Raw genomic sequence first — 41201 nt, 5'->3', positions numbered from 1 at the left:
TAGCGGGGACAGGATTTGAACCTGCGACCTCTGGGTTATGAGCCCAGCGAGCTACCGAGCTGCTCCACCCCGCGTCGGTGAACCCAACCTTACGGCATGGAACAGCCGATACGGAAATCGACTTCCGTCAGCACCCGCAGTCGTCGGAGTCGACCGGCGCCGTCAGGGCGTCCGCGGCCTTCCGGGCGGGCCCCTCCCAGGTCTCGTAGGCGAAGCCCTCGCGCACCCAGTACTCGAAGCCGCCGAGCATCTCCTTCACCTGGAAACCGAGCTCGGCGAGGGCCAGCGCGGCGCGCGTGGCGCCGTTGCAGCCGGGGCCCCAGCAGTACGTGACGACCGGCACCGCCTTGTCGAGGAGCTGCTCCGCCTGCTCGGGGATGAGCGCGGTGGGCAGGTGGAGCGCGCCGGGGATGTGGCCCTGGTCCCAGGAGGCGGTCGAACGGGAGTCGATCACGACGAAGCCGGGGTCGCCGTCGGCGGCGAGGGCGGCGGCGACGTCCGAGACGTCCGCGTGGAAGGCGAGGCTGGCCGAGAAGTACGCGGCCGCGGCGGCGGGCGAGGCGGGCGGCGTGCGGAGGACGGGGTTGACCTGCTGCGATGTCGTCGTCATGGTGATCAATCTACGGACGATGATCATCGGCCTGAAGGGTCGAACCCCGGCGGTCGAAGGCCTCGGCCGGGGATTCCCCGGCGTTCGCCGCGGGGCTCCGGGGATCTCACGGATCGGGACCCGGACCGTCCCGCGCGTCGTTGTCACATCCGCGGACCGGGAGCCGTCAGAGAGACATGACGGCATGCGAAGGGGGAGAACGACGGATGGACGAGGCCACGAGCGGGGACGCCGGTACGGGCGGGAGCGCGGGTACGGGCCGGGGCGCGGAGACGGCGGCCCGCCCGGCGCACGGGCCGGACGCGGAGGCGCTGGCCCGCCGCTTCGAGGCCGACCGCGGCCACCTGCGGGCCGTGGCGTACCGGATGCTCGGCTCGCTGAGCGAGGCCGAGGACGCCGTCCAGGAGACCTGGTTCAAGCTCAGCCGCTCGGACGTCAGCGGCGTGGCGAACCTCAGCGGCTGGCTGACCACGGTCGTGGGCCGTGTCTGCCTCGACATGCTCCGCTCGCGCGGCTCGCGCCGTGAGGACCCGCTGGAGTACTACGTCCCGGACCCCGTCGCCCGGGTCGCCGACACCACCGACCCCGAGCGCGCCGCCGAGCTCACCGAGTCCGTCGGCCTCGCCCTCCTCATCGTCCTGGAGACGCTCTCGCCCGCGGAGCGGCTGGCCTTCGTGCTGCACGACATGTTCGCCGTCTCCTTCGACGAGATCGCGCGGATCGTCGACCGGAGCCCGGCCGCGACCCGGCAGCTCGCCAGCCGGGCCCGCCGCCGCGTCCAGGACGCCTCGCCGGGGCCGGGTCCGGACGCGCGACGTCAGCGGGAGATCGCCGACGCCTTCCTGGCCGCCGCCAACGGGGGCGACTTCGAGGGGCTCCTCGCCGTCCTCGACCCGGACGTCGTCCTGCGCGCCGACGGCGGCGAACTCCTCGCCGGCACCTCCAGGGTCGTGCGGGGCGCCGAGGCCGTCGTCGCACAGGCCGTCACGTACTCCAGGTTCCGCAAGGCGAGCCTGGCGATGGTCGTCAACGGGGCGCCCGCCAACCTGTCGCTCGTCGACGGACGCCCGGCGGGGCTCATGTCGTTCACCATCGCCGGGGACCGCATCGTCGCGCTCCAGGTCCTCGCCGACCCGGAGCGCCTCGCCGCGCTCGGCCTCACCGAGGAGGAGCTGGCCCGCGCCGTGTGACCGACCGCCCCGGAGCCCCGGGCGACACGCACGCGCCCGCACCCACGCGGGGCGACGGGCACGCGCCCGCACCCACGCGGGGCGGCGGGGTCCCGTACCCCGCCCCCCACCTTCCCCGTACGGCGTCACACGGCCCGGCCGCGCCCCCTGGCCGACATCCAGGAGGCCAGGGCGCCCACCGACACGGCGCCGCTGGCCACGCCCAGGATCGAGCCCGCGGCCACGTCCCCCGGGTAGTGGACCCCGGTGTGGACGCGGGAGTACGCCACGGCCGCCGCCAGCGCGCCCAGCGGCGCCGCGGCCGCCGGGAGCACCACGCCCACGGCGGTCGCGAAGGCGACGGCCGACGCGGTGTGCCCCGAGGGGAACGAGGCGGAGTCCGGCATCGGCACGTGCCGGCCCACCACCACCCGGGCCGCCTCCCGGTCCGGCCGCTCCCGGCGCACCAGGCGCTTGCCCAGCAGGTTGGCCGAGGCGGACGCCACCGCGATCGCCCCGACGCCCGCGAGCGCCGCCCGGCGGGGCCGCCCCGGCACCAGGGCGAGCAGCGCGGCGATCGAGAACGAGATCTTCGAGTGGTCGGCCGCGGTGGAGAGCCGCCGCAGCGCCGTGTCGAGCGCCGGGGTGGGCGTGGCGGCCACGGCGCCGTACACGGCCCCGTCGATCGCCCGCAGATCGTGCAGTACCGCTTCTACGGTGGTGGTGGTCGTGTCCGTCATGCGCCGCTCCTTGCTGGGCTGGTTCTGCGGAAGGCGAGCCGGGTGATCCGCCGCCAGTCCAACGGCGGACGCGGGGGAGTCGTCCCCGGCCGGTCGCGGGGAACGAGGACGCGCAGCGCGCGCGGGCGCAGCTCGCAGACCACGGGGGTGGGCAGCCGGAGCGCCTCGCCGTCGACGGCGACGGGGATCAGCCGGCCCTCGCCCGTGGCACCGGTGGGGCCGAGGACCTCGACCCGACGGGCCGTCAGGACGTTCAGGCCCTCCGACTGGGTGCCCCACACGGCGAGCGCGGCCGCCTGCACGGCGCCGTCGACCCGTATGGCGATCACGCCGAGTTCCCCGCGGTCCAGGCGGGTGCGCTGGGCGGCGTCCCAGGCGAACGGATCGGGCGTGGCGTACGGGTTGTTGCTGACGAGCAGCGCCTGCTGCCCCGGCAGCGACACGGCGTCGGCCGTCGCGTCGAGCCGCTCGCCCCCGCCGCCCTGGAGCAGGTCGGGCAGGGCTTCCAGTGCGGTGCCGGCCTTCGCGTCGCGGTACTCCGGGCGCTGGACCACGTCCGCGTACACCCCGAAGGAGACGGTGTTCACGAACGGCCGGCCGGAGACGGAGCCGAGGTCGACCCGGAGCTCCTCGCCGTCGGTCAGCGCGTCCAGACAGGCCGCCGGGTCCTCCCGGTCGAGCCCCAGGTCCAGGGCGAAGTGGTTGCGGGTCCCGGCGGAGATCACCAGGAACGGCAGGTTGTGCTCGGCGGCCACCGCGGCGACGAGCGCCTGCGTCCCGTCACCACCGGCCGCGCCCAGCAGGTCGGCGCCCTCGGCGACGGCCCGGCGGGCGAGGGCTTCCACGTCGGTGGGCGTGGACGGGTCGATCAGGATCACCCGGGCGCCGAGCTTCTCCGCCCGCTCCACGAGCCCGAAGCGGCCGACCTTTCCGCCCCCGGACTTCGGGTTCATGATCAGCACGGGCCGCTGCGGCCGCACCGCGGGCACCCCGTGCTGCACGTCCGTCAGGGGCCGCCGCAAGGCGGACCGCGCACACCCGAGCGCCACCCCCCAGAGCCCGAGGGCCACGAGCGCCACCAGCCACACCCCGCCGACGACGTACAGCGCGAGCACCGCACAGGGCGCCCCGACCGCGAGGAGCGCCCCGAGCACCCGCAACGCCCCCCGGTGCGCCAGGAACCACCAGAGCCCGACGGCCGCCGCCGCGAGCCCCACGAGCCCCGTCAGCAACACCAGGACCCCACTGCCCACGGCGGACAGCAGCACGCCCACCGCCGCCGCGGCGGCCAGGAGCGCACCCCGCGCGAGCCAGGTCGCGACGACGCCCGCCCGTCTGGACACCCGCAACTTCTCGACCACGATCTCCGTCCGCATCCCCCGTGCCCCCCACTCGCCGTCTCCTCTACGCCACCACGCTCCAGACTGCCGGTCGGTTTCCTCTCCCGCTTCCCTGATGACCCGTTCGACTGAGGACATGCACGAAAGAGCCCCCTGGGCGCGGTCTCGTGAAGACCGCGCCCAGGGGGCTCGCGCGTAGGCCGTGTGGGACTCGAACCCACAACCAACGGATTAAAAGTCCGCTGCTCTGCCAATTGAGCTAACGGCCCGTGACAGCCATACCCGTGCAGCATAGCCGGAGAGATCCCCGGAACCGATCGGGTATCCGACACCGGCCGTCCTGCGTGGCGCCCCGGGGCCCGGCCGGTTGGGGAGAGGGCCGGGCTCCGGGGGGTGGGCGGGTCGGATGCGGGTCGGAAGGGGGTCAGAACAGGGACGTGAAGGTGTTCCAGCCGCCCGAGCCGATCAGCATGCGGCCGCCGAGGCCGCCGGAGCCGGTGGCGCCGTAGCTGTAGAGGCGGCCGGCCGTGTCGCGGGCGACCAGGTCGGGGGTGCCGTCGCCGGAGATGTCGCCGGTGCCGAGGATCGCGGTGTAGATGCCCCAGCCGGTGCCGACCTGGGCCCGGGACGAGACGCCGCCGGTGGCGGTGCCGTAGTAGCGCCACAGGGCGCCGGAGGCGTCCACGGCGAGGAGGTCGCCGCGGCCGTCGCGGTTCAGGTCGCCGGCGCCGACGAGCTTCTTGTACAGCTTCCAGTTGGCGCCGATCCTCACCCGGGCCTTGAGCCGGTGGTCGGCCGTCCCCGCGTAGAAGTACACGTCGCCCGTGGACGTCTGACGGGCCAGGAGGTCCGTGTACCCGTCCCCGTTCACGTCGCCGGAGGACGTCAGCACGTCGTAGATGCCCCAGCCCGCGCCGATGAGCGTGTACGGGGAGGAGGCCGTCACGACCTTGCCGCAGCCCGGCCGGTAGGCCCGCAGCTGGTCGCCGACGCGGGCGAGGACGTCCGCGCAGCCGTCGGCGTTCACGTCGCCGAACGGCACCAGGCGCGTGTTCACCGGGAACGCCGTGCCCGTACCCGCGACGCGGGCGGAGACACCGCCGAACCCGTCGCCCCGGTACATCGAGACGCGGCCGGCCGAGTCCGTCGCGAGCAGGTCGCCCTGGGCGTCGTTGCCCGCGAGGTCGCGCCAGGCGGGGGTGCCGCCGTGGAGGGTGACCGTGCCGGAGACGACCAGGTCGCGGCCCTGGCCGTCGGCCGAGGAGGCCCGCAGGTCCCAGCCGTACGGGCCGTTCGGGACGCGCTTGCCGGAGGCGGTCCTGCCGTCCCAGGCGACGTCGATGCGGCCCCGGGTCTCCTCGGCGCCGAAGGTGCGCAGGACGGCGCCGGAGTGGCGGTCACGGATCGTCAGCTGCCAGATGGAGACGGGCTTGGAGAGCGACCAGGAGGCCTTCCAGCCGTCCTGGACCCGCGCGGTCGTCGGCGTGCTCGACGAGGCGGCGGTGAGGTCGGAGGTGGGGACGCCGGTCCACAGGGCGTGGACGCGGTTGTCCGGGTCCTTGTACGCGACGGCGCCGCCGAACCGGTCGACGGTCCACGCGACGCGGCGCTCGCCGTGCACGGGCCCGGCGTCGACGAGGGTGCGGGACGCCACCGTGCCGGTGCGGAAGTCGCTGACGCGCAGGTACGTGCTGTTCAGGTCCACGAAGAAGCCGTCGCCGAGGAGACCGCCCCCGCCGTACGACCGCGGCAGCGCGGTCCTGGCGCCGGTCTTCAGGTCGACGACGCCCTGCTTCGCGTACTGCCCGCAGGCCCAGTACAGCCAGCGCCCGCCGGCCGTCTGGAGCTCCGTCAGCGGACAGCCGGAGTTGGTGGCGAGCTTCCCGAGGTCCTTGCCGGTGGCCAGGTCCTTGCGGGCGACCTCGCCGGCCGTCGCCGTGCCCGTGAACAGGGTGTCGCCCCACAGGGCCGCCGCGGTCTGCGGCTGCCGGGACACGACCGCCCCGGTGTCCGTGTTCGCGACGACCGTCTCGCCGTCGGAGTCCAGTTCGCCGGGGAACGGGGGCATGCCGTTCTGGACGACCGCCCAGCGGCCGAAGGCGTCGGCGACCCGGCCGTCGACGCCGGTCGTCACCCGGGTCGTCTCCCCGGAGGCCTTCCGCGAGACGAGCTCGCGCCCCGCGACGTGGACCGTGCGGCCGTCGCCGCCGTCGACGAGGGGCTTCCGCCACTGCGTGTTCTCGTCGAGGCCCTGCCACTGCGGCGCGGACTGCCCACTGTGCATCGGGCCGACCGGCAGCGCCCGGCCGTAGAAGCCGGGCCCCTTCGGTCCGTCGTGCTCCAGGGTGGTGAGGCGGCCGGCGCCGAGCGCGAGCGCGTCGATCTTCGCGGGGAGCGGCTCCAGGCGGCGCAGCTTCTCCACGACGGGCGCGCCGTCCTTGCCCGGGACGACCTTGAGGAGCGACCAGTCGGTGGCGGAGGTGCCGCCGACCACGGCCGCGCCGGAGCCGTCGCCGATCTGGGTGATCTCGCCCTCGGCACGCTCCAGGAGCGTCTGCTGCTCGCCCGTCGGGGAGAAGGCGACGAGACGGCGGCGCAGCGCCGCGTCCGTGCCCCACACGTCGTCGACCGCGAGGACCCGGTCGCCGACCAGGCCGATGCGGCGCACCCCGAGCCCCTCGGGCAGCGCGTAGGTGGTCTCGGGCCCGTCGAGGTCGGCGAGCTGCCGGACGTGGACGGTGCGGGAGGTGTCGACCCAGGCGATGCGCTCGGGGGTCACCGCGACCGGACCGGTGAGCACGCCGGAGGACGGGGTGGGCGAGGCGACGACCCGCATCCGCCCGGTCCGCAGGTCGACGACGCCGAGGTCGGTGTACGTGGAGGAGGCGGAGGTCGTGAAGCGGAGCACCGCCGTCGTGCCGTCGCCCGCCACGAGCCGCGCCATGTGGAGGTCGGCGCCCGCGGGCCAGCCGGTGACGGGGACCGTCGTGCCGGCCGGGTCGCCGACGCGCCGGAGGTGGTACCCGGTGGTGGCGGCGTACGACGAGCCGGCCTCGTACTCCTGGAAGAGGAGCGTCTCGCCGAGGATCCCCCGGAAGGAGGTGTCCTCCGGGACGGCCAGCGGCTGTTCCTCGCCGGTCTGCACGTCGCGGAGGAAGTGGGTGCCGATGCCGTGCTGGAGGTAGACGTACCGGCCGCCGGTCCCCCGCTCCGCGAAGGAGTCGTTGCCGCTGCCGTATCCGAGCGGGACGCTCTCACCGGTCGCGAAGTCCGTCCAGCGCGGCTCCTCGCCGAAGTGCTCGTCGGAGTCCTCGGTGCGGTGCGCGTAGCCCGTGGGGCCGACCGCGAGGACGGTCTCCGTCCGGGGCACGGTCCGCCAGTTCGGCGTGATGTCCAGCTGGTCGATGCCCACGAGGGGCGCGGCCGTCGCGGACGGCGTGAGACCGATCCCCGAGACGAGCAGCGCGGCGGCGAGGACGGCGGTACGCGCGCGGGGTCGCCGCGCGCGCGGGTGACGAGTCAAAGAGAGGTCCCTCCCCAGGAAACCTGATGTGCGAGAGATCGGGGCGCCGAGGTTTCCGCCGGGCCCCCTGGCCGGCACCTCGCGCTCCCGTCGACCACGTGAGCGTATCCCGTCGAACCGGGGTGCGATTCGTGGGGAAGGGTGTACGGGAAACGGGACAGGGCCCGTACGAGCACGGGGTGCTCGTACGGGCCCTGGATTCCGTCAGGTCAGACGGTCCCGGCCGGGATGGCTGTCTCAGCCGACTCGACCGTCTCAGCCGTTTCAGCCGTTGCGCTTCCAGCGCGGCTTGTCGTCGCGGCGGCCGCCCCCGAAGGACGAGCCGGAGCCGGACGGGCGGTGGTCGTCACGACGGAAGCCGCTGCGGTCGTCGCGGCGGAAGCCGCCGGAGGGGCGGTCGTCGCGGCGGAAGCCACCACCGGCCGGGCGGTCGTCACGACGGTCGCGGTTGAAGGGGCGGTCGCTGCCGCGGTGGCCGCCGGAGGGGCGGTCGTCCCGGCGGAAGCCGCCACGGTCACCGCCGCGGTCGTCACGACGGTCGTCACGGTTGAAGCCACCGGAGGGACGGTCGTCCCGGCGGAAGCCACCGGACGGACGGTCGTTGTCCCGACGGAAACCACCCGACGGACGGTCGTCCCGGCGGAAGCCGCCACGGTCGCCGCCGCGGTCGTCACGACGGTCGTCACGGTTGAAGCCGCCGGAGGGACGGTCGTCCCGGCGGAAGCCACCGGACGGACGGTCGTCCCGGCGGAAACCACCGGACGGACGGTCGTCCCGGCGGAAACCACCCGACGGACGGTCGTCACGACGGAAGCCGCCACGGTCACCGCCGCGGTCGTCACGACGGAAGCCACCGCGGTCACCGCCACGGTCGTCACGGTTGAAGCCACCGCGGTCACGGCGCTCGAAGTTGCCCCGCTCGTCGCGGAACGACGGACGCTCCTCGCGGCGCTCCTCGCGGCGCTCCTCGGCACGCGCGGCGCGCTCGGCCTCCGCGGCGGCGGCCGCGACCTCGGCCTCGGCGGCCTCGGCCACCTCGGCGACGGCCGTCTCCGGGTCCTCACCGCGCTCGCGGGCGGCGCGGGCGACGAGGCGGTCGGCCTCCTCGCGGAGCTCGACGGCACGGCGCTGCAGGCGCTCCAGCTGCTTGGTCAGGTCGACGACCTCGCGCTCGGCCTGCTTGGCGGCGTTGTTCGCCGAGTCGGCCTGGACCTCGGTCAGCGAACGGGCGCCGGTGATCTCGGCGACCTCGGGGTCGAAGGCGCCGGCCCCGCCGACGATGTGGCGCGTGGCGTCGACGCCCGCGTCCTCCATCAGGCGGAAGATCTGGCGGCGCTGGTGCGGCAGGGCCAGGGAGACCACGACACCGGAGCGGCCGGCACGGGCGGTGCGGCCCGAGCGGTGCAGGTAGTCCTTGTGGTCGCCGGCCGGGTCGACGTTCAGGACGAGGTCGATGCCGTCGACGTGGATGCCGCGGGCGGCGACGTCGGTGGCGACGAGCGCGTTGACGTAACCGTCCTTGAAGTCGGCCAGGGTGCGCGTACGGGCGCCCTGGGTCATGCCGCCGTGCAGCGCGTCGGCCTTCACACCGGCGTCACGGAGCTGCTCCGCGATGCGGTCGGCGCCCAGCTGGGTGCGGACGAAGATGATCGTGCGGCCCTTGCGGGCGGCGATGGCGGCGGTGACCGGGGCCTTGTCCTTCGGCTTCACGACGAGGACGTGGTGGGTCATGGTGGTGACGGCGCCGGCGGACGGGTCGACCTCGTGGGTAACCGGGTTCACCAGGTAGCGCTTCACCAGGGTGTCGATCTCGTTCTCCAGCGTGGCGGAGAAGAGGAGGCGCTGGCCGCCCTCGGGGACCTGGTCGAGCAGCTCGGTGACCTCGGGCAGGAAGCCCAGGTCGGCCATCTGGTCGGCCTCGTCGAGGACGGCGACCTGGACGGCCTCCAGGGAGCAGGCGCCGCGGTTGATGATGTCGCGGAGACGGCCCGGGGTGGCGACGAGGACGTCGACGCCGCGCTCCAGGGCGTAGATCTGGTTGCCCATGGACGTGCCGCCGCAGACGACCTTCATCTTGAGGCCGAGGACGTCGCCGTACGGCTGGAGGGCGTCCGCGACCTGCATGGCGAGCTCACGGGTCGGGGTGAGGATGACGCCGCGGGGCTTCTTCTTGTCGGTGTGGCCGCCGGACAGGGTGGCGAGCAGCGGCAGGCCGAAGGAGAGGGTCTTGCCGGAGCCGGTGCGGCCGCGGCCGAGGATGTCCTTGCCGGCCAGGGCGTCCGGGATGGTCGCGGCCTGGATCGGGAAGGGGGTGGTCACGCCGTTCTGGGCGAGCTTGCGCACGACGCCCTCGGGCAGACCGAGGTCGCCGAAGGTGAGGGTGGGCTCGTCGGCCTCGACCGCGTCCGCCGCCTCGACGGCGTCGGTCTCCGCGGACGGGGTGGTGTCGGCAGCCTCGGTGGCGACGGTGTCGGTGGCCGCGGTGGCCTCGACGATCTCGTCGTTCTCGGGCATGACGGCGTGGTCAGAACTGAAAATGGACATGCGAAATGCGAAACCTTCCGGAGTCTCGGCACGCGCCCGTCAACTCCGTGTTTCGCACTACGACCGCCTCAATGCGGTCAGCCACGGCAAGGGAGAGTACGCGCCAGTCACGGCGCTCTTCGGTCGTGGCGCCGGGCAAATGGGATCAAACGATCTACCACCATACGCACTCTCCCCCACCCGTGGCAAACCGGCCTGCGTCACACCGGCCCGACCTGCGGTGATGCCTCCGGCTCGGTCGGCGCCGGCTCGCCCTCGGCCGCCCGGAGCGCACCCATCTGGGTGGCCGGGCCCTGGCTCGGCGGGTCGGTCGGGTGGGAGGTGGGCTCGGGCGTCGGCTCGGGGGTCGGTTCCGGCGACGGTGTCGTCGGCTCCGGGGTCGGCTCGGTCGGCTCCGCCGTCGGCTGGCCGCCACCGCCCGTGTTCCCGCCCGCGCCCCCGCCGCCGGTCCCGCCGCCCGTGTTCCCGCCGTTGGCACCCCCGGAGCCGCCGGGGCCGCCCGCGCCGCCCCCGGTCCCACCGCCCGGGCCGCCGCTCTGGCCGCCGTGCCCGGCGCCCGGCGTCGGCTGCGGCTTCGGCGAGCCGCCCTTGCCCCCGGCGAGTTCGGCCGGGGCCACGACGCCCTTGGACGGCTCCGCGGTGCCCGAGGGCGAACCGCTCGGCACCGGCGACCCGGCCCCCGCGCCGTCCGCGTCGGGCCCGCCCGAGTCCGGCCGGGCGCCCCAGCCGCCGTCCCCGCCGGCCGGCGCGCCCGAACCGCCCCCGGACTCCGCGGCGACGCCGCCCTTGGCGCCGGAGGCGCCGGGCGCGGGCTTGCCCCCCTCGTCACCGACACTCATACAGCCGCTCAGTCCGGCGCAGGCCGCGACCGCCAACGCGGTGGCGGCCCATCTCACCGGGGTGGGCAAATGGCGCACGGGGCACCTCCAGGACACGACAGGCAGGAACGGAACGCGTTGCCGTGCCCAACTCCCTTTGCGCCACGAGGGACACGGGCCCCCGCCCCCGGGCTGCCCCGGGCGCCCGCGCCCGCGCCCGCCGCCGACGCTCAGCCGTAGCCGAGCGCGTGCAGCCGCTCGTCGTCGATGCCGAAGTGGTGGGCGATCTCGTGGACGACGGTGATCTCGGTCTCCGCGACCACGTCCTCCCGCGCCTCGCACATCCGCAGCGTCGGCCCCCGGTAGATCGTGATCCGGTCGGGCAGCACCCCGGCGTACCACTCGCCGCGCTCGGTCAGCGGCGTGCCCTCGTAGAGCCCGAGCAGCTCGGGGTCGTCCGCCGGGGGCTCGTCCTCGACGAACACCGCCACGTTGTCCATCAGCCGCGTCAGCTCCGGCGGAATCCGGTCCAGGGCCTCGGCGACAAGCTCCTCGAACTCCTCGCGCGTCATCTCCAGCACGGGCCCATTCTCCCCCCGGGGGAAACCGTTTTGGCGATAGCGGCCGCCATCCCATATGCTTCTCACGTCCCCGACGCGCTGAGAAGCGCCCAGGTGGGCCCTTAGCCCTCATCGTCTAGTGGCCCAGGACGCCGCCCTTTCAAGGCGGTAGCACGGGTTCGAATCCCGTTGGGGGCACGCATTACCCTGTGCGAGACTAGTGCTCGCACAAACCAAGGTCCTGTGGAGCAGTTGGTTAGCTCGCCACCCTGTCAAGGTGGAGGTCGCGGGTTCAAGTCCCGTCAGGATCGCTGAGGCCGGAAACGGTCTCGTGGCTGGGTAGCTCAGTTGGTACGAGCGATCGCCTGAAAAGCGATAGGTCGCCGGTTCGACCCCGGCCCCAGCCACAGAGAGAAGGCCCCGTTCGAGAGAACGGGGCCTTCTTCGTGCGTACGGGGAAGGGGGCGCCGCTCCCCTCCCCGTACGGCTCAGGCCTCCTCGCCGCTCTCCTCGCGGGCCGCCCGGCGGGACCGCAGCGCGAGGACGAGCGCGACCACGGCCACCACCGCGACGAGCAACGCCCAGTCCGGCACCGCCCGGCCCCAGGCCGCCACCCGCTGCTCCACCGCGAACGAGGCGTCCACCGACAGGAGCCCCGGCAGCCCGGTCGTCCCGTCGAAGACGAGGAACAGCGTCCCGAGGGCGACGAAGAAGAGGCCCGAGAGCAGCGAGGTCGAGTGGAGGGTGAGCGGCCCGAGCCGCACCGGCAGGCCGCGCAGCCAGCGCCGCCGGCCCAGGTCGTACCGCTCCCAGAGCAGGGCGAGGACGAACAGCGGGACGGCCATGCCGAGGGCGTACACGGCGAGGAGCAGCCCTCCGTACGCCGGGCTGCCGCTCAGCGCCGCCACCGTCAGGACGCTGCCGAGGATGGGGCCCGCGCAGAATCCGGCCAGGCCGTAGACCAGGCCCAGGGCGTAGACGGAGAAGGCCGAGGTCGGGCGGATGCGGCCGCTCGCCTCCGACAGCCGGCGGGAGGCGAAGCCGAGCCCCAGGGCCTGCATGACGCCGAGCCCGACGATCAGCCAGCCGCCGGCGGTCACCAGCAGGTCCCGGTGGCCGTAGAAGAAGCGGCCGGCGAGGGAACCGGCCGCGCCCAGCGGTACGAGGGTGGTCGCCAGGCCCGCGTAGAGGATGCCGGTCCTGGCCACCAGCCCGGCTCGGGTCTCGATCGAGTACGCGAAGAAGGCGGGCAGGAGGAGGGCGCTGCACGGGCTGAGGAGGGCGAGGAGCCCGCCGAGGAACGCCGCGAAGTAGCCGATGCCCGAGGTCACTGCCCCGCCCCGGCCCCGGCGCCCGTCCCACCCGCCCTGTTCTTCGACCGTGCCGTCCTCGCGGCCGCCTCGATGGCCTCGGTGAAGGTCTCCAGCGGCTGGGCGCCCGCGATCGGCCGGCCGTTGACGAGGAACGACGGGGTGGAGGTGGCGCCGAGCGCGTATCCCTGCTCCTGGTCCTTCCCTACGGCCTCACGGGCCGCGGCCCCCTCGCTGTCCTGGGCGAACTTCGTCAGGTCCGGGACGCCCGCCTCCTTCGCGAGGGCGGTCAGGCGCTCCTTTCCGAAGCCCTTCTCCTTGGCCCCCTCCGCGTAAGCCGCCTTGTGGAACTGCCAGAACCGGCCCTGCTGCCCGGCCGCCCAGGAGGCGCGGGCGACGGCCTCCGACTCCTCGCCGAAGATCGGGAAGTTCCGCCACTCGAGGCGCAGGGTGCCGTCCTCGACGTACTTCTTCACGAGGAGCGGCTCCGTGTCCCGGGCGAACTGCCCGCAGTAGCCGCACTTGAAGTCGGCGTACTCGATCAGGACGACGGGCGCGTCGGCCCGGCCGAGGGCGAGCCCGTCGGCGGCGTCCCGGCGGGCGTACGCCTCCAGCTCCGGGTAGACGCCCGCGTCCGGGGCGGTCTCGACCTCCGCGACCGAGGAGTCGCCCGGGGAGGAGCCGGAGGCACCGGGGGACGAGGGCTTGGTGGCGGTGTACGAGACGAGGCCGAGGAGCGTCGCCGCGGCGGCGACCCCGGCGACGATCGCGACCCGCTTCGCCCGGGAGGGAGCCCCGGGCCGGGAGGCGGCCTTCGACGGGGACGCGGGCTTCGGCTGGGGACGGGGACCGGGAGTGGGACCGGGAGTGGGACCGGGAGTGGGACCGGGAGTGGGACCGGGAGTGGGACCGGGAGTGGGACCGGGAGTGGGGCTGGACATGGCTGCACTCTAGACACGGCCCCGGGACAGTCCGCCCAGAAGGGGGCGAAGCAGCCGAACGCGGCTCGTAAATCGGTTCGCCGCTTCTCGGCCGCAGGTGCGATCCTGGATTCCGTATGTCTACTTCCTTCGCCGCCCTCCAGTCCGTCCTGGCCGAGGTCTCGCTGCGGGACTCCCACCGGCTCGGCCGCCGTCTCGAAGGCGCCCGCCGCATCCGCAAGCCCGAGGCCCGCGAGGCCGTCCTGGACGAGATCGCCGCAGAGGCGGCCAAGGCCAAGGAGCGCGTCGACGGGCGCGCCGCCCGCCTGCCCGCGGTCACCTACCCCGAGCAGCTGCCGGTCTCGCAGAAGAAGGACGAGATCCTGGAGGCGATACGCGACCACCAGGTCGTGATCGTCGCCGGTGAGACGGGTTCCGGAAAGACCACCCAGATCCCGAAGATCTGCCTGGAGCTCGGCCGGGGCGTCCGGGGCATGATCGGGCACACCCAGCCCCGCCGGATCGCGGCCCGCACGGTCGCCGAGCGCGTGGCCGAGGAGCTGCGGACCCCGCTCGGCGAGGCGGTCGGCTGGAAGGTGCGGTTCACCGACCAGGTGAACCCGGACGCGACGTTCGTGAAGCTGATGACGGACGGCATCCTGCTCGCCGAGATCCAGACGGACCGCGAGCTGCGCGCGTACGACACGATCATCATCGACGAGGCCCACGAGCGGTCCCTCAACATCGACTTCCTGCTCGGCTATCTGGCCCAGCTGCTGCCGAAGCGCCCCGACCTCAAGGTCGTGATCACCTCCGCGACCATCGACCCCGAGCGGTTCTCCCGCCACTTCGGCGACGCGCCGATCGTCGAGGTCTCCGGCCGGACGTACCCGGTGGAGGTCCGTTACCGGCCGCTCCTGGAGGAGGACTCCGAGGAGGCCGACCGGGACCAGATCACCGCGATCTGCGACGCCGTCGACGAGCTCCAGAAGGAGGGACCTGGCGACGTCCTGGTCTTCCTCTCCGGTGAGCGGGAGATCCGCGACACCGCGGACGCGCTGCTCAAGAAGAAGCTCTTCAACACGGAGATCCTGCCGCTGTACGCCCGGCTGTCGCACGCCGAGCAGCACCGGGTCTTCCAGGCGCACTCCGGCCGCCGGATCGTCCTCGCGACGAACGTGGCCGAGACGTCCCTGACCGTCCCCGGCATCAAGTACGTGATCGACCCGGGCACCGCCCGCATCTCGCGCTACTCGCACCGGACCAAGGTGCAGCGCCTCCCGATCGAGCCGGTCAGCCAGGCCAGCGCCAACCAGCGCAAGGGACGCTGCGGCCGTACGTCGGACGGCATCTGCATCCGCCTCTACTCGGAGGACGACTTCCTGACGCGTCCGGAGTTCACGGACGCCGAGATCCTCCGTACGAACCTGGCGTCGGTCATCCTCCAGATGACCGCGGCCGGCCTCGGCGACATCGAGAAGTTCCCCTTCATCGACCCGCCGGACCACCGCAACATCCGGGACGGCGTGCAGCTCCTCCAGGAGCTCGGCGCGATCGACCCGACGGAGAAGGACCCGAAGAAGCGGCTCACGCAGCAGGGCCGGAAGCTCTCCCAGCTGCCCGTGGACCCGCGGCTCGCCCGGATGGTCCTGGAGGCCGACCGGAACGGCTGCGTCCGCGAGGTCATGGTGATCGCGGCGGCGCTCTCCATCCAGGACCCGCGCGAGCGGCCCGCCGAGAAGCAGGCGCAGGCCGACCAGATGCACGCCCGCTTCAAGGACGAGACGAGTGACTTCCTCGCCTTCCTCAACCTGTGGCGGTACGTCCGCGAGCAGCAGAAGGAGCGCGGCTCGTCGTCCTTCCGCCGGATGTGCAAGCAGGAGTACCTGAACTTCCTGCGCATCCGCGAGTGGCAGGACATCTACTCCCAGCTGCGCACCGTCGCCAAGCAGATGGGCATCCACCTGAACGAGGAGGACGCGCCCGAGCAGTCGGTGCACGTCTCCCTCCTCGCCGGCCTGCTCTCGCACATCGGCCTGAAGGACGTGAAGGAGTCCAAGGACGGCGCGAAGGACGGCGGCCGGCGCGAGGGCACGCGGAACGAGTACCTGGGCGCGCGGAACGCCAAGTTCGCGATCTTCCCGGGCTCGGCGCTCTTCAAGAAGCCCCCGCGGTTCGTCATGTCCGCCGAGCTGGTGGAGACCTCGCGCCTGTGGGCCCGCGTCAACGCGCGGATCGAGCCGGAGTGGATCGAGCCGCTCGCCCAGCACCTGGTCAAGAAGACGTACAGCGAGCCGCACTGGGAGAAGGACCAGGCGGCCGTGATGGCATTCGAGAAGGTGACGCTGTACGGCGTGCCGATCGTCGCCGACCGCAAGGTCAACTACGGGCGGATCGACCCGGAGGTCTCCCGCGAGCTGTTCATCAGGAACGCCCTGGTCGAGGGCGACTGGCGGACCCACCACAAGTTCTTCGCGGACAACCGCAAACTCCTTACCGAGGTCGAGGAGTTGGAGCACCGGGCGCGGCGCAGGGACATCCTGGTCGACGACGAGACGCTCTTCGACTTCTACGACAAGCGGATCCCCGAGCACGTCGTGTCGGGCGCCCACTTCGACTCGTGGTGGAAGCACAAGCGCCGCGAGGAACCGGAGTTCCTCGACTTCGAGCGCGAGATGCTCATCAACGAGAAGGCGGGGGCGGTCACCAAGGACGACTACCCCGACTCGTGGCGGCAGGGCCCGCTGAAGTTCCGGGTGACGTACCAGTTCGAGCCGGGCGCGGACGCCGACGGCGTGACCGTCCACGTCCCGCTCCAGGTCCTCAACCAGGTGACGGACGAGGGCTTCGACTGGCAGATCCCCGGACTCCGCGAAGAGGTCGTCACCGAGCTCATCCGGTCGCTCCCGAAGCCGATCCGCCGCCACTACGTGCCCGCGCCGAACTTCGCGGGCCGTTTCCTCGACTCCGTCGTGCCCGTCCAGGAGCCCCTGACGACGGCGCTCGCCCGCGAGCTCCAGCGGATGGTCGGCGTGCCGCTGACCGCCGAGGACTTCGACTGGGCGAAGGTCCCCGAGCACCTCAAGATCACCTTCCGGATCGTCGACGAGCGGCGCAGGAAGCTGGCCGAGGACAAGGACCTGGAGGCGCTGAAGCTGCAGCTGCGCCCCAAGGCCCGTCAGGCGCTCTCCAAGGCCGCCGCGGCGGCCACGGGCGGCCCGGACGGCTCCGGGCCCTCCCTGGAGCGCACGGGGCTCAGGGAGTGGTCGATCGGGACGCTCACGAAGGTCTTCGAGACCAAGCGCGGGGGGCAGCCGGTCAAGGCGTACCCGGCGCTCGTCGACGAGGGCGACACCGTGGCCGTACGGCTCTTCGACTCGGAGGCCGAGCAGAGCCTGGCGATGTGGCGGGGCACCCGAAAGCTGATCATGCTGAACATCCCGGTGAACCCGGCGAAGTTCGCCTCCGACAAGCTGACCAACCAGCAGAAGCTGGCCCTGTCCGCGAACCCGCACGGCTCGGTCCAGGCCCTCTTCGACGACTGCGCCACCGCCGCGGCGGACAAGCTGATCGCGGACCACGGCGGCCCGGCGTGGGACGAGGAGTCCTTCCGGAAGCTGTACGACAAGGTGCGCGCGGACCTCGTCGACACGACCGTACGGACGGTGGGCCAGGTCCAGCAGATCCTGGCGGCCTGGCAGGCCTGCGAGCGGCGCCTGAAGGCCACCAACAGCGCTGCCCTGGCCTCCAACCTGACCGACGTGCGCGAGCAGCTGGCCTGGCTGGTGCCGGCCGGCTTCGTCACCCGGACGGGGCTGAAGCGGCTGCCGGACCTGATGCGGTACCTGGTCGCGGTGGACCGGCGGCTCCAGCAGATGCCGACCGGCGTCCAGCGGGACACCACCCGCATGGAGAAGGTCCACGAGATGCTCGACGAGTACGCGTGGCTGCTCGAACAGCTCCCGAAGGGCCGCCCGGTGCCGAGTGGGGTCACCGACATCCGCTGGATGATCGAGGAGCTGCGGGTGAGCTACTTCGCGCACGCGCTGGGGACGGCGTACCCGATCTCCGACAAGCGGATCGTGAAGGCGATCGACGCGGCGGCGCCCTGACGCGCGCGCCCCGGCGCGGGCCTGGGCGCTGAGCCCGTCGGGGTCCCGTCCGGGGCCCGGGCGACTCCGGTTCGACCAGACCCCCTGACCTGCTGTACAGTCGTTCTCGCAACGAGGTCCTGTGGAGCAGTTGGTTAGCTCGCCACCCTGTCAAGGTGGAGGTCGCGGGTTCAAGTCCCGTCAGGATCGCCTCTGGAAAGGCCCGCATCACGCGATGCGGGCCTTTTCGTTGCCCTCCTGTGTATTGACGGCGGGGCACGCCCGCCGGTACCCCGGACTTCAGGGAATCGGGGGCCCACTTCGGAGGTGTGCGCGCATGGCCGCGGCGTCCGCAGCACGACACGACACGAGAGCACTGCTGCGCGCCCATCTGGCGGCCGCGTCGCGGTACGGGCACCTCACGCGCCACTGCGTGGTCTGCCACCGCCTGCTGCGGCTCGCCATGGAACTGCCGGAGGACCGCCCCGAGGAGCGTCCCGAGGAGCGCTCCGCGGACCTTCCGGAGGGCGAGGGGGCGGCGTCGGCACCGGGGGACGAAAGTCCCACCGACCCATGACCAACGGCGGGTTGGGGCCGCGCCGGGGAGTGGGATGCTTGTTCTTGGCAAGGCCTCGGCCGTGTGACGGGTGTCACTGAAAGAGTTTCAGAAACCGCTTCACTTACACCCTCCCTACACCACCCCGATTTAATATGTGCAATTGCACCACAGCCCGCGAAGTGGCGCCGGACACAAAAAAGATCGCGCCGGACCCGGCGGAGTCCAGCGCGATCGTTGACGAGGAACCTGTTGGGGCAGGGGCCCGTCGGCAGAGCTAGGAGTGGGCGACCGGATTGGGGGATCCGGAGGTGCCCGGTGTTACGGGGTGCTGCGGGGTGTTGCGCGTACCTCAGGCCTCGCTGCGCTGCTGCGGAATGCCCGCCAGCAGTGCGCGAACCTCGGCCTCGCGGTACCGGCGGTGCCCACCCAGGGTGCGGATGGACGTGAGCTTGCCCGCCTTCGCCCAACGGGTCACCGTCTTCGGGTCCACGCGGAACATCGTGGCAACCTCGGCGGGGGTCAGCAGCGGCTCGGCATCAGGGGTGCGAGCGGTCATGAGCGGCCTCCTCGGGAGAACCGAACCTTCTCGGTTCTTTCCTCTAAATTCTGCACCTTGACCCGCCTTGCCCGAAATGGCAGAAGCGGGCCGAGTCGGTTATAGGACGAACGGCTTGTCCTCGGCACTACAACTACACCATCCGTCCAGCCACGTCGGCCAAACCGATGGAATTGCGCTCGCAGGTGTTCATCAGTGGCGGAAGTCGATGGACCATGCCATAACGGACAGTCACGCCACTGTGACGGATCGTCACAGTGGCGCCAGGAGTCCTCAGACCCCCCATAGAGTGCAATGCTGAGCAATCCGCCCATACTTGGGCGGAAGGAACCCTCCCCGGACTCCTTGTCCTATTTTGGCACGAGGATGGGTGATCGACGCAAGGGTGCGGTAAGTGCTGTCCGTCACGCTTGAGCCAAAGGCCCGGATCGGGACCAACGTCCTCCGCCAGATCGGCCGAAAGACACCCCCGGAGTCTCCGAGTCCGGATTCCCGGTGATCATTTACCCCCATCGGCGGCATCCTGTCGATGCACACCTGACGGATATGCCCGGGGAAATGGCCACCGTGGCCGATTCGCACCGACGCGGCACCTCGCCGGTCCTCCCGGACCTCACGGGCCCCTCGCCGCGTCTCGCCGGACCTCACGGGCACCTCGCCGCGCCTCGACGGACCGCCGTCAGTTGGCGAACTGGAGGTCCCTGACCGCCTTCCAGCGCTCCGCCAGCCGCCCGTACACCTCGCTCGCCGCCTCGCCGTCCCCGGCCCGCAGCGCCGCGATCCCCTCCGCCATCTGGGCCGCCGACCGGTCCCCGGCGAGCCACTCCTCGCCCATCGCGTGCACCAGACCGCCGTAGTCCAGCTCCACGAGCGCCCGCGGGTGGAACTCCTCCAGCCAGCGGCCCACCTCGACGAGCCCCTCCGTCATCGGGCCTTCGTCCACCGCCTCCCGCAGCGCCCGCAGGGACCGCGCGAGGCGCCGCCGCGCCTGCGCCATCGTCGTCCGGTAGCGCAGCACCGGCGCCCGGCCCGCCCCCGCGGCCTCCGGGTCCCCCGGCTCGTACTGCCGGTCCTCGTCCCCGAAGAGCGCGAACCAGCGCAGCGGCACCTGCCACACCGCCGTACGGATCCACGGCCGCGCGTCCGGGTTCCGCTCCAGCCAGCGCTCGTGGTCCGCCGTCACCTGGGCGCGCACCACCGGCGGCACCATCGCGTCGAGCACCGGCGCCGGATAGCCGCCGGCCGTCAGCTCCGCCACGGCCAGCCAGCTCCGCAGCCGGGTCCGCCACGGGCAGATCACCACCGCACCGCCCACATGGGCGACGAACGCCTCCCCGCTCTCCTGGACCGGCACCGGCACCGGGGGCGTCGGCACCAGGTCCGCGAGCGACCGGCGCAGCTCCTCCTGGGCGCCGGGCGTGCGCGGCCTGCGCGCGTACCGGGCCCAGTGGGACCGCTCCGGCTCGGGGAACGCGGCCAGCGGCTCGTACACCCGCAGATAGGACGCGTAAGGAACGAGGACCGAGGAGGCGACCGTCATGTCGCAAATCCTTCCACGGAGGTACTCCCGGAGAGGGTGATCCTGCGCACTGCGGCCGATCTACGCCCAGGTAGCACTTACCCTCGTGCCGAAATGGTCCTCCCCCCACCCCTGGGGAGACCGAAACCGCCGCTTCGTACTTGGGAGTCACCACCGTGACCGATGTGACCGGCGTTCCTGCTGACGTACTCCACACCCTGTTCCGCTCGGAGCAGGGTGGCCACGAGCAAGTCGTGCTCTGCCAGGACCGCGCCACCGGCCTCAAGGCCGTCATCGCCCTCCACTCCACCGCCCTGGGCCCGGCCCTCGGCGGCACCCGCTTCTACCCGTACGCGTCCGAGGCCGAGGCGATCGCCGACGCGCTCAACCTGGCGCGCGGCATGTCGTACAAGAACGCCATGGCCGGCCTCGACCACGGCGGCGGCAAGGCCGTCATCATCGGCGATCCGGAGAAGATCAAGACCGAGGAGCTGCTCCTCGCCTACGGGCGCTTCGTCGCCTCCCTGAACGGCCGGTACGTCACGGCCTGCGACGTCGGCACCTACGTCGCCGACATGGACGTCGTCGCCCGGGAGAACCGGTGGACCACCGGCCGCTCCCCCGAGAACGGCGGCGCCGGCGACTCCTCCGTCCTCACCGCCTTCGGCGTCTTCCAGGGCATGCGCGCCTCCGCGCAGCACCTGTGGGGCGACCCGACCCTCCGCGGCCGCAAGGTCGGCGTCGCGGGCGTCGGCAAGGTCGGCCACTACCTCGTCGAGCACCTCCTGTCGGACGGCGCCGAGGTCGTGATCACCGATGTGCGCGAGGAGTCGGTGCGCCGGATCACCGAGAAGTTCCCGCAGGTCACCGTGGTCGCGGACACCGACGCGCTGATCCGCGTCGAGGGCCTCGACATCTACGCGCCCTGCGCGCTCGGCGGCGCCCTGAACGAGGAGACGGTGCCGTTCCTCACCGCGGCCATCGTCTGCGGCGCGGCAAACAACCAGCTCGCCCACCCGGGCATTGAGAAGGACCTCGTGGAGCGCGGGATCCTCTACGCGCCGGACTACGTGGTCAACGCCGGCGGCGTCATCCAGGTCGCGGACGAACTGCACGGCTTCGACTTCGACCGCTGCAAGGCGAAGGCGACGAAGATCTTCGACACCACCCTCGAAATCTTCGCACGTGCGAAGTCGGACGGGATTCCTCCGGCCGCGGCGGCCGACCGGATCGCCGAGCAGCGGATGGCCGAGGCCCGCCGCGCCTGACGGATCCGCCCGTCTGCCCGTCCCTCTGGGGGGCCGAACCACCGTCCGCGCGAGACTTCGCTCACGCCCCTCGGCGGGTCGGCCCTCGAGAAGAGGTTAAAATCGCGATTGACCAGCGAGGACAGGGCACCTCGATGGTTCTGTACCGAGGTATGTGATGCGCGCGGCGTACCGTAGACCGACGGAAACAGGTACCGTTGAAGCCCTACGGACGGTCTCTCTGTCGAGAGCCCGTTCCAAACCATGAACGCGTGTCAAGACTCTGGGGCCATCGAGCCCCGTCACCGAGGGGGTCGAGCCATGGGGCGCGGCCGGGCAAAGGCCAAGCAGACCAAGGTCGCCCGCCAGCTGAAGTACAGCAGCGGCGGGACGGACCTGACGCGTCTGGCCAATGAGCTGGGCGCATCGACTTCGAGTCAGCCGCCGAATGGCGAGCCGTTCGAGGACGACGACGAGGAAGACGACCCGTACGCCCAGTACGCGGATCTCTACAACACGGACGACGAGGACGAGGACGACGAGTCCGGTCCGACGTCTCCGCGTCGCGCTTGACCTCTTGAACACCGAAACCCGGCCCGGGTTCCCCCGGCCGGGTTTCTGTGCTGCCCGGCGCCTTGTGTGCCTGTGTGCCTGTGCGCCTGCCTCAGCGGTCGCTCGCTGACCTGAGCGTTCGTCCCCCGGAAACGCCGAGACGGGGTGTCCCCGGGGACACCCCGTCTCGTGCGGCGCACTTCCTACTTCGCGTAGTCGCCGACCAGCTCGGCGCCCGTGGCGTGGTCGCCGCGCTCGGTGATCTCGCCCGCGACCCAGGCCTCGACGCCCCGGTCCTCCAGGGTCGCGAGGGCCACGTCCACGGACTCGGCCGGCACGACGGCCATCATGCCGACGCCCATGTTCAGCGTCTTCTCCAGCTCCAGGCGCTCGACCTGCCCGGCCGTGCCGACCAGGTCGAAGATCGCGCCCGGCGTCCAGGTCGAGCGGTCGACCGTGGCGTGCAGGCCGTCCGGGACGACCCGCGCCAGGTTGGCGGCGAGGCCCCCGCCCGTGATGTGGCTGAAGGCGTGGACGTCCGTGGTCCGGGTGAGGGCCAGACAGTCCAGCGAGTAGATCTTCGTCGGCTCCAGGAGCTCCTCGCCGAGGGTCCGGCCCAGCTCCTCGACCCGCTGGTCGAGGGTCATGCCCGCCCGGTCGAAGACCACGTGCCGGACGAGCGAGTACCCGTTGGAGTGAAGACCCGAGGACGCCATGGCGATGACCGCGTCACCCGTACGGATGCGATCCGCGCCGAGCAGCCGGTCGTACTCCACGACGCCCGTGCCGGCGCCCGCCACGTCGAAGTCGTCCGGGCCGAGGAGGCCCGGGTGCTCCGCCGTCTCGCCGCCGACCAGGGCGCAGCCCGCGAGGACGCAGCCCTCGGCGATGCCCTTGACGATGGCCGCGACCCGCTCCGGGTGGACCTTGCCCACGCAGATGTAGTCGGTCATGAAGAGCGGCTCGGCGCCGCAGACGACGATGTCGTCCATGACCATCGCGACCAGGTCGTGGCCGATCGTGTCGTACACGCCCATCTGGCGGGCGATGTCGACCTTCGTGCCGACGCCGTCGGTGGCGGAGGCGAGCAGCGGGCGCTCGTAGCGCTTGAGGGCGGAGGCGTCGAAGAGGCCGGCGAAACCGCCGAGGCCGCCGAGGACCTCGGGGCGCTGCGTCTTCTTCACCCACTCCTTCATCAGCTCGACGGCGCGGTCGCCCGCTTCGATGTCGACGCCCGCGCTCGCGTAGCTGGCACCAGTGGTCTGAGACATGGGTTCAGAGCTTTCGTGTCGTACTGCGGCTGCAGCGGGGTGTTACGGACTAGCGGGTGGAACGGGCCTACGGGCGGCGCAGGGCGTCGGCGGCCGCGGTCGCGGCGGGGCCGGCGGCCAGCTCCGTCTCCAGCAGCTGCTTCCCGAGCAGCTCCGGGTCCGGGAGCTCCATCGGGTACTCGCCGTCGAAGCAGGCACGGCAGAGGTTCGGCTTCTGGATCGTGGTCGCCTCGATCATCCCGTCGATCGAGATGTACGAGAGCGAGTCCGCGCCGAGCGACTTGCCGATCTCCTCGACCGACATGCCGTTGGCGATCAGCTCCGCGCGGGTGGCGAAGTCGATGCCGAAGAAGCAGGGCCACTTGACGGGCGGGGAGGAGATCCGGATGTGGACCTCGGCCGCACCGGCCTCGCGGAGCATCCGGACCAGGGCGCGCTGGGTGTTGCCGCGGACGATCGAGTCGTCGACGACCACGAGCTTCTTCCCCTTGATGACTTCCTTGAGGGGGTTCAGCTTCAGCCGGATGCCCAGCTGGCGGATGGTCTGGGAGGGCTGGATGAAGGTGCGCCCGACATAGGCGTTCTTCACCAGGCCGGCGCCGAAGGGGATGCCGGAGGCCTCGGCGTAGCCGATCGCCGCCGGGGTCCCGGACTCGGGCGTCGCTATCACCAGGTCGGCCTCGACCGGCGCCTCCTTGGCGAGGCGGCGGCCCATCTCGACGCGCGAGAGGTACACGTTCCGGCCGGCGATGTCCGTGTCGGGACGGGCCAGGTACACGTACTCGAAGACACAGCCCTTGGGCTTCGCTTCCGCGAATCGGGAGGTACGGATGCCGTTCTCGTCGATCGCGATCATCTCGCCCGGCTCCACCTCGCGGACGAAGCTGGCGCCGCAGATGTCGAGGGCGGCGGATTCCGAGGCCACCACCCAGCCGCGCTCGAGACGGCCGAGGACCAGCGGGCGGATGCCCTGCGGGTCACGGGCCGCGTAGAGCGTGTGCTCGTCCATGAAGACGAGCGAGAAGGCACCCTTGACCTGCGGAAGGATCTTCGCGGCGCCCTGTTCGACGGTGAGCGGCTTGCCGTCGTCGTCGGTCTGGGCGGCGAGCAGCGCCGTCAGCAGGTCGGTGTCGTTGGTGGCCGCGACGCGGGTGTTGCGGCCCTCCTGCTTGGGCAGGTCCGCGACCATCTCGGCGAGCTGCGCCGTGTTCACCAGGTTGCCGTTGTGGCCGAGCGCGATCGAGCCGTGGGCGGTCGCCCGGAACGTCGGCTGCGCGTTCTCCCACACGGAGGCCCCGGTGGTCGAGTAGCGGGCGTGACCGACCGCGATATGACCTTGGAGGGAACCGAGAGAGGTTTCGTCGAAGACCTGGGAGACGAGTCCCATGTCCTTGAAGACGAGGATCTGGGAGCCGTTGCTGACCGCGATTCCCGCGGATTCCTGGCCCCGATGCTGGAGGGCGTAGAGCCCGAAGTACGTGAGCTTTGCGACCTCTTCGCCCGGAGCCCAGACACCGAAGACGCCACACGCGTCCTGGGGGCCTTTCTCGCCGGGGAGCAGATCGTGATTGAGTCGACCGTCACCACGTGGCACGTTTCCGAGTGTAGACGGGGTCGACCACTGGTCCGAATTGGGGAAATCCGCGGTGCCCGTCGCTCGTGCGATCGCACGACTTGATCGTCGCGGCCTTGGAGAGGGCTACGAAGCAGGCGGTGCAAGGGTTCCCGGCCCCCGGGCGCCGACGAGCGGACGCTCGTACCAGCTCCCGGGCACCCCCGCGATGTGACGGAGTTCGCAGTCGGAGGGCGCCCGGCCGGTCCGCGCTACGCGCGTCCGGACGCTGCCGCCCGCGCGGTCAGGCCCTCCCCCGAGGCGTCGGTGAGGGTGAGCGAGCGGTGCTCCAGGCGGTACGTGAGCGGCCCGTCGAGGAGCTCGTACAGCCGGGTCTCCAGCGCCATCTGCGGGCTCGAACACATCATCCGGGTGGTCGCCGCAGGGCCCTCGACGGTGAGCGTCCGGGCCTTCTCGTCGATCCGGGCGGTCGCCGAGAAGTTGTTGCAGCCGAGGTTGCCGCTGACCGCGCCGTCCGCGCCGATCACGATCCGAGCCTTGCCCTCGCCGTCGGCGGGCAGCGAGGAGGCCGTGTCCCCGGCGAGCAGCCCGTCCACGCTCCAGGTGGTGCCGCGCAGCGGGGCGGCGGGGGTGGCCGTCAGTTCGAGGCCGGTCCTGCCGTCGGGCGCGGTCAGGGTCAGGGCGTCGCCCTTCAGACGGCCCTTGAGGCTGCCGGAGAAGGCCTTGAGCATCGCCGCCTCGAAGCGCTCCCGGTCCGCGGGACAGCCGATCTCGGTGATCTCGTGCGAGGAGACGGTGAGGGTGTCGCCGTTCACGGCGACGGCGGCGCCGAAGCTGTTGCAGCCCGTGGTGCCGCTGGCGCGGCCGTTCCCGGCGATCTCGAGCCCGGCCCCGTCCGGGGCGGCGGACCTGGTCCCGTCGACCGTCACCGCGTCGACGGTCCAGAACGCGCCGGTGACGGGCAGGTCGGGGGCGACGGTGTCCGGGCCGCCTCCTGCCCCTGAGCCTCCCTCCGTGCCGCAGGCGGCGAGGAGGACGGCGAGGGCGGCGGCTGCGAGGGCGGTGCGCTGCGTCGTCTGCATGCCGGTGGGACGGGCGTGCGGCGCCTTCGGTTCCGTCCGGCCGGCCCGGCGGTCCGCGGGCTCCTCGGTCCGGCGGTCCGCGGGCTCCTCGGTCCCGTGGCCCGTGCCGGACGACGCCGGCCCGGCCGTACCGTCAGCCCATCACCGGCAGCAGGGCCGACAGGTCCGCGCGCTCGCCGCTCGCGCTCACCCGCGCCGACTCCCGCTCCGCCGCCCACTCCGTACGGCCGGTGGCGAGCCGGATCCACGTCAGCGGGTCCGTCTCCACCACGTTGGGCGGCGTGCCCCGGGTGTGCCGCGGGCCCTCCACGCACTGCACCACCGCGAAGGGCGGCACCCGCACCTCCACCGCCCCGCCGGGCGCCTTCACGGCCAGCGCGTCCGCGAGCAGACGGGTGCAGGCGGCGAGGGCCTGGCGGTCGTACGGGATCTCCGCCCCGGTCGCGGCGCTCAGGTCGTCGGTGTGGACGACGAGTTCGACGGTCCGGGTGACGAGGAAGTCGGCCAGCGTCATCGCGCCGAAGCTCAGCGGCAGCAGCCGCTCCCCGTCGGCGCCCGCCACGGCCTCCTCGTACTCCTCCCCCACGCGCGCCAACAGCCCGACCGGGTCGGCGGCGTCGATCCCCCGGGTGTGCTCGTCGATCCGCTCGGCGGCCGCCGCCGTCGCGAAGGGCCAGTCGAGCAGGGCGAGCCGGTCCTTCCCCGGTTCCGGCCCGTCGAGGAGCCGCGGCACGCAGTCGACCATCCACGCCAGGTGCGCCACCAGGTCCCGCACCGTCCACGCGCCCAGTCGGGTCGGCCCGTCCAGGGCCTCCGGCGGCAGCGCGCGCACCGCGGCGCCCACATGGCCGAACTGGGCGAGCACGGCGGCCCGGATCTTGGCGGGGTCGTAGCTGCGGGTGCGCTTCTTGGCCGGTGGCATGGGCAGAGGCTAACGCCGAGACTTGAGGGAGGGGGCCACCCCCTCACGAAAGGCGGGGCCGGGACCATGACCCATCACGAGCACCCCGACGCGGCGCTGGTGCGCCGGGGGTACGCGGCTTTCACCGCCGGTGACATGGAGACGCTCACGTCCCTCATGACCGGCGACTGCACCCACCACTCGCCCGGGGAGAGCCGGATGTCCGGGCACTTCAAGGGCCGGGACAACGTCCTGGACCACTACGCGCAGCTCATGGAGCTGACCGGGGGCACCTTCCACGTGGAGCTGAAGGGCGTCTACCCGGACGGCAGGGGCCACGCCATGTCCGTGCACGAGTGGCGCGCCGACCGGGGCGACCGGGGGATCGAGATGAAGGGCGGCCTCTTCTTCACGATCATCGGCGGCAAGATCTCCGACATCGACGAGTGCGTGGAGGACATCACCGAGTCCGACGCGTTCTGGGGTGCCGCGGCCGGGTGACAGTCACGCGAACAGCCCCCGCCCTGTTCGGGACGGGGGCTGTCTCGTGTACGAGTGGGGCGTCGGAGCCTCAGGCCAGCAGGCCCGGGATCGTCGCCTCGTGCGCCTCGCGCAGCTCCGCGAGGGAGAGCGTGAACTCGCCCTGCACGTCGACCGCGTCACCGTCGACGACACCGATCCGGGTCGCCGGCAGACCCCGCGCACCGCACATGTCGGTGAAGCGGAGCTCCTCGCTGCGCGGGACGGCGACGACCGCGCGGCCCGCCGACTCGGAGAAGAGGAAGGTGAACGCGTCCAGACCCTCGGGGACGACCAGGCGCGCGCCGTTGCCGCCGCGCAGGCAGGACTCGACGACCGCCTGCACGAGACCGCCGTCGGACAGGTCGTGCGCCGCGTCGATCATGCCGTCGCGGGAGGCCGAGATCAGGATCTCGCCGAGCAGCTTCTCCCGGTCGAGGTCCACGGCCGGCGGCATGCCGCCGAGGTGCTGGTGGATCACCTCGGACCAGGCCGAACCGCCGAACTCCTCCTTGGTGTCGCCCAGCAGGTAGAGGAGCTGGCCCTCTTCCGCGAAGGCGATCGGGGTGCGGCGGTTGACGTCGTCGATCACACCGAGGACGGCCACGACGGGCGTCGGGTGGATGGCCACGTCACCGGTCTGGTTGTACAGCGACACGTTGCCGCCGGTGACCGGGGTGCCCAGCTGGAAGCAGCCGTCCGCGAGACCACGGGTGGCCTCGGCGAACTGCCACATGACGGCCGGGTCCTCGGGCGAACCGAAGTTCAGGCAGTCCGAGATGGCCAGCGGCTTGGCACCGGAGGCGGCGACGTTGCGGTACGCCTCCGCGAGCGCGAGCTGCGCACCCGTGTACGGGTCGAGCTTCGCGTACCGGCCGTTGCCGTCGGTCGCCATGGCCACGCCGAGGTTGGTCTCCTCGTCGATCCGGACCATGCCGGCGTCCTCGGGCTGCGCCAGGACCGTGTTGCCCTGCACGAACCGGTCGTACTGGTCCGTGATCCAGGACTTCGAGGCCTGGTTCGGGGAGGAGACGAGCCTGAGGACCTGGTCCTTGAGCTCGGCGCCGTTCTGCGGCCGGGGCAGCTTGCCGGCGTCGTCCGCCTGGAGCGCGTCCTGCCACTCCGGGCGGGCGTACGGCCGGTGGTAGGTCGGGCCCTCGTGGGCGACGGTGCCCGGGGGCACGTCCACGATGAGCTCGCCGTGCCAGAAGATCTCCAGGTGGTCGCCGTCCGTGACCTCACCGATGACGGTGGCGGTGACGTCCCACTTCTCGCAGATCTCCATGAAGCGGTCGACGTGCTGCGGCTCGACGATCGCGCACATGCGCTCCTGCGACTCGCTCATGAGGATCTCCTCGGGCGAGAGCGTGGCGTCGCGCAGCGGAACGGTGTCCAGCTCGACCCGCATGCCGCCGGAGCCGGCGGAGGCCAGCTCGCTCGTCGCGCAGGAGAGGCCGGCGCCACCCAGGTCCTGGATGCCCGCGACCAGCTTCTCCTTGAAGATCTCCAGGGTGCACTCGATGAGGAGCTTCTCCTGGAAGGGGTCGCCGACCTGGACGGCGGGGCGCTTGGTGGGCTTGGTGTCGTCGAAGGTCTCGGACGCGAGGACCGAGACGCCGCCGATGCCGTCGCCGCCCGTGCGGGCGCCGTACAGGATCACCTTGTTGCCGGGGCCGGAGGCCTTGGCGAGGTGGATGTCCTCGTGCTTCATCACGCCGATGCAGCCGGCGTTGACGAGGGGGTTGCCCTGGTAGCAGGAGTCGAAGACGACCTCGCCGCCGATGTTGGGCAGGCCCAGGCAGTTGCCGTAGCCGCCGATGCCGGCGACGACACCGGGCAGCACGCGCTTGGTGTCGGGGTGGTCGGCCGCGCCGAAGCGCAGCGGGTCGACGACCGCGACCGGGCGGGCGCCCATGGCGAGGATGTCGCGGACGATGCCGCCGACGCCGGTGGCCGCGCCCTGGTAGGGCTCGATGTACGAGGGGTGGTTGTGCGACTCGACCTTGAAGGTGACCGCGTACCCCTGGCCGACGTCGACGACGCCCGCGTTCTCGCCGATGCCGACGAGCATGGCGTCGTTGGCGGGGGTCTTCTCGCCGAACTGCTTCAGGTGGACCTTGCTGCTCTTGTAGGAGCAGTGCTCGGACCACATGACGGAGTACATGGCGAGCTCGGCGCCGGTGGGACGGCGGCCCAGGATCTCGCGGATGCGGGCGTACTCGTCCTCCTTGAGGCCGAGCTCCTTCCAGGGCTGCTCGCTGTCCGGCGTCTCGCTCGCGTGCTTGACGGTGTCGAGGGTCACGCTCGGTCGCTCCTTCGCGCGGGGTGGTGGTGTCGACGGCCGGGGCGCTCAGTCGCTCCCTCGGCCGTTCCGGCGTCGAGGCTCATCAGGCGTTGACCAGCTTCTTGAGGATCGAGGTGAAGAAGCCGAGGCCGTCGGTCTTGCCGGTGCCGACCAGCGGCTCGACGGCGTGCTCGGGGTGCGGCATGAGGCCGACGACGTTGCCCGCGGCGTTGGTGATGCCCGCGATGTCGCGCAGCGAGCCGTTGGGGTTCACGTCCAGGTAGCGGAAGGCCACCCGCCCCTCGGCCTCCAGCTCGTCGAGCGTGCGCTCGTCGGCGACGTACCGGCCGTCCATGTTCTTGAGCGGGACCTCGATCTCCTGGCCCTCGGTGTAGTCCGAGGTCCAGGCGGTGCCCGCGTTCTCCACCCGCAGCTTCTGGTCGCGGCAGATGAAGTGGAGGTGGTTGTTGCGCAGCATCGCGCCCGGCAGCAGGTGGGCCTCGGTGAGGATCTGGAAGCCGTTGCAGATGCCGAGGACGGGCATGCCCGCCTTCGCCTGGTCGATGATCGTCTCCATCACCGGCGAGAAGCGGGAGATGGCTCCGGCCCGCAGGTAGTCGCCGTAGGAGAAGCCGCCGGCCAGGACCACGGCGTCGACCTGCTTGAGGTCCTTGTCGCGGTGCCAGAGCGAGACGGGCTCGGCGCCCGCGAGACGGGCGGCGCGGAGCGCGTCCCGGTCGTCGAGCGTTCCGGGGAACGTGACGACGCCGATGCGAGCGGTCACGACTCGACCTTCACGACGAAGTCTTCGATCACGGTGTTGGCAAGGAAGGTTTCGGCCATCTCATGGATGCGGGCGAGGGCGGCGTCGTCGACCGGTCCCTCCACCTCCAGCTCGAAGCGCTTCCCCTGACGGACGTCGGCGATTCCGGTGAACCCGAGGCGGGGCAGTGCACGCTGCACCGCCTGTCCCTGCGGGTCGAGGATCTCCGGCTTGAGCATGACGTCGACTACGACGCGTGCCACTGGCACTCCCGGTGGTGTGTTGCGTGGGCGGTTCCCTCAGCGTACCTGCCTCCAAATTCTACGCGGGTAGAGATCTGAAGGATCCTACAAATGGCCAGGCCGGAAGCGGGCGCCGACGAAGATCCACACCAAAGCTCCCCACACGCCGCGGGACATGAAATGCGCGTGAAATATCGCACCGGCCATTGGCCCGGGACACGCTGGGACAATTGACAGGGCTTCACAATGCGACGCCCGTCGCTGTACAAAGGAATCACAAGGAAAGCAGCATTGTCCCTGGGTAGCCATAAGCCCGGCATCGTCGCACGTCAGAGGCGGACCAAACGCCTCCGATACCCGGCGGGCCACAGGAAAGGACCGATATCCGTGGCGCAGCGTGTGGTGGTCACCCTCTCCGACGACATCGACGGCGGAGAAGCAGCGGAAACGGTCGCCTTCGGCCTCGACGGGAAGATGTACGAGATCGACCTGAATGCTGCCAATGCAAAGAAACTGCGCAAGGCGCTCGCGCCCTACCTCGCGGCCGGCCGGAAGCTGACCGGCAGGACCGGCAAGGCGGCGACGAACGGCGGCGGTGTGGCCGGAACCGGCGGGGCCACCTCGTTCACGCACACCGCCCTCGCCCCCGACCCGGCCGCCGTCCGCGCCTGGGCCCAGTCCAACAAGCTGGACGTCCCGGCCCGTGGCCGCATCCCGAAGCGGGTCTACGAGGCGTTCCGCGCGGCGAGCTGACCGGCGCACCGGCCCGGGCGGGACGGGGAGGGCGGGCGCGGCGCCGAGCCGATTTGCATTGCACCCCCCATGATCCGCTAGAGTCTGGAACACGCCGAGGGGCGAGGCCGCAGGGCCGGACCTCACGCAGCGTGCGGGTGTAGTTCAGTAGCAGAACAGCCCCCTTCCAGGGGGAAGGCGCAGTGTGCAATTCCTGTCACCCGCTCTGCGGGCAACACGGTTGCCGACCACTCCGGTGGATCAGGTAGAGTGGTGCTCGCACCGCCCGGTGAAAGCCGGTCGGGAGCAATGCGGACGTGGCTCAGTTGGTAGAGCATCACCTTGCCAAGGTGAGGGTCGCGAGTTCGAATCTCGTCGTCCGCTCAGGGTGAAGGCCCCGGTTCTCAGGAACCGGGGCCTTCGTCGTTCCCGTTCCCCACCGGGACCCTTTCCGTGACGGCGGTCACACCGGAAGCCCGTCGAGGCGGTGTGTCTCACCCACTCCGAAAGACGGGTATAGTTGGCTCCGCGCTACGGCGCATGCGGACGTGGCTCAGTTGGTAGAGCATCACCTTGCCAAGGTGAGGGTCGCGAGTTCGAATCTCGTCGTCCGCTCCACGAAGAAGCCCCCGGTCGATCCGACCGGGGGCTTTCTCGTGCGCGGCCTGTCCTCCGCGGCCTCGTGTGCGGCCTCAGCTCCAGGACTTGCCGGTGAGCAGCTCGTACGCCTCGACGTACTTCGCGCGGGTCGCGTCCACGACCTCCTGCGGGAGCGCCGGCGGCGGCTGCTCGCTCTTGCGGTCCCAGCCGGAGGCCGGAGAGGTCAGCCAGTCGCGGACGAACTGCTTGTCGTACGACGGCTGGGCGCGGCCCGGCTGCCACTGGTCGGCCGGCCAGAAGCGCGAGGAGTCCGGGGTGAGGACCTCGTCGGCGAGGACCAGAGCGGGGCCCTGCGGGGTGCTCCGGAAGCCGAACTCGAACTTCGTGTCCGCGAGGATGATGCCCCGGTCACGCGCGATGTCACGGCCGCGGGAGTACACGGCGAGGGTCGTCTGACGCAGCATCGCGGCCGTCTCGGCGCCGACCTGCCGGGCGACCTCCTCGTACGAGACGTTCTCGTCGTGGTCGCCGACGGCCGCCTTGGTCGCCGGGGTGAAGATCGGCGCCGGCAGCTCGGAGCCGTCGGTGAGGCCCTCGGGGAGCGCGAGACCGCAGACCGTGCGGGACTCCTCGTACTCGACGAGGCCCGAGCCGGTGAGGTAGCCGCGGGCCACGCACTCGACCGGGACCATGTTCAGCGACGTGCAGACGACCGTGCGGCCCGCCCAGTCGGCGGGGGCGCCGGCGGGCAGCTCGGTGGAGATGACGTGGTTCGGGATCAGGTCCGAGAGCCGGTCGAACCACCACAGCGAGAGCTGGGTGAGGACCCGGCCCTTGTCGGGGATCTCGGTGGGCAGGACCCAGTCGTACGCGGACATGCGGTCGCTCGCCACCATCACGAGGTCCCCCGCCTCGTTCCGGTACAGGTCGCGCACCTTGCCCGTGTGGAGATGGGTGAGGCCCGGGACCTGGACGGGCTCGGGCTTTTCTACGAATCCGGACACGGTTCCTCCGCGTAGGTTGATCCAGGAGCGGTCCGATTCTCTCGCACCTGGCCGGGCCGACGGCGCGCGGGCCCGGTCGGCGCCGGTCAGGACGCGAAGGAGAACCAGTACGGACCGGTCCGGTCCGGTCAGTCCCTCTTACAGATCCGGTCGAGGAGGTTGGCGGTGGCGCGCTGGATGCGGGCGTCGACATGGCCCGGCCGGTCCAGCGCGGGCGACCAGGCGAAGGTGCCGGAGGCGAAGACCCAGGCCCCGGACGGCGCCCGGTAGAGCGAGGTCTCCTGGTGCCGCCGCGCCCCCTCCCCGTCCCGGTAGGGCGAGTGGGCGAGGAGGATGCGGCCCTGGTGCTCGGGGAGCGGGGTGCGCGGGAAGTAGCGGTCGGCCTCGCCCGCGACCAGGCCCGGGAGTTCGTCCCCGTCACCGGCCCCGGTGGCGTCCCAGAGCCAGTGGTCGGCGTTCCGTACGACCAGCGGGTGCGGTTCGGGCACCCGGCCCGCGTACTGGATGCCGAGCAGTTGCTGCTCCGGGCGGTCGACCTCGCGCCAGAGCGCCGGGCGGCCGGGGCCGCGCCGCTTGCGGCAGGTGAGGAGGCGGTCCGGCACCCCCGACGCGGACGGGGCCAGCTCCACCTGCCAGTACATGGTGTTGGCGGAGAGGAAGACCAGCGACGTGCCCTGCTCGCGGGCCAGCTCCGCGGTCCTGCGCATCGGCGCCGACCAGTACTCGTCGTGGCCGGGGAAGACCAGGCCCCGGTAGCGGCTCGGATCGACCTTGCCCGCGTGCAGGTCGCGGGTCTCCGCGTACGCCAGGTCGTAGCCGTACCGCTCGGCCCAGCGGACGAAGTCGTACGCGTGCCCCACGTGCAGCGGCAGGCCCGCGCCCGCGTACGGCCGGTCGAAGGAGACGGTGACCGCCGCCTCCTCCTCGCCGAGCAGCCGGCCCTCCTCGTCCCAGGCGTGGTAGAGGCTGGCGCCGGTCCGGCCGTCCTCCGGATAGAGGTTGTAGGCCTGCCAGGTCACGTCCGGCAGCACGAGGAGCAGGTCCGCCGGGTGGCTGTCGCGCACGGTGAAGGGGATGTGGGAGCGGTAGCCGTCCACGGTGGTGAGGACCGCGACGTACGCCCCGATCGTCCAGTAGCTCGGGATCTGGAGCCGCCAGGACTGCCACCAGTGGTGGCACGAGACGGTGCGGTCGGCGGTCAGCGGGGCGGGCTGCACGATCCCGGAGAGCCGGGGGCTCGTGGTGATCTTGGCGGCGCCGTCCCCGCCGTAGTGACCGATCCGGTAGATGTCGACCGAGAACTGCTGCGGCGGGTCCACGGTGATGTGGAAGTCGACCGACTCGCCCGGCGCGACGGCCCCCGTGGAGACGAATCCCTTGATCTGGCGCCGGACGTCGTCCGCCGTGCGCGGGCCGCCGCTGCGGCCGCGCGCCAGGGTCTCGTCCGCGTACCACGGCACCAGCTGGCCGGTGTCGTCGAAGTAGTTCTCCGAACCGCGCAGCCAGGGCAGAGGGCCCTGGCCGAAGGGATCGCTGACGGCGTGCGCGAGCGCTCCCGACTCCCACCGCCTGATCTGATCCGCCCCCATGCTGCGCCCCTCCCTCGACTCCCCCAGTCGTCGTCCGGTCCGGCTGGTCAGTGCCTCTGCCGCCCGCTGCGTATGCACGCGGGTGGTGCCTCTGTCAGTGCCGGTCTCCAGCACATCACATAACGCACGCATCCCGTCACCGTTCGTCGCGAATTGACGAGAGTGGAAGACCTCGCTCCGGTGCGGGTGCCACGGTGGGGCGGGCGCCCACGGCAGGTGCGGGGCGCCTCGGTCCGGTCTCAGACCAGGCGTACGGGCTTCTCCGGGCGGACGCCGGTGCGGCTCAGCCAGGCCCGCAGGGGCTCCGGGTCGCCCTCCTCCACGAGCGCGAGGACGCGCGGGCCGAGGTCCGCCGCGCGCTCGCCGCCGACGAGCAGCGCGGGTCCGTCGAGCCAGTCGAGCCCGGGGGCCGCCTCGGCGGTGTCCACGGCGGCGCAGCACACCATCGCGGTCACGTGGTCGGCGAGCAGGTCACGGCCCGTACGGGGCGGCTGGATCGGACAGAGCGGCAGCGGGCCGTCGGGCCCGCCGACCACGACGTGGGGCGCGGCGACGGACGGCTCCGCCCCCGTCCCGGCGGCGCGGTGCGCCTCCGCGGCCACCCTCGCCTCCCGTGCGGCCTCCTCGCGGGCGCACTGCGCGCTGAGCGCGGCGGCCAGCGCCTCGGCGGCGGGGTGGCCGACGGGCTCGTCGTCGAAGTGGCCGGAGGCGTCGAAGCCGTCGAAGCCGTCGAAGTCGTCCCAGGGGTGGGCTTCGAGGTCGGGGGCGGGGGCGAGGTCCGGGTCGGGGGCCGGGGCGAGGTCCGAATCGGGGGCGGCCTTGGGCTCGGCCTCGGCGTCTCGGTCGGCCGGGGTGCCTGGGGCCGCCGGGAGGTCCTTCGGGAGGGGCGTCGGGTCCGCCTCCAGGGCGGCCCGGTCCGGGCTCTCTCCGGGCCGTACGGCTGCGGCCCCGGCCGGCGGCAGGGAGAGGTGGGCCATCACGCGGGTCAGCGTCGGGCCGTCGGCGGGCGACGGGGTGCCGGGGGCGGGGTCCAGGACGCCCAGGCGGTCGAGGACCTCGTGGAGCCGGGCCGCGTCGGCGCGCCACTTCCGGTCGACGACCTCCTCCGGATACCGGCTCCACTCCACCGGGGACCAGTCGGGCCCCGGTGCGGCCGGGCCGCCGTGGAAGAGCCGGGCAGCGAGCAGCGAGGTCGCCTCGTCGACGGCGCCCGGCTCCTCCAGGAGGTCGCAGGCGGGCCGCTCGCCGAGCCGGGAGGAGAAGCCGTCCGCGAGCCGGTCGCGGCGGGAGAGCTCGGTCAGCGCGGAGACGACACCCGCGTCGAGCCGGGAGGGCCAGCGGCCCATGCGCCAGGCGGGCAGCGCGACCCGGGTGAGGAGCCGGTCCCAGCCCGCGTACGCCAGGCCGACCTGCTCCTGGGCCACGATCCGCACGCCGTAGTCCACGGCCTGGGCCCGCTCGGATCCGGCGGCGGCGACCCCGCGCTCCATCTCGGCGGCGTGGCCGCGGCAGCCGCGCAGCAGGACGCGGGCGACCTGCCCGACGCCGTGGGCGCCGAGCCGGCGCAGCGGGTCGAGGCCGGGGGTGCGGGGGACGGCGACGGCGGCGTCCAGGCCGCGCACGAAGCGGCGGGCGGCGGCTATGTCGGGGTGCGCGGCCGGTCCCGTACCGGCGACGACCGGGGCGAGGACGGCGCGGAGTTCGCCGACGCGCATCCACCAGAGGAAGGGCGAGCCTATGACGAGGACGGGGGCGTCCGAGCCGCTGCCCGCGCCGCCGGCCGCCCGGTGGGTGCGGTCCTCCAGCCAGCTGTCGCAGTCGGGCGTGAGGGCTATCGCGGAGGGCGCGGGGACGTCGAGCCGGTCGGCGAGGTCGCGCACGAGCCGGTAGAGGTCGGGGGCCGCGGTCTCGGCGAGCTCCACGGTCGGGGTGACGGCCGGGCGGGCGCGGGCGACGACGAGCGCGACGGCCGCGGTGGCGAGCAGGGTGAGGACCGCGAGGACGGTCATGACCGCGCGGGCCGCGTCCCACCCGGGGCCGGTGAAGAGGCCGGTGCCCCCGCCCGCGTACAGGACGACGGCGAAGGCGGCGGGGAGCACCGCGAGGCCGAGGGCCCTGCCGCGGACGCGCAGGACGGCGAGGGCCCGGGAGCGCGCGGCGCGCGCGCCCCACTCCTCACCGGGACCGGAACCCGCACCCGTAGCCGTACCGGACACGCCGTACATCACCCCCTCCTGCCCTCGTCGGGACTGCCTGTGGCGGTGTTGCTCACTCCCCCACTGTGGCACCCGCCACTGACATCGCAATGCCGGTGGGCCAAGTGCCGGACCGCCTGCGCCGCACCCTAGTTGGGGCCTCGGCGGGCGTCATCCATATGGCCGAGCCGTCACTCGATGGAATGGCTTTGGGTAAAGGTGATGGCGCGCGTGTGGCCGTGCGGTTCACTGCTTCTCCACCGCACGGCCACAACAGGATCAGGTGAAATCGGGCCGGATCAGGCCTCCGCGGCCTTCCGCGCGATGTCCGTACGGTGCTGGGAACCGTCAAGGCGGATGCGGCCGACCGCCGCGTAGGCGCGCTCACGGGCCTGGGACAGGTCCGTTCCGGTGGCGGTGACCGAGAGGACCCGGCCGCCCGCGCTCACGACCGCGTCGCCGTCCCGCTTCGTACCGGCGTGGAGGACGTACGCGTGCGGGGCGTCCTTCTCCGCGACCTCGTCGAGGCCCTCGATCGGGTCGCCGGTCCGCGGGGTGCCCGGGTAGTTGTGGGAGGCCACGACCACGGTGACGGCGGCCTCGTCGCGCCAGGCGAGCGGCGGCTGGTCGGCGAGGGTGCCGTTGGCGGAGTGCAGCAGGACACCGGCGAGCGGCGTCCTGAGCCTGGCCAGAACGACCTGCGTCTCGGGGTCGCCGAAGCGGGCGTTGAACTCGATGACCCGCACGCCCCGGCCGGTGATCGCCAGACCCGCGTACAGCAGCCCGGAGAAGGGCGTGCCGCGGCGGCGCAGCTCGTCGACGGTGGGCTGGAGGACGGTCGCGAGGACCTCGTCGACCAGCTTCGGATCGGCCCAGGGCAGCGGCGAGTAGGCGCCCATGCCGCCGGTGTTCGGGCCCTCGTCGCCGTCGAGCGCGCGCTTGAAGTCCTGCGCGGGCTGGAGCGGGAGGACGGTGGTGCCGTCGGTGATAGCGAAGAGCGACACCTCGGGGCCGTCGAGGTACTCCTCGATGACGACCCGGTCGCAGGCGAGCGCGTGCGCGCGGGCCTCCTCGACGTCCTCGGTCACGACGACGCCCTTGCCGGCCGCGAGGCCGTCGTCCTTGACGACGTACGGGGCGCCGAAGGCGTCGAGGGCCTCGTCGATCTCGGCGGGGGTGGTGCAGACGTAGCTGCGGGCGGTGGGGACCCCGGCGCCGGCCATGACGTCCTTGGCGAAGGCCTTGGAGCCCTCCAGCCGCGCCGCCTCGGCGGACGGGCCGAAGACGGGGATGCCGACCGCGCGGACGGCGTCGGAGACGCCGGCGACCAGCGGGGCCTCCGGGCCGACGACGACCAGGTCGGCGCCCAGCTCCGTGGCGAGGGCGGCGACCGCGCCGCCGTCCAGCTGGTCGACGGGGTGCAGCTCGGCGACCTCCGCGATTCCGGCGTTGCCGGGCGCGCAGTGCAGAGCGGTGACGTCGGGATCGAGGGAGAGAGAGCGGCACAGGGCGTGTTCGCGGGCGCCGCCGCCGATGACGAGGACCTTCACGCCAGCCAGGGTAGCCCGCCGGGCGGCTCGGCCCTTGTGCGGGCCACCGAGCGAGACGGCCCTACTCGTTCGTGTATTCCTCCACAACGGTGGCGCCGAGCTCGCGCACGATCAGCTCGTGACCGGAGAGCGCCGAATCGACGAGGTCCGGATCGTCCTCTTCCGGTACGTCGTCCTCGGGGGCCACGGGCCGCGGCGCGGCCGGGGGCGGCGGGGTGTGCGGGCCCTGCGCGGGAGCCGGGGAGGAGGCCGGGGCGGAGGCCGGGGCGCGGTGCTGCGCGGGCGGGGCCTGGGAGGGCGCGGGCGCGGGCGGTGCCTGCTGGAAGGCGGGTGCGGGAGCCGGTGCGGGGGCCGGGGCGGAGGGACGGGAGCCGAAGCCGCCGAAGTTCGCCGCGGCGGGCGGGGGCGAGGCGCCGCCCGACGGGTCGATGATCGCCTCGATCTTCCAGTGCACGTTGAACTGCTCGGCCAGGGCCGCCTTGAGGACGTCCTCGCTGCCGCTGCTGGCGAAGTTGTCGCGGGCCCCGGCGTTGAGGAAGCCGAGCTGGAGCGTGGTGCCGTCGAAGCCGGCCACCTGGGCGTTCTGGCTGAGCAGGATCCAGGTAAAGCGGCGGCGGTTCTTCACGGCGTCGAGGATGGACGGCCACATGGCCCGGACCTGCGCGGCGCCCTGCGCCATGTCCCCGCCGCCACCGACCGGGGCGGGGGGCCCGGCGGGCGCGGGGGTCTGAGGCGCGGGCGCGGAGGCGCCGGGCCACGCGCCGGGCGCGGGAGCCCCGCCCCCGGGCCGGGCCGCCCCCGGCCAGGCCCCGGGCCGCGGCGCGTCGGCCTGCGGCTGAGGCTGGGGAGGCTGGGACTGCGGAGGCGGGGACTGCGGAGGCGGGGACTGCGGGGGTGCGGCAGGGGCGGGGGCGTGCGGGACGGGCGCCTGCTGTGCGGGCGCCTGCTGCGCGAGGGGCGGCGGGGCCAGCGGAGTGTGGGCGTCGGGCCCGGGGACGTACCCCGTCGAGCCGACGGCGGGCACGGGCGGCCCCGGAGTGAAGACGGGCGCGGGGGCGGCGAACGCTCCGGCGGCAGCGACCGCTCCGGTGGCGGCCCCCCGCTCCAGGCGGTCGAGCCGGGCCTGGAGTGACCGCTCGTCGTCGAAGGCGGCGGGCAGCAGCACGCGCGCGCAGATCAGTTCCAGCTGGAGGCGCGGCGAGTTGGCGCCGCGCATCTCGGTCAGCCCGGCGTTCACCAGGTCCGCGGCGCGGCTCAGCTCCGCGGCCCCGAAAACGGAGGCCTGCGCCTGCATGCGCTCGACGACGTCGACCGGGGCGTCCACGAGCCCCTTCTCGGCGGCGTCCGGCACCGCGGCCAGGATCACCAGGTCCCGCAGCCGCTCCAGCAGGTCGGCCACGAACCGGCGCGGGTCGTTGCCGCCCTCGATGACCCGGTCGACGACCTCGAAGGCGGCGGCCCCGTCACCGGCGGCGAACGCGTCCACCACCGAGTCGAGCAGCGACGCCTCCGTGTACCCGAGGAGCGAGGTGGCCATGGCGTACGTCACACCGTCGTCGGCGGCTCCGGCGAGGAGCTGGTCCATGACGGACATCGAGTCACGCACGGACCCGGCACCGGCGCGCACGACCAGCGGCAGCACCCCCTCCTCGACGGGGATGCCCTCGCGGCCGCAGACCTCGCCCAGGTACTCCCGCAGGGTGCCGGGCGGCACGAGACGGAACGGGTAGTGGTGCGTACGGGACCGGATCGTCCCGATGACCTTCTCCGGCTCCGTCGTCGCGAAGATGAACTTGAGGTGCTCCGGCGGCTCCTCGACCACCTTCAGGAGGGCGTTGAAGCCCGCCGAGGTGACCATGTGGGCCTCGTCGATGATGTAGATCTTGTAGCGGCTGGCCGCCGGCCCGAAGAACGCCTTCTCCCGCAGGTCACGGGCGTCGTCCACACCACCGTGCGAGGCGGCGTCGATCTCGATGACGTCGATCGACCCGGGCCCGTTCCGCGCGAGGTCCCGGCAGGACTGGCACTCCCCGCACGGCGTCGGGGTCGGCCCCTGCTCACAGTTCAGACAGCGCGCCAGGATGCGCGCGCTGGTCGTCTTTCCGCAGCCGCGGGGCCCGCTGAACAGGTACGCGTGATTGACCCGGTTGTTCCGCAGGGCCTGCTGCAACGGGTCGGTGACATGCTCCTGCCCGATGACCTCGGCGAAGGACTCGGGGCGATAGCGGCGGTAGAGCGCGAGAGACGACACGTATACGAGGTTATAGGCGCCCGCCGACAACCCGGGAAAACCGCCACCGCGCAGGAGGGCCGGGTAGTCGGGGCTGGGACCCGGCGACTCCGGGAACGCAAGCGCCCCCCACGCACCCGCCAGAGCCGACCTACCCTTGCTGCCTTCCGGCCCTGGGGGAGTTCAGTCAGATAGCGCCGCGTGAGGGGCTCCGCCCAGCCTACCCGATCCCCGCACCCCCACGGCCCACCCCTCCCGAACCGCCCCCGAACCGCCTCCCGAACCGCTCACGACCGAACCGCCCCCGCACCGCTCACGCACCGCTCACGACCCCCTCCCGGCATGCCTCCGCGGAGACCCCCGCGAGGCGCCCCCCGGATCACCCCCGGATCACCCCGGGAACACCCCCGGACCCCCCGCCCCACCCCCCACCTCGGATCGAGTTCGCGAGCACCCCCCTCGGTCATGTAATGTTCCCGGCGGAGGATTCGCCTAGAGGCCTAGGGCGCACGCTTGGAAAGCGTGTTGGGGGCAACCCCTCACGAGTTCGAATCTCGTATCCTCCGCCAGTGCCTCACCGGGCACGATGTCGAAGGGCCCCACCGTTC

General features: G+C 72.5%; 30 protein-coding genes, 10 tRNA genes and 1 other RNA gene. 15 read left to right on the top strand and 26 right to left on the bottom strand.

The features are described from left to right. Together ACWDVG_RS28230 and ACWDVG_RS28225 are read right to left on the bottom strand one after the other, a co-directional pair. Positions 1 to 74, bottom strand: a tRNA-Met gene (locus ACWDVG_RS28230). A gap of 53 nt (positions 75 to 127) precedes the next feature. Then, complete coding sequence (locus ACWDVG_RS28225; RefSeq protein ID WP_451703202.1) at positions 128 to 610, bottom strand: rhodanese-like domain-containing protein; 483 nt, start codon at positions 608 to 610, stop codon at positions 128 to 130. 206 nt (positions 611 to 816) lie between these two features. Between ACWDVG_RS28225 and ACWDVG_RS28220 the strand changes: the two genes are divergently transcribed. After that, positions 817 to 1800, top strand: coding sequence for a sigma-70 family RNA polymerase sigma factor (locus tag ACWDVG_RS28220; protein ID WP_451703201.1), 984 nt, complete (start codon positions 817 to 819; stop codon positions 1798 to 1800). A gap of 125 nt (positions 1801 to 1925) precedes the next feature. On the opposite strand, the gene ACWDVG_RS28215 is transcribed toward ACWDVG_RS28220, so the two are convergent. From ACWDVG_RS28215 to ACWDVG_RS28185, 7 genes are all read right to left on the bottom strand, one after another. Further along, a complete protein-coding gene (locus ACWDVG_RS28215) occupies positions 1926 to 2519 on the bottom strand; it encodes a phosphatase PAP2 family protein (protein WP_451703199.1) in 594 nt (197 codons plus the stop codon). Continuing rightward, positions 2516 to 3895: a diacylglycerol/lipid kinase family protein gene (locus ACWDVG_RS28210; protein WP_451703198.1), complete on the bottom strand. Its 1380-nt coding sequence runs from the start codon at positions 3893 to 3895 to the stop codon at positions 2516 to 2518. The genes ACWDVG_RS28215 and ACWDVG_RS28210 overlap by 4 nt, the downstream gene beginning before the upstream one ends. A 160-nt stretch (positions 3896 to 4055) precedes the next feature. Continuing rightward, a tRNA-Lys gene (locus ACWDVG_RS28205) sits at positions 4056 to 4128 on the bottom strand. A 155-nt stretch (positions 4129 to 4283) separates the two neighbouring features. Beyond that, complete coding sequence (locus tag ACWDVG_RS28200) at positions 4284 to 7382, bottom strand: FG-GAP-like repeat-containing protein (protein ID WP_451703197.1); 3099 nt, start codon at positions 7380 to 7382, stop codon at positions 4284 to 4286. Between the two features lie 264 nt (positions 7383 to 7646). Then, positions 7647 to 9926, bottom strand: a complete 2280-nt coding sequence (locus tag ACWDVG_RS28195) for a DEAD/DEAH box helicase (protein ID WP_451703195.1) — start codon at positions 9924 to 9926, stop codon at positions 7647 to 7649. A gap of 200 nt (positions 9927 to 10126) precedes the next feature. Continuing rightward, entirely contained in the window at positions 10127 to 10765 is a 639-nt protein-coding gene (locus ACWDVG_RS28190) for a hypothetical protein (protein ID WP_451703193.1), read from the bottom strand. 209 nt (positions 10766 to 10974) lie between these two features. Beyond that, positions 10975 to 11325, bottom strand: a complete 351-nt coding sequence (locus ACWDVG_RS28185; protein ID WP_451703192.1) for a metallopeptidase family protein — start codon at positions 11323 to 11325, stop codon at positions 10975 to 10977. A 104-nt stretch (positions 11326 to 11429) separates the two neighbouring features. Between ACWDVG_RS28185 and ACWDVG_RS28180 the strand changes: the two genes are divergently transcribed. The 3 genes from ACWDVG_RS28180 (at position 11430) to ACWDVG_RS28170 (ending at position 11711) form a co-directional block, all read left to right on the top strand. Beyond that, a tRNA-Glu gene (locus ACWDVG_RS28180) sits at positions 11430 to 11502 on the top strand. A gap of 39 nt (positions 11503 to 11541) precedes the next feature. Further along, a tRNA-Asp gene (locus ACWDVG_RS28175) sits at positions 11542 to 11615 on the top strand. A gap of 22 nt (positions 11616 to 11637) precedes the next feature. Next, positions 11638 to 11711, top strand: a tRNA-Phe gene (locus ACWDVG_RS28170). A gap of 81 nt (positions 11712 to 11792) precedes the next feature. On the opposite strand, the gene ACWDVG_RS28165 is transcribed toward ACWDVG_RS28170, so the two are convergent. Both ACWDVG_RS28165 and ACWDVG_RS28160 read right to left on the bottom strand, forming a co-directional pair. Continuing rightward, complete coding sequence (locus tag ACWDVG_RS28165) at positions 11793 to 12635, bottom strand: cytochrome c biogenesis CcdA family protein (protein ID WP_451703190.1); 843 nt, start codon at positions 12633 to 12635, stop codon at positions 11793 to 11795. Beyond that, complete coding sequence (locus ACWDVG_RS28160) at positions 12632 to 13555, bottom strand: DsbA family protein (protein ID WP_451703187.1); 924 nt, start codon at positions 13553 to 13555, stop codon at positions 12632 to 12634. The genes ACWDVG_RS28165 and ACWDVG_RS28160 overlap by 4 nt, the downstream gene beginning before the upstream one ends. Positions 13556 to 13671: 116 nt before the next feature. On the opposite strand from ACWDVG_RS28160, the gene hrpA reads away from it, so the two are divergent. From hrpA to ACWDVG_RS28145, 3 genes are all read left to right on the top strand, one after another. Continuing rightward, on the top strand, positions 13672 to 17646 hold the full coding sequence (gene hrpA / locus ACWDVG_RS28155) for an ATP-dependent RNA helicase HrpA (RefSeq protein WP_451703184.1): 3975 nt from the start codon (positions 13672 to 13674) through the stop codon (positions 17644 to 17646). A gap of 115 nt (positions 17647 to 17761) precedes the next feature. Continuing rightward, positions 17762 to 17835, top strand: a tRNA-Asp gene (locus ACWDVG_RS28150). Positions 17836 to 17962: 127 nt separating this feature from the next. Continuing rightward, complete coding sequence (locus ACWDVG_RS28145; protein WP_451703182.1) at positions 17963 to 18202, top strand: DUF6274 family protein; 240 nt, start codon at positions 17963 to 17965, stop codon at positions 18200 to 18202. A 331-nt stretch (positions 18203 to 18533) separates the two neighbouring features. Here ACWDVG_RS28145 and bldC read toward each other — a convergent pair whose 3' ends face one another. Beyond that, a complete protein-coding gene (bldC, locus tag ACWDVG_RS28140; RefSeq protein WP_003949541.1) occupies positions 18534 to 18740 on the bottom strand; it encodes a developmental transcriptional regulator BldC in 207 nt (68 codons plus the stop codon). A 679-nt stretch (positions 18741 to 19419) separates the two neighbouring features. Next, positions 19420 to 20280, bottom strand: coding sequence for a hypothetical protein (locus tag ACWDVG_RS28135; protein WP_451703180.1), 861 nt, complete (start codon positions 20278 to 20280; stop codon positions 19420 to 19422). A 155-nt stretch (positions 20281 to 20435) separates the two neighbouring features. Between ACWDVG_RS28135 and ACWDVG_RS28130 the strand changes: the two genes are divergently transcribed. Both ACWDVG_RS28130 and ACWDVG_RS28125 read left to right on the top strand, forming a co-directional pair. Beyond that, positions 20436 to 21527: a Leu/Phe/Val dehydrogenase gene (locus tag ACWDVG_RS28130; protein ID WP_451703179.1), complete on the top strand. Its 1092-nt coding sequence runs from the start codon at positions 20436 to 20438 to the stop codon at positions 21525 to 21527. Between the two features lie 300 nt (positions 21528 to 21827). Beyond that, a complete protein-coding gene (locus ACWDVG_RS28125; RefSeq protein WP_451703177.1) occupies positions 21828 to 22079 on the top strand; it encodes a DUF3073 domain-containing protein in 252 nt (83 codons plus the stop codon). Between the two features lie 182 nt (positions 22080 to 22261). Here the strand turns inward: ACWDVG_RS28125 and purM are convergent, their stop codons facing one another. The 4 genes from purM to ACWDVG_RS28105 form a co-directional block, all read right to left on the bottom strand. Continuing rightward, on the bottom strand, positions 22262 to 23329 hold the full coding sequence (gene purM / locus ACWDVG_RS28120; protein WP_451703175.1) for a phosphoribosylformylglycinamidine cyclo-ligase: 1068 nt from the start codon (positions 23327 to 23329) through the stop codon (positions 22262 to 22264). Positions 23330 to 23396: 67 nt separating this feature from the next. After that, positions 23397 to 24923, bottom strand: a complete 1527-nt coding sequence (gene purF / locus ACWDVG_RS28115; RefSeq protein ID WP_451703174.1) for an amidophosphoribosyltransferase — start codon at positions 24921 to 24923, stop codon at positions 23397 to 23399. 230 nt (positions 24924 to 25153) lie between these two features. Continuing rightward, on the bottom strand, positions 25154 to 25984 hold the full coding sequence (locus ACWDVG_RS28110; protein ID WP_451703171.1) for an META domain-containing protein: 831 nt from the start codon (positions 25982 to 25984) through the stop codon (positions 25154 to 25156). Between the two features lie 133 nt (positions 25985 to 26117). Continuing rightward, positions 26118 to 26906, bottom strand: coding sequence for a sterol carrier family protein (locus ACWDVG_RS28105; protein ID WP_451703169.1), 789 nt, complete (start codon positions 26904 to 26906; stop codon positions 26118 to 26120). Between the two features lie 66 nt (positions 26907 to 26972). On the opposite strand from ACWDVG_RS28105, the gene ACWDVG_RS28100 reads away from it, so the two are divergent. Further along, positions 26973 to 27386 carry a nuclear transport factor 2 family protein gene (locus ACWDVG_RS28100; protein ID WP_451703168.1) on the top strand — a complete coding sequence of 138 codons (414 nt, stop codon included), beginning with the start codon at positions 26973 to 26975 and terminating at the stop codon, positions 27384 to 27386. 70 nt (positions 27387 to 27456) lie between these two features. Here the strand turns inward: ACWDVG_RS28100 and purL are convergent, their stop codons facing one another. The 3 genes from purL to purS form a co-directional block, all read right to left on the bottom strand. Further along, the gene (gene purL / locus ACWDVG_RS28095) at positions 27457 to 29706 is read right to left on the bottom strand and encodes a phosphoribosylformylglycinamidine synthase subunit PurL (protein ID WP_451703166.1); all 2250 of its coding nucleotides are present in this window, start codon (positions 29704 to 29706) and stop codon (positions 27457 to 27459) included. A gap of 85 nt (positions 29707 to 29791) precedes the next feature. Beyond that, positions 29792 to 30472 (bottom strand): phosphoribosylformylglycinamidine synthase subunit PurQ, encoded by a 681-nt coding sequence (purQ, locus tag ACWDVG_RS28090; protein ID WP_451703164.1) that lies wholly within the window; start codon positions 30470 to 30472, stop codon positions 29792 to 29794. Further along, positions 30469 to 30714, bottom strand: a complete 246-nt coding sequence (gene purS / locus ACWDVG_RS28085; protein ID WP_451703162.1) for a phosphoribosylformylglycinamidine synthase subunit PurS — start codon at positions 30712 to 30714, stop codon at positions 30469 to 30471. Before purS ends, purQ begins: the two co-directional genes overlap by 4 nt. Before the next feature lie 366 nt (positions 30715 to 31080). Between purS and ACWDVG_RS28080 the strand changes: the two genes are divergently transcribed. The 4 genes from ACWDVG_RS28080 to ACWDVG_RS28065 all read left to right on the top strand — a co-directional run bounded on the left by ACWDVG_RS28080 (position 31081) and on the right by ACWDVG_RS28065 (position 32043). Further along, complete coding sequence (locus ACWDVG_RS28080) at positions 31081 to 31446, top strand: histone-like nucleoid-structuring protein Lsr2 (RefSeq protein WP_451703160.1); 366 nt, start codon at positions 31081 to 31083, stop codon at positions 31444 to 31446. 133 nt (positions 31447 to 31579) lie between these two features. Further along, positions 31580 to 31651: transfer RNA gene (locus ACWDVG_RS28075), tRNA-Gly, on the top strand. 85 nt (positions 31652 to 31736) lie between these two features. Further along, positions 31737 to 31809, top strand: a tRNA-Gly gene (locus tag ACWDVG_RS28070). A 158-nt stretch (positions 31810 to 31967) separates the two neighbouring features. Further along, positions 31968 to 32043, top strand: a tRNA-Gly gene (locus ACWDVG_RS28065). A gap of 74 nt (positions 32044 to 32117) precedes the next feature. Here the strand turns inward: ACWDVG_RS28065 and ACWDVG_RS28060 are convergent. The 6 genes from ACWDVG_RS28060 to ffs all read right to left on the bottom strand — a co-directional run bounded on the left by ACWDVG_RS28060 (position 32118) and on the right by ffs (position 40807). Further along, complete coding sequence (locus ACWDVG_RS28060; protein WP_451703159.1) at positions 32118 to 33029, bottom strand: phosphoribosylaminoimidazolesuccinocarboxamide synthase; 912 nt, start codon at positions 33027 to 33029, stop codon at positions 32118 to 32120. A gap of 128 nt (positions 33030 to 33157) precedes the next feature. Continuing rightward, positions 33158 to 34618 carry a N,N-dimethylformamidase beta subunit family domain-containing protein gene (locus tag ACWDVG_RS28055; RefSeq protein ID WP_451703157.1) on the bottom strand — a complete coding sequence of 487 codons (1461 nt, stop codon included), beginning with the start codon at positions 34616 to 34618 and terminating at the stop codon, positions 33158 to 33160. A 239-nt stretch (positions 34619 to 34857) separates the two neighbouring features. Then, the gene (locus tag ACWDVG_RS28050; RefSeq protein ID WP_451703155.1) at positions 34858 to 36843 is read right to left on the bottom strand and encodes a hypothetical protein; all 1986 of its coding nucleotides are present in this window, start codon (positions 36841 to 36843) and stop codon (positions 34858 to 34860) included. 269 nt (positions 36844 to 37112) lie between these two features. Next, positions 37113 to 38363 carry a phosphoribosylamine--glycine ligase gene (purD, locus tag ACWDVG_RS28045; protein WP_451703153.1) on the bottom strand — a complete coding sequence of 417 codons (1251 nt, stop codon included), beginning with the start codon at positions 38361 to 38363 and terminating at the stop codon, positions 37113 to 37115. Between the two features lie 61 nt (positions 38364 to 38424). Beyond that, positions 38425 to 40614, bottom strand: coding sequence for a DNA polymerase III subunit gamma and tau (locus ACWDVG_RS28040; RefSeq protein WP_451703152.1), 2190 nt, complete (start codon positions 40612 to 40614; stop codon positions 38425 to 38427). A gap of 94 nt (positions 40615 to 40708) precedes the next feature. Continuing rightward, positions 40709 to 40807, bottom strand: an RNA gene (gene ffs / locus ACWDVG_RS28035) — signal recognition particle sRNA small type. A 267-nt stretch (positions 40808 to 41074) separates the two neighbouring features. Between ffs and ACWDVG_RS28030 the strand changes: the two genes are divergently transcribed. Continuing rightward, positions 41075 to 41162: transfer RNA gene (locus tag ACWDVG_RS28030), tRNA-Ser, on the top strand. Positions 41163 to 41201: the final 39 nt, after the last annotated feature.

The sequence above is a fragment of the Streptomyces sp. NPDC003327 genome (assembly GCF_053589515.1).
Note: the sequence above shows the minus strand (reverse complement) of the source record. Positions and strands in the feature narration are given on the sequence as shown.

What these genes read in the sequence shown, in the direction of transcription:
- ACWDVG_RS28225 (WP_451703202.1), bottom strand. Translation starts at nt 610, where the DNA reads ATGACGACGACATCGCAGCAGGTCAACCCCGTCCTCCGCACGCCGCCC.
- ACWDVG_RS28210 (WP_451703198.1), bottom strand. Translation starts at nt 3,895, where the DNA reads ATGCGGACGGAGATCGTGGTCGAGAAGTTGCGGGTGTCCAGACGGGCG.
- ACWDVG_RS28220 (WP_451703201.1), top strand. Translation starts at nt 817, where the DNA reads ATGGACGAGGCCACGAGCGGGGACGCCGGTACGGGCGGGAGCGCGGGT.
- ACWDVG_RS28215 (WP_451703199.1), bottom strand. Translation starts at nt 2,519, where the DNA reads ATGACGGACACGACCACCACCACCGTAGAAGCGGTACTGCACGATCTG.
- ACWDVG_RS28160 (WP_451703187.1), bottom strand. Translation starts at nt 13,555, where the DNA reads ATGTCCAGCCCCACTCCCGGTCCCACTCCCGGTCCCACTCCCGGTCCC.
- bldC (WP_003949541.1), bottom strand. Translation starts at nt 18,740, where the DNA reads ATGACCGCTCGCACCCCTGATGCCGAGCCGCTGCTGACCCCCGCCGAG.
- ACWDVG_RS28125 (WP_451703177.1), top strand. Translation starts at nt 21,828, where the DNA reads ATGGGGCGCGGCCGGGCAAAGGCCAAGCAGACCAAGGTCGCCCGCCAG.
- ACWDVG_RS28100 (WP_451703168.1), top strand. Translation starts at nt 26,973, where the DNA reads ATGACCCATCACGAGCACCCCGACGCGGCGCTGGTGCGCCGGGGGTAC.
- hrpA (WP_451703184.1), top strand. Translation starts at nt 13,672, where the DNA reads ATGTCTACTTCCTTCGCCGCCCTCCAGTCCGTCCTGGCCGAGGTCTCG.
- ACWDVG_RS28195 (WP_451703195.1), bottom strand. Translation starts at nt 9,926, where the DNA reads ATGTCCATTTTCAGTTCTGACCACGCCGTCATGCCCGAGAACGACGAG.
- ACWDVG_RS28050 (WP_451703155.1), bottom strand. Translation starts at nt 36,843, where the DNA reads ATGTACGGCGTGTCCGGTACGGCTACGGGTGCGGGTTCCGGTCCCGGT.
- ACWDVG_RS28145 (WP_451703182.1), top strand. Translation starts at nt 17,963, where the DNA reads ATGGCCGCGGCGTCCGCAGCACGACACGACACGAGAGCACTGCTGCGC.
- ACWDVG_RS28055 (WP_451703157.1), bottom strand. Translation starts at nt 34,618, where the DNA reads ATGGGGGCGGATCAGATCAGGCGGTGGGAGTCGGGAGCGCTCGCGCAC.
- ACWDVG_RS28105 (WP_451703169.1), bottom strand. Translation starts at nt 26,906, where the DNA reads ATGCCACCGGCCAAGAAGCGCACCCGCAGCTACGACCCCGCCAAGATC.
- ACWDVG_RS28190 (WP_451703193.1), bottom strand. Translation starts at nt 10,765, where the DNA reads ATGAGTGTCGGTGACGAGGGGGGCAAGCCCGCGCCCGGCGCCTCCGGC.
- purM (WP_451703175.1), bottom strand. Translation starts at nt 23,329, where the DNA reads ATGTCTCAGACCACTGGTGCCAGCTACGCGAGCGCGGGCGTCGACATC.
- ACWDVG_RS28110 (WP_451703171.1), bottom strand. Translation starts at nt 25,984, where the DNA reads ATGCAGACGACGCAGCGCACCGCCCTCGCAGCCGCCGCCCTCGCCGTC.
- ACWDVG_RS28135 (WP_451703180.1), bottom strand. Translation starts at nt 20,280, where the DNA reads ATGACGGTCGCCTCCTCGGTCCTCGTTCCTTACGCGTCCTATCTGCGG.